General features: G+C 45.8%; 43 protein-coding genes. 20 read left to right on the forward strand and 23 right to left on the reverse strand.

Features of this window, described 5'->3' with window-relative positions:
* Positions 1 to 241: 241 nt before the first annotated feature.
* Positions 242 to 1,612, forward strand: a complete 1,371-nt coding sequence (locus BIZ37_RS08955; RefSeq protein ID WP_187461203.1) for a DASS family sodium-coupled anion symporter — start codon at positions 242 to 244, stop codon at positions 1,610 to 1,612.
* Positions 1,613 to 1,680: 68 nt separating this feature from the next.
* On the opposite strand, the gene BIZ37_RS08960 is transcribed toward BIZ37_RS08955, so the two are convergent.
* Positions 1,681 to 2,661 carry a Gfo/Idh/MocA family protein gene (locus BIZ37_RS08960; RefSeq protein WP_187461204.1) on the reverse strand — a complete coding sequence of 327 codons (981 nt, stop codon included), beginning with the start codon at positions 2,659 to 2,661 and terminating at the stop codon, positions 1,681 to 1,683.
* Positions 2,662 to 2,816: 155 nt separating this feature from the next.
* On the opposite strand from BIZ37_RS08960, the gene BIZ37_RS08965 reads away from it, so the two are divergent.
* Entirely contained in the window at positions 2,817 to 3,890 is a 1,074-nt protein-coding gene (locus BIZ37_RS08965) for a ketoacyl-ACP synthase III (RefSeq protein WP_187461205.1), read from the forward strand.
* A 60-nt stretch (positions 3,891 to 3,950) separates the two neighbouring features.
* Here the strand turns inward: BIZ37_RS08965 and BIZ37_RS08970 are convergent, their stop codons facing one another.
* The 8 genes from BIZ37_RS08970 to BIZ37_RS09005 form a co-directional block, all read right to left on the reverse strand.
* Positions 3,951 to 5,189: a GGDEF domain-containing protein gene (locus tag BIZ37_RS08970; RefSeq protein WP_187461236.1), complete on the reverse strand. Its 1,239-nt coding sequence runs from the start codon at positions 5,187 to 5,189 to the stop codon at positions 3,951 to 3,953.
* A gap of 313 nt (positions 5,190 to 5,502) precedes the next feature.
* Entirely contained in the window at positions 5,503 to 6,753 is a 1,251-nt protein-coding gene (locus tag BIZ37_RS08975) for a DEAD/DEAH box helicase (protein WP_187461206.1), read from the reverse strand.
* A 126-nt stretch (positions 6,754 to 6,879) separates the two neighbouring features.
* On the reverse strand, positions 6,880 to 7,788 hold the full coding sequence (nagK, locus tag BIZ37_RS08980) for an N-acetylglucosamine kinase (RefSeq protein WP_187461207.1): 909 nt from the start codon (positions 7,786 to 7,788) through the stop codon (positions 6,880 to 6,882).
* Between the two features lie 187 nt (positions 7,789 to 7,975).
* Positions 7,976 to 8,698 carry a tRNA-uridine aminocarboxypropyltransferase gene (locus BIZ37_RS08985; protein ID WP_187461208.1) on the reverse strand — a complete coding sequence of 241 codons (723 nt, stop codon included), beginning with the start codon at positions 8,696 to 8,698 and terminating at the stop codon, positions 7,976 to 7,978.
* Positions 8,699 to 8,771: 73 nt separating this feature from the next.
* Positions 8,772 to 10,811: a methyl-accepting chemotaxis protein gene (locus BIZ37_RS08990; RefSeq protein WP_255526713.1), complete on the reverse strand. Its 2,040-nt coding sequence runs from the start codon at positions 10,809 to 10,811 to the stop codon at positions 8,772 to 8,774.
* 283 nt (positions 10,812 to 11,094) lie between these two features.
* Positions 11,095 to 11,442 (reverse strand): DUF3802 family protein, encoded by a 348-nt coding sequence (locus BIZ37_RS08995; RefSeq protein WP_187461210.1) that lies wholly within the window; start codon positions 11,440 to 11,442, stop codon positions 11,095 to 11,097.
* Positions 11,443 to 11,588: 146 nt separating this feature from the next.
* The gene (locus BIZ37_RS09000; RefSeq protein ID WP_187461211.1) at positions 11,589 to 12,581 is read right to left on the reverse strand and encodes a diguanylate cyclase; all 993 of its coding nucleotides are present in this window, start codon (positions 12,579 to 12,581) and stop codon (positions 11,589 to 11,591) included.
* Entirely contained in the window at positions 12,578 to 13,615 is a 1,038-nt protein-coding gene (locus BIZ37_RS09005) for a response regulator (RefSeq protein WP_255526714.1), read from the reverse strand. Before BIZ37_RS09005 ends, BIZ37_RS09000 begins: the two co-directional genes overlap by 4 nt.
* Positions 13,616 to 13,843: 228 nt before the next feature.
* Between BIZ37_RS09005 and BIZ37_RS09010 the strand changes: the two genes are divergently transcribed.
* From BIZ37_RS09010 to BIZ37_RS09020, 3 genes are all read left to right on the forward strand, one after another.
* Positions 13,844 to 14,203 (forward strand): glutathione S-transferase N-terminal domain-containing protein, encoded by a 360-nt coding sequence (locus tag BIZ37_RS09010; protein ID WP_187461212.1) that lies wholly within the window; start codon positions 13,844 to 13,846, stop codon positions 14,201 to 14,203.
* A 143-nt stretch (positions 14,204 to 14,346) separates the two neighbouring features.
* Positions 14,347 to 15,021, forward strand: a complete 675-nt coding sequence (locus BIZ37_RS09015; protein WP_187461213.1) for a DUF3334 family protein — start codon at positions 14,347 to 14,349, stop codon at positions 15,019 to 15,021.
* Positions 15,022 to 15,153: 132 nt separating this feature from the next.
* Positions 15,154 to 16,305 carry a ParB/Srx family N-terminal domain-containing protein gene (locus BIZ37_RS09020; RefSeq protein WP_187461214.1) on the forward strand — a complete coding sequence of 384 codons (1,152 nt, stop codon included), beginning with the start codon at positions 15,154 to 15,156 and terminating at the stop codon, positions 16,303 to 16,305.
* Between the two features lie 36 nt (positions 16,306 to 16,341).
* Here BIZ37_RS09020 and BIZ37_RS09025 read toward each other — a convergent pair whose 3' ends face one another.
* Positions 16,342 to 16,794, reverse strand: coding sequence for a YaiI/YqxD family protein (locus tag BIZ37_RS09025; RefSeq protein WP_187461215.1), 453 nt, complete (start codon positions 16,792 to 16,794; stop codon positions 16,342 to 16,344).
* Positions 16,795 to 16,900: 106 nt separating this feature from the next.
* Positions 16,901 to 18,496: an ABC-F family ATPase gene (locus BIZ37_RS09030; protein ID WP_107298473.1), complete on the reverse strand. Its 1,596-nt coding sequence runs from the start codon at positions 18,494 to 18,496 to the stop codon at positions 16,901 to 16,903.
* Positions 18,497 to 19,249: 753 nt separating this feature from the next.
* Here BIZ37_RS09030 and dcuC point away from each other — a divergent pair.
* From dcuC to BIZ37_RS09050, 4 genes are all read left to right on the forward strand, one after another.
* Positions 19,250 to 20,611, forward strand: a complete 1,362-nt coding sequence (gene dcuC / locus BIZ37_RS09035) for a C4-dicarboxylate transporter DcuC (protein ID WP_187461238.1) — start codon at positions 19,250 to 19,252, stop codon at positions 20,609 to 20,611.
* A 137-nt stretch (positions 20,612 to 20,748) separates the two neighbouring features.
* Positions 20,749 to 21,744 (forward strand): phospholipase A, encoded by a 996-nt coding sequence (locus tag BIZ37_RS09040; protein ID WP_187461216.1) that lies wholly within the window; start codon positions 20,749 to 20,751, stop codon positions 21,742 to 21,744.
* 92 nt (positions 21,745 to 21,836) lie between these two features.
* On the forward strand, positions 21,837 to 21,989 hold the full coding sequence (locus BIZ37_RS09045) for a hypothetical protein (RefSeq protein WP_187461217.1): 153 nt from the start codon (positions 21,837 to 21,839) through the stop codon (positions 21,987 to 21,989).
* A gap of 190 nt (positions 21,990 to 22,179) precedes the next feature.
* The gene (locus tag BIZ37_RS09050; protein ID WP_107298318.1) at positions 22,180 to 22,605 is read left to right on the forward strand and encodes a universal stress protein; all 426 of its coding nucleotides are present in this window, start codon (positions 22,180 to 22,182) and stop codon (positions 22,603 to 22,605) included.
* Between the two features lie 87 nt (positions 22,606 to 22,692).
* Here BIZ37_RS09050 and tdh read toward each other — a convergent pair whose 3' ends face one another.
* Complete coding sequence (tdh, locus tag BIZ37_RS09055) at positions 22,693 to 23,724, reverse strand: L-threonine 3-dehydrogenase (protein ID WP_107298319.1); 1,032 nt, start codon at positions 23,722 to 23,724, stop codon at positions 22,693 to 22,695.
* A gap of 81 nt (positions 23,725 to 23,805) precedes the next feature.
* The gene (locus BIZ37_RS09060; protein WP_107298320.1) at positions 23,806 to 24,999 is read right to left on the reverse strand and encodes a glycine C-acetyltransferase; all 1,194 of its coding nucleotides are present in this window, start codon (positions 24,997 to 24,999) and stop codon (positions 23,806 to 23,808) included.
* Between the two features lie 214 nt (positions 25,000 to 25,213).
* Between BIZ37_RS09060 and BIZ37_RS09065 the strand changes: the two genes are divergently transcribed.
* The 3 genes from BIZ37_RS09065 (at position 25,214) to malZ (ending at position 28,792) form a co-directional block, all read left to right on the forward strand.
* The gene (locus BIZ37_RS09065; protein ID WP_187461218.1) at positions 25,214 to 26,137 is read left to right on the forward strand and encodes a LysR family transcriptional regulator; all 924 of its coding nucleotides are present in this window, start codon (positions 25,214 to 25,216) and stop codon (positions 26,135 to 26,137) included.
* 196 nt (positions 26,138 to 26,333) lie between these two features.
* Positions 26,334 to 26,783, forward strand: coding sequence for a DUF4174 domain-containing protein (locus tag BIZ37_RS09070; protein ID WP_187461219.1), 450 nt, complete (start codon positions 26,334 to 26,336; stop codon positions 26,781 to 26,783).
* 152 nt (positions 26,784 to 26,935) lie between these two features.
* Entirely contained in the window at positions 26,936 to 28,792 is a 1,857-nt protein-coding gene (gene malZ, locus BIZ37_RS09075) for a maltodextrin glucosidase (RefSeq protein WP_187461220.1), read from the forward strand.
* Between the two features lie 89 nt (positions 28,793 to 28,881).
* On the opposite strand, the gene BIZ37_RS09080 is transcribed toward malZ, so the two are convergent.
* Positions 28,882 to 30,501: a response regulator gene (locus BIZ37_RS09080; RefSeq protein WP_187461221.1), complete on the reverse strand. Its 1,620-nt coding sequence runs from the start codon at positions 30,499 to 30,501 to the stop codon at positions 28,882 to 28,884.
* A gap of 397 nt (positions 30,502 to 30,898) precedes the next feature.
* Between BIZ37_RS09080 and BIZ37_RS09085 the strand changes: the two genes are divergently transcribed.
* From BIZ37_RS09085 to folM, 8 genes are all read left to right on the forward strand, one after another.
* The gene (locus tag BIZ37_RS09085) at positions 30,899 to 32,338 is read left to right on the forward strand and encodes a glyceraldehyde-3-phosphate dehydrogenase (protein WP_187461222.1); all 1,440 of its coding nucleotides are present in this window, start codon (positions 30,899 to 30,901) and stop codon (positions 32,336 to 32,338) included.
* A 202-nt stretch (positions 32,339 to 32,540) separates the two neighbouring features.
* Positions 32,541 to 33,938 carry a sensor histidine kinase gene (locus BIZ37_RS09090; RefSeq protein WP_187461223.1) on the forward strand — a complete coding sequence of 466 codons (1,398 nt, stop codon included), beginning with the start codon at positions 32,541 to 32,543 and terminating at the stop codon, positions 33,936 to 33,938.
* Position 33,939: 1 nt separating this feature from the next.
* Positions 33,940 to 34,575 carry a response regulator gene (locus BIZ37_RS09095; RefSeq protein ID WP_187461224.1) on the forward strand — a complete coding sequence of 212 codons (636 nt, stop codon included), beginning with the start codon at positions 33,940 to 33,942 and terminating at the stop codon, positions 34,573 to 34,575.
* 513 nt (positions 34,576 to 35,088) lie between these two features.
* Entirely contained in the window at positions 35,089 to 36,216 is a 1,128-nt protein-coding gene (locus tag BIZ37_RS09100) for an efflux RND transporter periplasmic adaptor subunit (protein WP_187461225.1), read from the forward strand.
* A complete protein-coding gene (locus tag BIZ37_RS09105; RefSeq protein ID WP_187461226.1) occupies positions 36,213 to 39,290 on the forward strand; it encodes an efflux RND transporter permease subunit in 3,078 nt (1,025 codons plus the stop codon). Before BIZ37_RS09100 ends, BIZ37_RS09105 begins: the two co-directional genes overlap by 4 nt.
* A gap of 157 nt (positions 39,291 to 39,447) precedes the next feature.
* A complete protein-coding gene (folX, locus tag BIZ37_RS09110) occupies positions 39,448 to 39,825 on the forward strand; it encodes a dihydroneopterin triphosphate 2'-epimerase (RefSeq protein ID WP_187461227.1) in 378 nt (125 codons plus the stop codon).
* Position 39,826: 1 nt separating this feature from the next.
* Complete coding sequence (gene folE, locus BIZ37_RS09115) at positions 39,827 to 40,465, forward strand: GTP cyclohydrolase I FolE (protein ID WP_187461228.1); 639 nt, start codon at positions 39,827 to 39,829, stop codon at positions 40,463 to 40,465.
* Positions 40,462 to 41,175 carry a dihydromonapterin reductase gene (gene folM / locus BIZ37_RS09120; RefSeq protein ID WP_187461229.1) on the forward strand — a complete coding sequence of 238 codons (714 nt, stop codon included), beginning with the start codon at positions 40,462 to 40,464 and terminating at the stop codon, positions 41,173 to 41,175. Before folE ends, folM begins: the two co-directional genes overlap by 4 nt.
* Positions 41,176 to 41,840: 665 nt before the next feature.
* Here folM and BIZ37_RS09125 read toward each other — a convergent pair.
* From BIZ37_RS09125 to BIZ37_RS09165, 9 genes are all read right to left on the reverse strand, one after another.
* Positions 41,841 to 42,284, reverse strand: coding sequence for a F0F1 ATP synthase subunit epsilon (locus BIZ37_RS09125; protein ID WP_107298334.1), 444 nt, complete (start codon positions 42,282 to 42,284; stop codon positions 41,841 to 41,843).
* A gap of 11 nt (positions 42,285 to 42,295) precedes the next feature.
* Positions 42,296 to 43,681, reverse strand: coding sequence for a F0F1 ATP synthase subunit beta (gene atpD, locus BIZ37_RS09130; protein WP_187461230.1), 1,386 nt, complete (start codon positions 43,679 to 43,681; stop codon positions 42,296 to 42,298).
* Between the two features lie 21 nt (positions 43,682 to 43,702).
* Positions 43,703 to 44,578: a F0F1 ATP synthase subunit gamma gene (gene atpG / locus BIZ37_RS09135; RefSeq protein WP_187461231.1), complete on the reverse strand. Its 876-nt coding sequence runs from the start codon at positions 44,576 to 44,578 to the stop codon at positions 43,703 to 43,705.
* 53 nt (positions 44,579 to 44,631) lie between these two features.
* Positions 44,632 to 46,173, reverse strand: coding sequence for a F0F1 ATP synthase subunit alpha (gene atpA / locus BIZ37_RS09140; RefSeq protein WP_187461232.1), 1,542 nt, complete (start codon positions 46,171 to 46,173; stop codon positions 44,632 to 44,634).
* Between the two features lie 13 nt (positions 46,174 to 46,186).
* Positions 46,187 to 46,735, reverse strand: a complete 549-nt coding sequence (locus tag BIZ37_RS09145) for a F0F1 ATP synthase subunit delta (protein ID WP_187461233.1) — start codon at positions 46,733 to 46,735, stop codon at positions 46,187 to 46,189.
* Between the two features lie 14 nt (positions 46,736 to 46,749).
* Positions 46,750 to 47,220, reverse strand: coding sequence for a F0F1 ATP synthase subunit B (atpF, locus tag BIZ37_RS09150; protein ID WP_187461234.1), 471 nt, complete (start codon positions 47,218 to 47,220; stop codon positions 46,750 to 46,752).
* 52 nt (positions 47,221 to 47,272) lie between these two features.
* Positions 47,273 to 47,509, reverse strand: coding sequence for a F0F1 ATP synthase subunit C (atpE, locus tag BIZ37_RS09155; protein WP_004730405.1), 237 nt, complete (start codon positions 47,507 to 47,509; stop codon positions 47,273 to 47,275).
* 48 nt (positions 47,510 to 47,557) lie between these two features.
* Positions 47,558 to 48,328: a F0F1 ATP synthase subunit A gene (gene atpB / locus BIZ37_RS09160; protein ID WP_187461235.1), complete on the reverse strand. Its 771-nt coding sequence runs from the start codon at positions 48,326 to 48,328 to the stop codon at positions 47,558 to 47,560.
* A gap of 1 nt (position 48,329) precedes the next feature.
* On the reverse strand, positions 48,330 to 48,732 hold a 403-nt coding region (locus BIZ37_RS09165; protein WP_370577323.1), incomplete at its 5' end, for an ATP synthase subunit I.

Below are 48,732 nucleotides of genomic sequence, written 5' to 3' on the forward strand. Positions count from 1 at the left end.
TAAAAAGCAAATGAAGCGATATTTGTATGATATTTATCAATAAAAATCAGAAATAAAAATGGGTATTTTTCTACACATTCCCACTTAATAACATCACAATTCACTTAATCAAACCGTCAAACGACCAACAATTAGACGCACAGCCATTAACAAAACCAAAACAGTTGGTAACATTCATCTCGAGTCACCTTCGTGCAAAAGATTGCATGTGATAACTATAATCAGATGAAAGGAAACAACTATGACAGCCTTGACTATGACACTACGCAAGTGGCTGTTTGACCGGAACAGTATTATTCTGCTGGCAGACATCGCCCTCTTTACCCTACTATTAAATACCCTACCTTTTGAAAAAGAAGTGGTTGTTGGTCTTAGTATTCTTGCTTTCGTTGCGGTACTTTGGCTGACAGAAGCATTGCATGTCAGTATTACTGCGATTCTGGTTCCCATCCTTGCCGTTGGCTTTGATATTTTCCCAACGCCTGCAGCGCTGAGCAATTTTGCTAACCCTATCATTTTCCTCTTCCTAGGTGGCTTTGCACTTGCTGCGGCGCTGCACAAACAAGAGTTAGATAAAGCCATTGCTGATAAGGTTCTGCTCATTGCCCAGGGCCGCATGTCGGTTGCTGTATTCATGCTATTTGGTGTGTCAGCTGCCCTATCAATGTGGATCAGTAACACGGCGACAACAGCAATGATGCTTCCGCTGGTGCTTGGTGTATTGAATAAAGTTAACGCTAAGAGTGAGCGCAGTACTTATGTTTTCGTACTACTAGGGATTGCCTACTGTGCAAGTATCGGTGGTATCGCAACGGTTGTAGGTAGCCCACCTAATGCTATCGCAGCAGCAGAAGTTGGCCTGAGCTTCACCGAGTGGATGGCGTTCGGCCTACCTGTCTCGATTGTATTGCTACCGATTACCGTTGCTCTGCTTTACTTCATCCTGAAACCAAACCTAAAACATACCTTCGAATTAGATCACAAACCGGTTGAGTGGAATAACAGCAAACTTGCCACTCTGATTATCTTCGGTATCACCGTTATGCTGTGGATCTTCAGCAAGCCAATCAATGGCATGCTGGGTGGGTTCAAGAACTTCGACACCCTGGTTGCCCTATCAGCTATCGTTATGCTGGGTGCATCTCGCGTAGTTCAATGGAAAGATATCGAAAAATCAACGGATTGGGGTGTGTTACTTCTGTTCGGTGGTGGTATCTGCCTGAGTAACGTACTTAAAGCGACAGGCACCAGTGTATTCCTAGCGCACAGCTTGAGTGGCTTCCTTGAGCAAGCAGGTCTGTTCTTCACCATCTTGGTTATCGCAGGTTTCGTAGTATTCCTGACTGAATTTGCTAGTAACACAGCGAGTGCGGCACTATTAGTTCCTGTCTTTGCGACTGTTGCTGAAGCACTTGGCGTATCCCCAGTTATTCTGTCAGCGCTAATTGCTGTTGCTGCTTCTTGTGCATTCATGCTTCCGGTTGCAACACCTCCTAATGCCATCGTATTTGGCTCAGGTCACATCAAGCAATCTGACATGATGAGAGTCGGAATTTACTTGAACATTCTTTGTATTGCTGCCCTATCGGCACTTGCATATCTGTTCTGGTAATCTCTAGCAGTTCAAGTATTCAAAATCAAAAAGGGTGGTCATTGACCACCCTTTCTTTGTTGGCTGATTTACATTTCATCTGCCGGGAAACGTACACCTATAATGCCTCGAGCCTGCGTAGTAATAGCGCTGACTATCTGGGTACGCAATAGGCCCTCATGGTTAACCACACCGGCCTGATACAAACGGGCAAACTCTTCTGCTTCATAGCGCATCGCATTTTCATCTTGTTCAACACTTAAATCGACCGCTGGTTCATCACGGCGACAAAGCTTAACCCCATGGCATTCTGATATAAAATCAATCAGCAAGGTCCCCTGCTCTCCCTGAATTTCACTCGGGATAACCCCATCACTGACTTTTGAGTGAGCAATAGTGACATCAAAATCTTGATAATGAAGCACTAACGTGCCGTGGGCATCTACACCGGAATCGAGCAAACTTCCCTGCGCCGTCATACTGCTTGGCTCGCCAAACAATGCAATGGCACTGCTCAGTGGATAAACGCCAATGTCCATTAGAGAACCGTTGGAAAACGCAGGGTTAAACGTATTAGGATTCTCACCATTAAGGAATTTCTGATAGCGTGAAGAGTACTGGCAATATGAAAAATAGGCTTTGCGGATACGGCCAAGTTTAGGTAGCGCTTTTTTAATCACTTCAAAGTTAGGCACATAGGTAGCTTTCATCGCCTCAAACAGCAGCACCTGCTTTTCAACAGCAAGTTCGATCAACTCCTGAACTTCGGTAATATTTGACGCCAGTGGTTTCTCACCAATGACATGCTTACCGGCATTGATAAACACTTTAGCTTGAGGAGCATGCAGTGAATTGGGGCTCGCGATATATACCGCATCGATCACATCACTGTTTGCAAGATCGTCCAACGAGTCATAACATTCTACTTGACCATACTTACTGGCAAACTCCGCCGCTTTTTCCAGTTTTCTTGAGTAAACCGCTGTCAATTGATATTGCCCAGTCGATAGTGCCGCACTGATAAAGCGATCCGTTATCCAGTTAGTACCGATTACACCCAAACGAATCATTGGTTATTTCCTTATGGTTATTAGCTATGCTCAGTGTAACAAATAGTGACTTCTGACATAACCTCAAGTTCTGTACAGAGAATAACCGTAATCCTTGTGTTAACAGTCAGTTATAGTTTATTTTGGTTTAGCCAAATAAAAATACGAGTGAAGTTATGTACTACGCGGAAATTACTGGATGGGGAAAATGCCTCCCTCCTACAGTGCTCAGCAATACCGAGCTTAGCCAATTTGTTGATACTTCTGATGAATGGATTCGAACGCGTACCGGAATAGAATCTAGACGCATTAGTCATGTAAACACTTCTGAACTTGCCCGAGTCGCAGGCGCGAGAGCCCTCGCGGCCGCTGGTGTCGATGCCTCCGAGCTTGATTTAATCATTATTGCCACCTGCTCTCCTGATACCCTAGTCCCGAATATTGCATCTAAAGTACAGCTTGACCTCGGGGCAACTAAGGCTGCTGCCTTTGACATGAATGCTGCCTGTACCGGTTTTCTTTATGGTTTGGAAACCGCTACCAAGATGATTCAGGCTGGGAACTACCAGCACGTATTGGTGGTCGGTGCCGAACGCCTTTCATGGTATCTAGACTGGAGCCAGCGAGATACTGCCGTGCTTTTCGGTGATGGCGCAGGGGCCGCAGTATTAAGTCGCTCGACACAAATGTCAGGCCTACTTGATGCCCAACTCGGCTGCGATCCTGAAGGCAGAGACGTGCTGGCTATTCCAGAATTCGGCACAGCCATGGACCGCTTCAATCCTGATGCCGGCCATTTTGCCTTTAACTTTGTGGGTAGGGAAATCTTCCGCCGCGCTGTACGCGGTATGGGGACTGCGGCCAATACCGTGTTGCACCGTGCCAACCTAACGCAAGATGATATCGATGTGGTTATTCCACATCAGGCAAACCAACGGATCATTGAAGCCCTGTGTGATCACGCAAAGATCCCTCAAGAAAAAGCGTTTATCAATATTCACCAATACGGCAATACATCTGCAGCTACCGTCCCTATTGCGTTATGTGAAGCCGTTGAACAAGGCCGCATTAAACCTGGTGACACTATTTTATCTGCCGCTTTTGGTGCGGGGTTAACTTGGGGGGCATCGGTTATCAAGTGGGGCCAACGTGTCACACCAATAAATGAAACCGATATCGCACTACCTGAATGCCACCAGACAGCAACTGAACTACTTGAAAATGCAATTAAGCATTGCACCAAAAAATAAAGTAATTCCTACCCCTTAATAAAAAACCAGCAATCATCATTGCTGGTTTTTCTCAATAACCTAAGATCCAAACACTTCTACAACTCGATTCCGCCCTTGTTGCTTGGCTTTGCAAAGCGCATTGTCCGCCCGCTTTATAAAGGCCTCAATATCCTCTCCGGGCAGGTATTCAGTTACCCCGATACTACAGGTAATGGGAAGCCCATTCGTCCACTGATAATTTTCAACAATTTCACGGACCATTTCTGCAAACTCACGAGCCCCGCGCAGGTTCGTAGCAGGGCAAAAAATAATGAACTCCTCCCCTCCCCAGCGAACAACTACATCAGTTTTTCTGGCGCGTAATTTTAACACGCGCCCAAACTCTTTGAGCACTTCATCGCCACCGTGATGACCCAAGGTATCGTTGATACGCTTGAAGTAATCAATATCGATATAGACCAAAGACAGCGCATGGCAGTTTCGTTGCGAAAAGTCGACAATATCCTTCAACCACCGGTCAACGGCATGACGGTTTTGAGTCCCAGTCAGGTTGTCGGTGAACGCCATCTCTTCAAAAGCCAAAGACTGTTGGTAGAGTTGCTGGTTCACCTGTTTCAAATAGTCCGCTTTGGCTCCCATCTCATTGACTTGTTCAGCCAAACGGCGACGCTCTGCGACCAAAAAATAGATAGCTGTCACTACCCACATCAAAATATTTATCTTAAGTAACGCCGTCTCCGATAGCCAGTAACCATAAAACACCAAGCGGTTTAGCTTAATCGTGTAATTTGTAGGTTTTATATGGCTACCCGTCGCAATTTCAATTCTAACTATGTTGTCAAACTGAGGGCTGGAGTTTTCAATAGGGACTTCGTATTCGGCAATCCACCACGAGAGAACCTGAAAGGATTTCAGAGGAATAACCTTAATGCCGTTGTCTAGCCCTGGAGCATATTCAATGGCATTGAATTTATATGAGACAGGATCCGCTTCAGTCGAGTAGGCTGGATCAAAGTTGCGAAGGTACACCCGAAGTCGTTCACCATCAACTGGGCTGAAATAATCGACATCAATGCCCATAGAATGAAAAGATGAGAGGTCCAATGCCGCGAGATTTTTGTTGAGCTCTAGAGATATCTCGCAAAAAGGCCATTTTCCCTTTTCGCCAATATCACAATTCAGTACGACCGACTTTCCATTAAAGTCGAGAAATGATTGCGTATTTCCTCCTTGTGTACTGTCATCGACACTGGAATAAAGGGCATTTCTAACATTAACTTCAAGTATTTTGTCAAACCCACCCAAAAAATGGAGCATAGTCGTTAACGATGAAAACGTAAGCAGGAAGTATGCTGCAAGTCGAGTACGCCGCCTTAAGTTATCCACTGAGTACCTATGACAATAAAGAAGTATTAAAGGGATGAGTTACCACAAGAAATAAGACGAAAAACAGTACCAGAAACTGCTTTCATCACCAACATCATTACTTCACCACGCAAAACAACCAGCTAAAAACAAGGCTCCAGTCACGATACTCCACTAAAAAAACAACTTGTGAGTTTATTTTGACACAAAAAAGCACCACATTGAGTGGTGCTTTTTGTACTTAATTCACGGGCATCATTAACCGTTATTTTCTCTGACGGTGGCGGCCTCTATTTTTATGGATTTGAGATTTCGCCTTGGCACGGCGCTTGTCACTTGATCGTCCACGTCGACGGTTCTCTGGTGGCTCAATCGTGGGATCGGGCTCATAGCCTTCCAGCCATTGCTGCGGCAAACGCGTATCTAACAACTCTTCGATTGCACGCAACGCCCATTCTTCATCGAGGCTCATCAATGAAATGGCATGCCCCGTTTGCCCTGCTCGGCCAGTTCGACCAATGCGGTGAACGTAATCTTCTGCCTTGAAAGGCATCTCGTAGTTAACCACATATTCCAGTTGCTCTATATCTAGGCCACGCGCAGCCACATCGGTAGCAACCAGCACCCTAGCCTTGCCGGATTTAAAATCATCAAGAGCTCGCTGGCGCGCACCTTGGCTCTTATCCCCGTTAATGGAAACAGCCTTGATGCCATCCTTGCCCAACTCTTTAGCAAGTTCATCAGAGCCCTGCTTAGTTTTGGTGAACACCAATACTTGTTGCCAGTTACGTGAACCAATTAAGTACGCCAGTAGTTCACTTTTACGGTGCTTATCAACCGGATAAACCATCTGCTCAACCGTAACTGCCGTGCTATTGCTCGGTGTGACTTCAATTAGCTTTGGATCATCAAGAATATCATAGGCCAACTTTTTCACCTGCTTACCAAACGTCGCCGAGAAAAAGGACGTCTGGCGCTGGGTATGCATGCGTTTAAGGATACGTTTGATGTCATCGATAAAGCCCATATCCAGCATCCGATCTGCTTCATCAAGTACCAGGTAGTTAACCTTGCGAAGGTCAACCGTACGGACGTGGGCATGGTCAAGCAGTCGACCAGGTGTCGCAACAAGGACATCAACACCGGACTCCAGCGCCTTTACCTGTACCTTCATACTCGTGCCACCATAAGCAACGGCAACTTTCAGCTCGGTATCTTTAGCATATTGGCTCATGCTATCGAAAACCTGTTGTGCGAGTTCACGGGTTGGGGTCAAGACCAAGGCTTTGACCTGTTTGGCCTCCGTCGCGTCAGAGTTGTCTTCCAACAGGCGATGTAATAACGGAAGCCCGAAAGCAGCAGTCTTTCCCGTGCCGGTTTGTGCGCCAGCAAGTACATCATGGCCAGCCAAAATTTCGGGTATTGCCTGTGACTGCACCGGAGTTGGTTCTTCGAAACCGAGTGAAGAGACATTTTCAACAAGTTGGCTATTTAGCCCCAAGGATTGGAAAGACATGCGCAATACCGACAATTTTCAAAAGAGGCGGGATTTTAGCAAAAAAGTAGAGTAAGTGTGAGATAAAATAAAGCACCGTTTATACGGTGCCTTATAGTTAGCGAATAGTGTTAGCAGAGTAATAAATTACTTAATATTCAGGAATGCAGCACCGCGAACACCACCTGAGTCGCCATGTTTTGCCTTAATGATTTTCGGGCACTTGGCAACAGAAAGTAGGTACTTAGGAATACGTTTTGGCATTTCTTCGTAAATCAACTCGAAGTTTGACAGGCCACCACCCAACGCAACGACATGCGGATCATTGGCTGAAAACAGGTTTGCAAAACAGATAGCCAGAAGCTCCATGAAGCGCTCAACGTGCTCTACCGCCTTGGCTTCACCCTCGGCCTGTGCCTTGATAATTTCGATAGCTTTCTTCTCTTCGCCGTAATAATGGGCGTAGATCAGCTCAAAACCTCGGCCAGACAAGTAACTATCTAAGCAACCCTTCTTACCACAACCACAGCCAAGTAGAGGTGCATTTTCACCAAGGTGGAACCAGGCATCGATTGGCAGGCGCGTATGACCTACCTCACCGGCAACGTGGTTACGGCCAGAGAATACTTTACCATCGTAAATGAAACCGCCGCCGAAGCCAGTACCTAAAATCAACCCCAATACTGATGGTTCATCTTGCAAATCTTCATCCCAAGCTTCTGACAGCGCAAAACAGTTAGCATCGTTCTCGATTTTTACTGCACGGCCAATCTTGGCTTCAAGATCTTTACGTAGAGGCTTGCCTTTAGCAGCAGGTACGTTAACTGTAAGTACAGTGCCATCATCAGCATCTTCCATACCTGGCAGACCTAGGCCGATAGTGCCTTCACACCCAAACTCAGCATCGTATTTGCTTACCAAACCAGCGATAGTATCAACCAGTAGGTCATAGTTATCAGTTGGTGTTGGTACACGTTCAGTCGCTACACGCTCAAGTTTTTCGTTAAACGCACCAAACTCAATTTTGGTTCCACCCACATCAAAGCCGTAGTACATCCTGCACTCCAAAAAAATAAGAAAAAAACAAAACTGAAAAAATTATCCACATATCTACACCTACAGACTGTGACGAGGTGCAGATTTAGCGGGGCTGAATGGTGCTATCTATCGCGTTTGCTGAAAGAAACATCAAAATGTTGCATAATTTTAACCGCAACATCATACACTTGCACCATGCGACGGTTTAGGTGTAACTCGCCATATATTCATGTAACTGAATGATCGCATTGTCTTCAGGCAACACGCGGTTCATCTTGCCCGTCATATAGTTTTCACGAAAAACATCAAACCACAAATCCAGCACATCTGCATTCTTTTGTTCACCGAACAGGTCAATGATTCGCGCCGCAACCTCAGCAGTACCTAACTGATTTTCTTTTGATGCTTCTCGTACTTTATAACGAGAAGGCTTCTCTGGGTTAATTGACAGTACAGGGAACCGATTTAAATAGGGGCTCTTACGGAACATCTTCTTAGCCTCTGCCCAACTGCCATCAAGCATGATGAATAATGGGCGCTTACCCGCCTCCATCGCTACCTGCTCAGCAACGCGCTCCGGCGCAGCATATTCTGCAGGGAAAACAACGTACGGTTGCCATTGTGGGTCTTCAAGCAATGCTAACATGTCTGGGTTTGGCTCTGTACGAGACCAAATATAAGCATAAGTATCTTCAAATAAGTCAGCGATTAAACGGCCGGTATTACTTGGCTTAAGGATCTCATCGTCATACATCACCAACAGGAAAGCTGCGTTAGAGGTAATTTCAGGTTTGCTGGAGCAGATACATAAGTGTTTTCGTAGCATGCAAAATAAGCAGCGCTCTACTTTACCACCACGGGCGAGGAATGGACGAGTAGAACGAGCAAGACGCTCATCATATAACTTATGGACAGCATGGATTCGCATAGCAGCTTTACCTAAAAACAAAAAACGCCAGCATTTTACTGGCGTTTGTGTTGATTACAATGAATATTCGTCGTTATGACTGCAATCGGTACTTAGACAACAAGTCCTGCTGCTGGTGAGCGACATCCGATACCATACCGGCTTGCTCCACCAGCGTCTTGAGTTCTCGGCTGTTTGTCTGCGCTTTCAAGGAAACTTGCTCAACACTGTGTCCGACTTCAATGGAGGCGTTTTCCTGCTGCTGAGTCGCCGCAGCAATCGCGATCACCTTGTCATTGATGCTCGCAATCATCGATTTGATCTGATGGATTGATGCTTGGACCTCACTACTTAAATCTATTGAAGAGGTCATCTCTTCCCGGCTGACAACCATAGCATCGTTCACCTCCTGGGCAGCCTTATGAAGCTCATTGATGGTGTTTCGGATCGACGCGGTCTGCATATTGGTTTCACTGGCTAGCTTACGGACTTCATCAGCAACTACAGCAAACCCCCTACCCTGATCCCCCGCACGTGCTGCCTCAATCGCTGCGTTCAGCGCTAGCAAATTAGTATTATCAGCAATCGCACTGATCAACTCGACCACTTCAGTGATTTTATCAACATGGCTATCAAGCTCTTTCATGCGAGTCTCGTTCACTGCAAAACGCGCATCCAACTGCCGTAAACGGGACGTACTTTCATCAATAATATCGACACCTTGCTGTGCCATATCATTGGCCTGCTTGGCCTCTTGCTCAGACTCGTAGGTGCTGGCAACAATTTCTTTGATAGATACTTCCAGTTGGGTAATCGCTGTCGCGATGGCGGTAAGTTCATCGCTCTGATCTTTGATTGCAATTCGCGATTGTGAAGCCGCCTTCTGACTGGTTTCCGCAGCCGAGCTTAATTGGTGGCTATTTGTAACAAGCTGGCCCAATGTCTGGCTATTATTGAGGTTTGACTGATTGAGCAGCCCCCCTAAAACGGCAAACTCTTTAGGGGCATCCTGAGTGGCCTTCACGGTCAAATCACCGTTACTCGTTGCCTCAACAACACGGTCAATTTTTTGCAGGGAGCGCTTTACCGATTGGCTAATCCAACCACTGGCAATGATGGCGACAACTAGGCCCGTAATACTGAAGGTAATAAACAATGCCATTGCATTCTCACTCGCCTCCATAACTCCAGCCTCACCTTGTTCGACCAACCTGTTGGCCCCATCAGTTAGGGTGTTAATTTGTGAAGCCATAGAGGCGATTTGCTGTTGCGCATCCTGCACTTTTACAGCCTGTTCTTCCTGTAGCCCCAATGTTTGAAGCTGCAGGGCAATGATACCGTTATCATTGAACAACTCTTTTACCATCGTAAGAGGAACAATCACACTCGTATAATCAGAGATGCTTGGATCAAGGCGATTCATTTCACGCCATGCGTAATTCATTCCCGACAAATTAGTACTTTGCAGGTTACGGACAATACCTTCCGCTTTTGATAAATCCCGCTCAAGCATCAATGCCATCAGATGGCTTGCCATTTCTAGCGAGTGATTCACGAAATTAGTAACATGGTTGAGGCCATCCAAGTCATTGGTAAAGACTTCAGTGCCGACCCGGCTCATCTCTGCACGAACAGAAGACACAGCGTAATTCATCATCGCCTTGTCGGATTCAATTTTATTTTGACTAACTAAAATATCTTGTTGCGATTGATACAGTGCAGCCGCTGTCGTACCCACCTGCTCAGCCTGAGTACTCAAGATACGTATATCGTTCGTTAGCCAGCCTAACCGGTTGTTATCTGCTAGGCGTTGCATTTCATCAAAAGCGGCAGCCATGGTTTTCTGCTCAACGCCAAAAGCCTGAGAAGCCATATCAAGCTCTTCAATCGATGAACTGTTAATTATTTCACTAAGATGCTGTGCAGACAGTAACGAGGACCGAACAATAACACTACTATTCATCGTTACAGGAAGAGCCTGATGGCTGAGTATCTCAAACTCCTGAGCAACATTTTTCAGGCCGTTATTGCCAAAATAGGAAAGCAAGCCACCGGTCGCAACCAGTAACATAAAGACGATTTGGATTGAGGCAACGATGGAGAGACGTGTTTTGCCCCGCAGCTGGTTTTTCATGCTGATCATATCCCTGATTAAGTTCAGCCAGTATCTTGACGGTATATGTCACCCATAAAACAGAAACATATTATTTTTATGTCACTATTTCATCGTATTATGGGCACGACATCTTGATGGCAAACTTACTCAATAAATATGACAATTAGATTTCAATTATCAATTTAGTCAGTAATATCAATGGGTACAGCTTGTTCCATAGCACTACAGATTAAATGATGCACAAATAGAATAATAATATGGAAAATAAAAAGGAAAAAAGCAGCATAAAGCTGCTTTTTATTTATCGTGCATTTTGGCTTATTGCGCTATCAAATAGGTTTTTCACTAAGCCGACATAATCCTCAAGGAAGCGGACTTGCTCATTGGTCGGGCAACGATTCCACGCGCCTGCGAGTACCTCATTCAAATCTTCCATTACCGCATCAGCTTCCTGCATTAACTTGAAACGGAAATCGGCTTCGAGATCGGGGTTTTGCGAAAAAACAGTCATTAAATTGGTCGCGATCATATCGGTCACCACGTCTTCCACTGTCTCGTTACAACCTTCCGTTTCTGCATTTTCAAACAGCGACAGGTGCTCCGTAAAGTACTCAATGAGTGCATGATAACCTTCAGATTCAACAACCATAATCTAATCTACTCTTCCAATGAACCACATTCAGACTGAACCATTGATCTTGATAATCAGATAGTTAGCCTAAGCATAATGAGCAGTCATTTTATGACAAATCAGACCAATAAAATAGGCGAAATTAAAATTTTCGGCTTAGCTACCTATGATACATCAGGCATAGTAGCGGATTGTTCCGTCGTGGCTTGGTACACAGTACACTGGTTTCGCCCACGTCTCTTTGAGTCATATAACGCGCTATCAGCACACTCCAACCATTGCTCATAAGACTTCATCCAAGGCGCCCATTCACAAACGCCCAAGCTGATAGTGACATGTATATTACGAATATCCATTTTAACCAGTGACTCTTCGACACGTTTGCGTAATCGCTCAGTAAAGTACAAAGCTAGCTCTGAGCTGGTACCGGGAAGAATGACACCAAACTCTTCACCACCGTATCGCCCAGCAATGTCTGACTGACGCTTGGCTCTTTTTAGTAAACTGGATATGGATTTGATAACCGCGTCACCGGCAATATGGCCATAAGTATCATTGACCTTTTTGAAGTAGTCGATGTCGAACATAACCAAACTTGATAGTTGCTGGAAGTGGCGACAGTGTTCAAATTCAGCCGACAAACAAGACTCCCAGTGGCCACGGTTATATAACTGGGTAAGTTTATCCGTAATACTCAGGTGGGTAAGCTGAGCGTTACTTTCCCGCAAGTGGGTTTTACTCTTGGCGATATCTGACACATCGGTAACAGTTAAACAGATGTGCCGATATTCCCCATCCAACGCCTTAAGCGGTGTCAGCGTCATGTTTTGGAACATGGTTGCCATGCCCCCCGTCACAGGGCTGAAATTGGTGAAATTGAAGATATAGGGCCTATCTTCCCAACAGGTAAATGAACGCGTTCCCAACTTAAATGCAGATTGAATCTTACTTTTCAACCACGTTTCGGGTAGATCAGGGATTGCCTCAAATATGTTCATGCCCATAATCTGATCTGCGCTTATACCACTATAGGCCTGCATAAAGGTATTCCAGGTCATGACCCGATATTCCCGATCAAGCATTACAACACCGGCATCAATATTGTCGATGACCTGCGCAGTCAGGTGAAAATCAGCTAAGCTCTCTGGATAGTTCACTGTAATGTCTCCATAAATCGTCTAATCACTTGCGTGGAGTTGTGATCCATCATCAGTAACACATCACAGGCCATATCCATTTTTTCAGACTGGTAGCTGTACTCGATCGTAAATAGTTGGTCATTGGGAATCTCTGTAATCCCCCTGACCATATACTCTTCAAGACAAATGGGTTGTCGAATAGAAAAAGGAATATTCATCTGTTCGGTCAGAGAAACTAAAAATGAAGAAACCATTAAATTAGCAATATCAATAATGACTTCGCCCTGCTTAGCATCCAAGGTACTAAATCCCAAACGCTTACCAAACATGCTGATATCTTCACCGTACAGGCATACAAGGGCCTCACCGTGGATACCTCCCCCAACATACCTTTGAGCAACTGCAGTAGAGTCAGCACGCTGGATCTGGTTACTGATCATCATTTCAAGTTCACCGCAGTCTAACATTGCGACATTAGGCAACGGCATCGTAATAAATTCACCGCAATGATCAGAAATAATCGCTGCCCCCCTCCCTAGTGCAATATTGGCGACTTCTTTAAACTGATATAAATAATCATTATCTCGTGCAACAGAATTCCTTTCACGCCTATTTCTCCCTGCTTGAAAATCGCATTTTGGGATTAAAGTTACTCCTAACTTTTTTAACGTGGCCTCTATTTGTGGCCGAGTGAAAGGTTTAGCCAGAAAATATTTAGCACCAGCATCAACACAACGTTCAATCGCCTGCTGCTGTACGTCTGCAGACAGCACAATAGTCTCGGTGGGGTAACTGTTTACAGGCAACTTTTGCAACACACCAAAGCCATCTAGCACAGGCATGGTCAAATCAAGAAACATCAAGTCAATATTATTCTGAACAAGATGATCCAGCGCTTGCTGCCCATTTTCCGCGAAGAAAAGCGTTATGCCTTCATATTCGCCAAAAAACTTTTGCATCGCCCTATGAACTAACCGTGAGTCGTCACAAATTAAAACTGTCTTGTTATTTGACACCAAGATATGACCTAGATTGCTTACCACCATGATCATGATAACGGCTTTATTTGAATTTTATATTTTTAGCTGTATCAAATTATCGACAGAGTGACATGGATCGCCTTTTGTCACCAATTCAACGCCATTGTATGACATTCTATTAATTCAACCACTTAAGGTTATCAACGTGCTTCACTTATTAGCCTTAACATAAGCAGGGTTTTTTGATATTTGATAAACAGGTATGATGAAAAGACTATAAATCTAAAGGAATTAATTACAATGAAAGTTATCCGCCTTGTTCTTGGCAAGCTTATTTTATTGCTCAATGCCGTTTTTTCTCCCAAGCCTCAGCAACGCAGCACTGAAGAACAACAACGCATCAACAAAGAGTTGGAGTCGATGTCGCTCTACCAATTTGAGTCCTGCCCTTTCTGTGTGAAGGTTCGCCGAGCAGCGAAGAAAATGAACCTACCACTAGAGACTGTTGATGCCAAAAAGCCTGATAATGAGCAAGCCCTTATTAATGGCGGCGGTAAACGTAAAGTGCCTTGCTTACGTATCGAAGATGAAGCTGGCGATGTTACCTGGATGTATGAATCTAACGATATCATCCAATACCTAGAACAACGTTTCGCCTAACCCTACACATCCCTAAAAGGTATCACACCATGGCTTATGGGTTGAAAAAGTGAGCCAGCTCAAGCCCCTAAGCCATAGGTTGTGCAATTCCCTGCTTTTAATGTCACACTTTTCTTTCTTTTACACAGCAGCACTCTAGCCTAATGAAAAAAACCAAAGTCATCACTACCGACGATATCTTACTTAAGCTTTGCCAGTCATTTTCAGGCGTACTATCAGCAGCAACCGACAGCCAAGTTAGTTACTCTGCAATGGTGCAAAAAATCAACAAGACCAGCCTAAAGCCAGATATCGGCTGCTTCGTTCTTTTTGATGGTGGTTTTACCGGGCTGGTTGTCGCCAATTTTTCTCACCAGGCAGCCCTCGAACTCTACCAAGAATACATGCTCAAGATGGGCATGTCGGCAGATGATCTGGCTATTCACCATACATCAGACGAGGTTGCCGATGTCCTGGGTGAATTGATGAATCAGGTAGTGGGAGATTTCACCGGCAAAATTCGCCGTGAACTTCAGGTATCAATCACTCAGAACCAGCCTAAAATGCTAGCGCTGAACAAACAGGTTTTACTGTCCGTTGACACTAACCTAGACCGTCCTCAGGCAAGGCGTGTCAGTTTTACAACTGATAATAACAACATCTTCTACCTTGAACTGGCCATGGACAAAACTGAGTTTATCCAATTGGAAGAGTTTGACCAAGCTGAAGACTGCGATCCCGACAGCATTATCGAAGCCGCACAAAGTCAGCCTCGGCCAAAAACTGAAACCAAGGCAGCAGAGGTTGATCTGGACCTCCTCGACGAACTCGGCATCTAATCCTTCTCTGTACACTTTCACTTCGCCCCAACTGGCTATTTGACCTCTTGGGGCAACACCACTCACTGATGAAACATATGCTTCCGCTCAGCTTTGCTAGACTGAGTTAAAAAAAGGTTTGAGGCTGTGTTTATGTATCGTCAGCGTTGTTGCTCACTTATTCTAGGTGCGATTCTGTGTACCCCTTCTCTCTTGCACGCAGAGAAGATCAACTATAGCGAGCTGGAAAACGGTGACTCGATTACCATCCCTTTAGATCAACTCCTGCCAACCCAGGCTGTCCTCGATTACGATCAAATCTTTGCCAACCTGCAGCGATATAAAGCTGATCTCAAGAATATGTATAACGACCTGTGTAGGGTTAACGGTGCCAAAGGTGTTAAAAAGTGGGATGACAATTCCATACCGACTGATCCTGAAACCTATCAATGCACTGGTAAAGCAGGCCAAGATACTGATGTACTAAGTACTGTTGTTATTGGCCCAGAAGAAGGAGTGCTCTACCTGACTGAGGGCCTTACACTACTATCGACATTCTGGGATATGCCCAATGGTGGGACCAGCGTTCCAATCACCGTTAAAGTCAATCACAACCTATTGGGTTCCGGTGACGATTTCTGGGCCGAAATGAACAATGACAATGAGGTTTGGTTGGTCAATGAGAAAGGGAAAAAGATAAAACCCGATGATCTGCCTGAATACATCGGCATGAAGCAGCTAAAGCATGATAAATACCTCTCACTGGTAAATTTCCTTAATGGCATCAGTTACAAACCACCCAAACCTGATGGCAAAGACAACAAAACCGCTTCAGTCCCTTTTCTTGCTCTTAATTGGGCGCTGGAGCTGCGCCAGCATATGAAAATCACCGATTACGATCTTAACGATCCGGAAGAATATGCAACCGCCTTAACTGAAGCCGCCACCATCATGGTTGATCTTCCCGATGATGAAGTGATCGGAAAATCCAAGCGCAGTGCAAGTGAAATGGGCCAATTAGATCAAGTCGACAGCAAAGCGCTTGAAGAGTTAGTTACCAACGAAAATTCGGCCTTTGGATTGGCCCTTGCCTACCGCTTAGAAAAGAAAGAGAAATCAACACCTAAAGCGGTGCTTGAGGAACAAGAAGCCCAGAAAGAGAAAGAAGAGCTAGAAAAACAAGAGCAGGAGAAAAAAGCTAACGAAGAAAAAGCTGAAGTCGATAAAGACGCTGAAGATGGAAAAGAGAAACAAACCGAAAGCGACAAAGAGAAATCAGACAAGGACGGTGAAACTAATGAGTAGCCTCTCCGCCCAATCATACTGCGCGTTTAGTAACCGTTACTTACGGTGATTCTTCGCCAAAAACGCATCAAGCTTGTTGGCAAAGTTCTGCCTATCGGCCTGACTCAATGGCGCAGGGCCGCCTGTTTGTACACCAGAGCTTCTCATTGTTTCCATAAAATCACGCATTTGAAGGCGCTGCTTAATGGTATCTTTGGTGTACATCTCACCGCGAGGGTTCAGGGCGTGGGCTCCCTTGGTGATCACTTCATCGGCAAGCGGGATATCGGCCGTTATGACCAGATCGCCTGGCTCTGCTTGCTGAACAATGTAGTTGTCAGCCACATCAAATCCAGATTCGACCTGAATTGACTTAATATGCGGTGAAGGTGGTACGCGGATAAACTGGTTTGCCACCAAGGTAACAGCCACCCCTACCCGGTTTGCGGCACGGAACAAAATTTCCTTAACGACATTAGGACAAGCATCAGCGTCGACCCAAATCTTCATTTTTCTTCCTTCTATGTATTGAACGCAGTTAGCTTCATTACCGTAATATAACAAAAAGCCGCCTCTACCCGGCGGCTTTTAGCACAATATGTATCCAGTAACGTGTTTAGCCGTTCAGGCCTTTCTTCGCTAGGTACTCGTCATAGGTACCGTGGAAATCTTCAACACCGTCTTTGGTAATTTCAAGGATACGTGTCGCAATCGAAGATACGAACTGGCGGTCGTGGGAAACGAACATCAGGGTACCCTTGAAGTTTTCAAGCGCCAAGTTCAATGACTCGATCGATTCCATATCCATGTGGTTAGTTGGTTCATCCATCAGTAGGATGTTTGGCTTTTGCATAATCAGCTTACCAAACAGCATACGACCTTGCTCACCACCAGAAATTACTTTCACAGACTTCTTGATGTCATTTTGTGAGAACAACATACGGCCAAGAATACCACGAACAGTTTGCTCATCGTCGCCGTCTTTCTTCCATTGACCCATCCACTCAAGCAGTGTCATATCTTCTTCGAAGTCAGCACTGTGGTCCTGAGCGTAGAAACCAATGTTATTGTTTTCTGACCACTTCACCATGCCGTCCATCGGCTCCATTGCACCAGCAAGGGTATTTAGAAGAGTCGATTTACCAATACCGTTCTCACCGATGATCGCGATACGCTCACCAACTTCAACCAACATCTTCACACCGTTGATCAGAATGTTGTCACCGTAGCCCTGCTTCAGGCCTTCAACTTCCAATGCGTTACGGAAAAGCTCTTTTTCCTGGTCAAAACGGATAAACGGTGATTGGCGGCTCGATGCTTTCACTTCATCTAGCTGAATTTTATCAAGTTGTTTCTGACGAGATGTCGCTTGCTTCGCTTTAGATGCGTTAGCAGAGAAGCGGCTCACAAAGGTTTGTAGCTCAGCGATCTGTGCTTTCTTCTTGGCATTGTCTGCATGCAGGCGCTCACGAGCCTGTTCCGCAGCAATCATGTACTCATCATAGTTACCAGCGAATAGGCGAAGTTCACCGTAATCAAGGTCAGCCATGTGCGTACAAACACTGTTTAGGAAGTGGCGGTCGTGCGAGATGATGATCATGGTGCAGTTACGCGCCAAAAGAACTTCTTCCAACCAGCTGATTGTATGGATATCCAAGTTGTTGGTTGGTTCGTCAAGTAGCATGATGTCTGGGTCAGCAAACAGCACCTGAGCAAGAAGAACTCGTACTTTAAGGCCTGGCGCAACGGCACTCATTAGGCCAAAATGCTGCTCTTCAGGAATACCAAGACCAAGTAGAAGTTCACCTGCACGCGCTTCAGCTGAGTAACCGTCCATTTCGGCGAACTCAGTCTCAAGGTCGCCTACACGCATACCGTCTTCGTCAGACATTTCAGGCAATGCGTAAATGCGGTCACGTTCTTCTTTGACTTTCCAAAGCTCTTTGTGGCCCATGATGACAGTATCAACCACAGAGTATTCTTCATAAGCGAACTGATCCTGACCTAACTTTGCCATACGTTCGTTAGGGTCAAGTGAAACAGTACCTCCTGACTGCTCTAGTTCGCCGCCAAGGATTTTCATGAAGGTAGACTTACCACAGCCGTTCGCTCCGATTAGGCCATAGCGGTTACCACCACCAAATTTAACTGAGATATTCTCAAACAGTGGCTTGTCGCCGAACTGCATTGTGATATTAGCTGTTGAAATCAATGTACTGTTCCAATAATGATGTCTATCAAGCAATAAAAAAGCCGCCATTAAAGACGACTTCCTCACCATGTACGCGGAGTATAACAGCTTTTGTGAACTTCATCACGGGTTGATTTCAATGCTTAATAGCACCACACCGTTACCCCGTCACTAGAAATCAAAAACCTACCTCACAAAACCCAACCTCAGAATAGAAACCAGTTGAATATAAACCAAGTTCTCAGGACAATACGATTAAGAACTGAATGTTACCCTTCTCGCTTAATCAATTAAGCATCATTAACAATTAGGTGAAATATAAAACAAATACGCTTATTTTATTATTAATTTGTTTTTATATTACTTTAATTACATCAAAACCATTTACTGATATTTCATCATTCATCTCGCGACATGTTTTGTTACAGTGCTCAATATGACCTAGGTCTCAACAAGCATGACGTATTCCTTCTTTCAATAACTCTTTTCAGTAAGATTATGTCAGGCATTCGTTAAATCAATTTCTAAGTTTGAAATCAGTTTGTCTATTTCCATTATGCTAGCGTCAATCACATCTTCGTTTTTGCAGTTAAGTTAGATGTCAGATGCAGCAAGGAAATCATGGATCTATGGGTTGCAGGAGCAACATTTGATACAGGGATGTTAATAGATTCAAGGTTGTTGGTGATTTTTATTTAATAACGCTCATATACATATTTTGATTATCAACCATCAACATTCTGTACCTATTTATATTTTGCGAGAATAAACATGATTATCCCATTGCTATCGCTACCCATCATATTTGGTGCGGGTTATTTGATTGTTAAGAAATACAACACGCAAGCCGCGCTTTTTGCAGCCGGTCTATTAATGATCCTTATCGGTGTCGCTGCCGGTAATAGCGATTTCCTGCCTTCTGGTACTAATTCATCTGGTGCCATTGTTTTTGACTTCTTCCTTGTTATTAAAGCACTTTCATCATCCACGGTTGCTAACCTTGGTTTGATCATTATGAGTGTGGCGGGTTTCTCTAGTTACATGAACCACATTGGTGCCGCCAATGCCATGGTACAGGTTTCAACCAAGCCGCTTTCATTGATCAAGAGCCCTTATGTTGTTCTTGCTCTTACCTACGTACTTGGCCAGATCATCAACATCTTTATCCCATCTGCTGTTGGCCTGGCAATGCTACTCCTTGTTGCCATGTACCCAGTATTGGTTCGTATCGGCTGTACGCCTGCTTCTACGGCGGCTGTACTAGCCACAACCGCTTGTTTGGACCTTGGCCCAGCCTCAGGAAACTCGCTGAAAGCTGCAGAAGTTATCGGTATTGATGCTGCAACTTACTTTGTTAACCACCAGATCGTTGTTGCCCCAGTGATCATGGCTGTCATCGCGGTTCTTCACTTCTTCTGCCAGCGCTGGTTCGACAAGAAAGATGCAGAAAATGGCGTCACTCACGAGCTAAAAGAAGTTGAGCAAGAAACGGTTGAGGCGCCTAAGTGGTTTGCAATTCTTCCTATCCTACCACTACTGATGCTACTAACATTTAGTAACTTCGCTATCTCCTGGATTAAAGTCGATGTTGTAACAGCGATGTTCACCAGCTTGTTCATCGCTATGGTATGTGATTTCATCGTTAACCGTGACGGCAAGAAAGTAGCAGCTTCATTGAAGATCTTCCTAGATGGTATGGGCAAAGCATTCGCTAGCGTTGTATCGCTAATCATTGCTGCACAAACCTTTGTTGTCGGTTTGAGCACCATTGGTTTTATCGGCATGTTGCTAGGTGCAACATCGACAGCCGGTCTTGGTTACCTTCCGATGATCATTGTTATGGTCACCATCATTGGTGCAACAGCGCTACTATCAGGTTCGGGTAACGCGCCATTCTTCAGCTTCTCGGATCTGGCACCACAGATTGCAGGGACACTAGGCGTATCTACTGCCGCCTTTGCTCTACCAATGCAGCTGTCTTCAGGTATCTTCCGTTCATTCTCACCTGTTGCCGGCGTTGTTATTGCCTGTGCAGGCGTTGCTGGTATCTCTCCTATTGAACTGGTGAAGCGTACTGCTATTCCTATGATGGGTGGTTTGGTTACCCTTGTTGCAATGAGTGCTATGCTGGGCTAATACTGGCTCAGAACTACACATTCAATGAATTAAACGGGCTATCTAGCCCGTTTTTTTACGAATTATCAGCTACCTCGCTTTGTGTTGCCTTCCTTTTCGAACTAAGTTTGATACAGATATTTGCTAAAGGATGAGCGATGCTAAAGTTATCCCCCTTATACACCATACTGCCAATGGCTACCTTACTGCCGGTATCAAGCTATGCTGCACAAGACTGCCACAGTATTACTGACGATACCGAGCGGTTAGCTTGTTATGATTCGCTATCTCGCTCAATGGAAAACCCCTCACTTGCTACAGATGGACAAGCTGCAGATAAGCAGCCAGACGATTTCAACCTAGATGAAATGTCCATTAGCGGAATTAGCCATTACTTTAACCAACGAGAACTGTTTCGTTTAACGCCCCATGAGCCCAGCTATATATTGCCGGCATCTTATAACGACAAACCTAATGAAGAAGTCTGGCAACAACTTAGGCCAGGTTCAGAAATGGATAACCTTGAGGTCAAATTTCAGATAAGCGGCAAAATAAAGCTCTGGGATAACCTGTACAAAGATAACTGGGATGTGTGGTTTGGCTATACCCAAACTGCATGGTGGCAACTCTATAATTCAGGTGAATCCGCACCATTCCGGGAAACTAACTACAGCCCTGAAGTTTTTGTCAGTTACTATTCCAATTATGACGTGTTCGGCTTTCAACTAATTGCCACTGATTTTGGTTTGATACATCAATCCAATGGGCGCTCTGAACCGCTATCGCGCAGTTGGAACCGGATATATGCCAATTTTGAACTCACTAAAGGCAACTTCCTGTTATCAATCCAGCCTTGGTACCGACTGCCAGAAGATGCTGATGACGATGACAATCCGGACATTGATAAATACCTAGGTTACGGCAACTACCGCTTGAGCTATAAAAGTGATGGGCATTTAATGAGCATCCTGCTGCGAAATAACTTCCGCACCAGCGATAACAAAGGGGCTGTTGAGCTAAGTTGGGCCTTCCCTGTCTACGAGACCGTTAAGCTCTATTTGCAATACTACAACGGCTATGGTGAAAGCCTTATCGACTATGACCATTACACCAACCGAATTAGCCTTGGGCTGTTGATTTATGACTGGATATAACAGTTAAGCCAGCCTGAACCCCCATTAATTTTTATTGAGTTTAAGTGAACCACCTCCAGCAGTAGACTTTAATTACTGAAACGGAGGTGGTTATGCACGAATTAGATGAATACTGTGAACAAATTGAATTTAACCTTAATCAAGCTGAAGCCGAAGCATTAGGTTTGAAGGAAAGATCCAGTCATTCTCATCATTATATTCCTCCCCTCCTAACCTTTGCCTTTCTACTGCTTTTCTTTTTTTGAGGTTTCGATGGAAATGAATATGTTCAAGCGCCTAAATGATCTCTGGTCGTCTGAATTTACCGGACTACTAACTCTGTTTTTAGGCGTGTTGGCCTTAATGGTTTGAAAAGCCAACAAAATAAGCACCTAGCATTATCCTGTTGATTTACGTTTTCGCTAGGGCTGCGTTCTATATGATAAGGAGTGAATTATGAGTTACAAAAACATCATGTTAGCACTAGACTTCGATGATAATACCGAGGCCGTACTAAAAAAAGCCGAAGAAGTCGCTACTGCATTCCCAGACGCCAAACTCAACATTATTCATGTCAACATGGATTTTGAAGATTACGATTTTGGTATTTTGGATATTAATCTCGACGACTACGAAAAAAAAGAATTACATGCATCTGTTGATGAGATGAAAAAACAGATCCAAAATATGCAAGTCGCAGTTGATAAATATCTAGTATGTTGTGGTGTGGTTGAAAACGAAATTCGTTACAGTATCAAAGAGCACAATGTTGACCTGCTACTCATGGGCCACCACAAAACCAACGCATTCACCCAAATCTTCTCTGAAGCCGCAGCACTAGTACGCAATATGCCATGTGACCTTCTATTGCTAAAAATATAATGGGTATTATCAGGCCATTTAGTCACTATTCGTTATGACCAAATAAAAAACGGGCTCGAAAGCCCGTTTTTCTCTATCCGGTAAGGATTATTCCCAATCTAGGATAACCTTGCCTGACATTCCAGAACGCATAATGTCGAAGCCTTCCTGGAAATCATCAATCTTGTAGTGGTGAGTGATGATTGGCGTTAGATCCAGACCTGACTGAATCAAGCTTGCCATCTTGTACCAGGTTTCGAACATTTCACGACCGTAGATACCCTTGATGATCAAGCCTTTGAAGATCACCTGGTTCCAGTCGATACCCATGTCTGATGGTGGAATACCTAGCAGGGCAATCTTACCACCGTGGTTCATGCTAGTTAGCATGCTGTTAAATGCAGAAGGCACACCAGACATCTCTAGGCCAACATCGAAGCCTTCGGTCATGCCTAGCTCAGCCATAACGTCTTCTAGCTTCTCTTCCGCAACGTTTACTGCACGGGTAACGCCCATCTGACGGGCAAGATCCAAGCGGTATTCGTTCACATCAGTGATCACAACGTGTCGTGCACCAACGTGCTTAGCAACTGCAGCTGCCATGATACCGATTGGGCCAGCACCTGTGATCAGTACGTCTTCACCAACAAGGTCGAAAGACAATGCAGTGTGTACTGCGTTACCGAACGGGTCAAAGATAGACGCTAGGTCGTCAGAGATACCTTCAGGGATCTTGAATGCGTTGAACGCAGGGATCACTAGGTATTCAGCGAAAGCACCTTCACGGTTTACACCAACACCTGTAGTGTTGCGGCAAAGGTGAGTACGGCCACCACGGCAGTTACGACAGTGACCACATGTGATGTGACCTTCGCCCGATACGCGGTCGCCAATTTCAAAGCCACGGACTTCCTGGCCAATGCCTACAACTTCACCCACATACTCGTGACCAACAACCATAGGGACAGGAATTGTCTTCTGTGACCACTCATCCCAGTTGTAGATGTGTACGTCTGTACCACAGATAGCCGTTTTCTTGATGCGGATAAGTAGATCGTTATGGCCAAGCTCAGGCTTGTCCACTTCGGTCATCCAAATGCCTTGTTCAGGCTTTAGTTTCGAAAGTGCTTTGATTTTCATTATTTGTTCCTACTGCAGGGTAGAATTGCAAGGGCTGATACATTGCCAGCCCTTTGCCCTTGAACTACTGGGAATATGGACTTAAATGATGCCCATGTCTTTGCCCACTTCAATGAAGGCATCGATAGCTTTGTCTAGTTGCTCTGGAGAGTGAGCCGCTGACATCTGAGTACGGATACGTGCTTGGCCTTTTGGTACAACAGGGAAAGAGAAACCAATAACGTAGATACCTTTCGCAAGTGCACGCTCGGCAAATTCAGCCGCAACTTTTGCATCACCCAGCATGATTGGGATGATAGCGTGGTCAGCACCGCCCATAGTGAAGCCAGCCGCTTCCATACGTGTACGGAAGTGCTCAGAGTTTGACCATAGGCGATCACGTAGGTCACCGCTTTCTTTCAGCAGGTCGATTACGCGGATTGAAGCGTTAACGATAGCCGGCGCAACAGAGTTAGAGAATAGGTACGGACGAGAACGCTGACGTAGCCAGTCGATGACTTCTTTCTTACCAGAAGTGTAACCGCCTGAAGCGCCCCCCATTGCCTTACCTAGGGTACCGGTGATGATGTCGATACGGTCAACAACATCGTGGAACTCGTGCGTACCAGCACCGGTTTTACCCATAAAGCCTACAGCGTGAGAGTCATCAACCATCACTAGTGCACCGTACTTGTCAGCTAGGTCACAGATTGCAGGTAGGTTGGCAACAACACCGTCCATAGAGAATACGCCGTCAGTTACGATAAGCGTATTGCGGGCACCCGCTTCTTTAGCGGCAATCAGCTGCTGCTCAAGCTCTTCCATGTTGTTGTTCGCGTAACGGAAGCGCATTGCTTTACATAGACGAACACCGTCGATGATTGAGGCATGGTTCAATGCGTCAGAGATGATCGCATCTTCTTTGCCCAAAATAGTTTCGAACAGGCCAGCGTTAGCATCGAAGCAAGATGTGTAAAGAATAGTATCTTCTTTACCTAGGAATTCAGATAGTTTCTGCTCAAGCTCTTTGTGGATGTCTTGAGTACCACAGATAAAGCGAACAGATGCCATACCGAAGCCGTGCTTATCCATACCTTCCTGACCTGCTTTGATTAGCTCAGGGTGGTTAGCAAGACCAAGGTAGTTGTTGGCACAGAAGTTAAGTACTTCTTCACCCGTGCTGATTTCAACAGCAGCTTTTTGCTGAGATGTAATTACACGCTCAGATTTGTACAGACCTTCAGCTTTTACTTCTTCTATTTGCTGTTTGATTTGATCATAGAATGCGGCAGACATGATGTTCCTCACAATAATATCGTTTGCCAGTCGCCACCGATTGACAACCAGCACAAATACGCGTGCAAAACGCCTATTTGAGCAATATTTCCATTTATAGATTAGGTGATTTACCTGCAATTAATGCAATTTCACAGGATCTTTGAACTACAGCCATTCTAATCAAAGAGCATTCAGACTATTATCCCCTCTCGTGGAAAAGGTCTCGTGAATTATGGACACAAATAAACTAATCGCCTTAATGCCTGAATTGGCAGTCTTTAAAATAGTTGTTGATGAAGGCAGCTTTACTGCTGCAGCAAGAAAGCTTGGTGTCACCCCTTCGGCTTTGAGCAAACAGCTTTCCCGATTGGAACAGACCTTATCAACCAAGCTGCTCGAGCGTACTACCCGCAAATTGGTCATCACCCAGTCGGGCAAGGGGATCTACGATCAATGCTGTTCGCTGCTGGAAGCGACCAAGCAAGTGGTCGAGTTCACCAGTTCAGAGCACGAAACGCCTTCAGGCTCAGTCACTGTCGCAGCGCCGAAAGCCTTTTTGAGTATCGTCCTGCAACCTATGGTCCTGCCTTTCTTGACCCAATACCCTGATATCGAGCTAAAACTCAAAGCAAGGGATGGCGATATAGACCTTATCTCAGAAGGCATCGACGTCGTGTTCCGCCTTACAGAAAAGCCCACCGAAGGCTTGGTGCTCAAGCAGCTGGGCAAAGTCAGTTTAAGTCTGTGTGCTAGCCCAGACTACCTCGAGCAGCGAGGCACACCTACTCACCCAACGGAACTGTTGGACCATGACTGCCTCTACCTAGGCGAAACGACCACCGACCATATCTGGGATTTCGTCAAAGACGGAGAAATGCACACTATCCACGTCACGGGACGCTACGCTGTAAACCATTCCCAGATGCGGCTACAGGGAGTGATGGATGGCTTAGGGATAGGCATTTTCCCCGACTTTGTTATCAAACAGGCCCTCAAAGAAAATAAGGTCAAGCCGGTACTGGAAGATTGGACTATTAAAGGTAATTACCAGGGTGATATTGCCTTGCAATTCGCCCAGACCAAATTCATGCCTGCCCGCCTCCGTGTATTTATCGACTATGTTGCCGAGCATATGGCGAAGTATACCGTTTCATAACCCCTGAAGTGGGAGTGCTCCCTCCCGCTTCCCCTGCCCTTCGGCACTTGGTATATACTAATAAGCACAACAATGAGACAAGATTTGCACCTTTGATCCAATCCGACAAGTATGTCGTTAGTTATTGGCAGCAGCGTTGAAGATTACCCAGCGCCATCACCGGCTTTCCACCGTACCACTAGGAAGGAAGACGACAATGAGTAAGCTGTTTCAAAATCTGTTAGCGACGATCGTATTGGTATTTAGTGCCAACGCACTCTCCTATCCTATGGGGTCCATGCACTGGAACCATCGAAGTATTCTCTACTTCGCACCGGAAAAAGACCAACACGTCAATACCTTCATCAAAGAATCCTTGATGCATGATTGTATGTTGCAAGAGCGGGATATTGTCGTTGTTGTAATGACCAAAGATGGTTTCAACAAGCCTTCGGATGTTTTCAGCCCAGAAGATATCGTCCGGTTAGAAAAGCTCTATAAGGTTTCCCGCAACAAACATACCGCTATCCTGATCGGCAAAGATGGTCTGGAAAAATACCGCTGGAACGAGCAAACCAATTGGCAGCACATCACCCAGCTCGTCGACAGTATGCCAATGCGCAAGAAAGAAATCGCATACACCTCAAATAGCCGCTGCTCTATCTAGCAGCGGTCAGTCACTTACTGCAAAAATACGACTTAACAGACATTTCACTCTACGCCCCCGCCTACGCCTGAATTTTTTGAATCGGGAGGATTCATTTTTGCAATAAAAGCATTATGGTAATGACAACATCGACTTCTGAGGGCGGAATAACAATGACGACTAAGCCTTTTTTTTACCACGGACAGGACAAACAGTGGGTTACTGCGTCAGAGAGCACCCTAACTCTGACCATTGCCAGTGAAGCTGACACCCTAATTTCCACTATTTTCATTCGCTGCGAGCCAGACAACGAAGAAATGCTGATAGATATGGAAAAAGGGAGAACCGATGGCCGACTCCAATATTGGCACGGGCAAATCCCGCTTAACCAAGACAAAGCATTGACCCATTACTGCTTTAAAGTCATGCAGAACAGCCGCCAATGGTGGTTAGACAGTAAAGGGATCAGCCCCCGAATGCCGGGGCGGGAATCCCATTTCAAGTACAACGCCCAGCACCAACCTCCTCAATGGGTCAAAAACCAGGTCTTCTACCAAATTTTCCCAGACCGTTTTAACAACGGTGACCCATCAATCAGTGTGGAAGATAATGAGTATTGCCTAAATGGTGGTGAGAAACCCACTATCGCCAAAGAATGGGGTATGCCGGTCTCAGATTCTCATGACAGCAACGGGCCGAATGAGTTTTATGGCGGTGACCTAAAGGGCATCGAAGATAAGTTGGACTACCTACAATCTCTAGGGGTCACAGCGCTTTACCTAAACCCTATCTTCCAAGCGCCAAGCAATCATAAATACGATACCACCGACTACACCCGTATCGACCCACACCTGGGCACCAACGAACAGTTCGGCAAGATGGTAGCCAACTTGCACCAACGCGATATGAAAATTGTGTTGGATGCCGTCTATAACCACACTTCTGTCAATCACCCTTGGTTTAACCGCTACCAACAACCGCAAGAAACTGTAGGCGCATTTGGCAATCCAGACTCCCCTTTCCGCGGCTATTACCAATTCGATGGTGATAGTGACAACTACATTAGTTGGAAAGGTATTGATACGCTGCCAAAGCTCAATTTCTCAAATCCTGAAGTGCAAGATTATATCTATGCTGGTGAGGATGCCGTCATCAAGCAATGGCTCCGTCCACCTTACAACATCGACGGCTGGCGCTTTGATGTCATCCATATGCTGGGCGAAGGTGTGGGTGCGGCGAACAATGCCCATTATGTCAAAGCCTTCCGTAACGCGGCGAAATCAGTAAACCCGGAGTGTTATGTACTGGGTGAGCACTTCTTCGAAGCCTCCAGCTGGCTCGAGGGCGATCAAGAAGATGGTGCAATGAATTATTATGGTTTTGCCCATCCAGTGCGTGCCTTCTTTGCCAACAAAGATATTGCCTACCACAACTGTAAAATCGACGCAGCCGTGTTCGCCGAATGGCTGGAAGAAGTACGTGGCAAAGTGCCATGGCATAACCAGTTAGCCCAACTCAACCAGTTGGACAGCCACGATACCATGCGCTTTTTAACCACCCTCGGCGGGGATAAAGAAACCATGAAGCTTGCCTTGCTGATGCTGTTTACCTTCGTAGGTACGCCGTGTATTTACTACGGTACCGAGGTTGCGCTAGAAGGCGGACATGATCCAGACAACCGTCGCTGTTTCCCGTGGGAGCGTACAGAATCGCCTAACTCAACCTTCGACTTTGTCAGTAAGCTTATCGAGACACGAAAGTCCCATTTGGCGTTACAAGAAGGTAGCATCCAATGGCTGCATGCAGAGCAACAACAATTGGCTTATGCTCGTAAGCTGGAAGGAAAGCAATTAATCACCCTGATTAACAATAGTGACTCTTCCAAAGCAATCACTCTACCGATTTGGCAATTAGGCTTGCCAGAGGATAAGGTGTTAACCGACCTGTTAACTGGCGACGAATGGGAGTGCAAAGACGGTGAGCTAAGCATCACCTTAGCAGGCAAAGAAGGCTTACTACTAAGCGCATAACACTGAGTGCATAACCTGCTGGGTAGCAGCATTGCTTCTAAGCTAAAGGATTAATCAAGCCCTTATCATTCGCTCTGTTGATAAGGGCTTTAACTTACCGGATCTGCACTCAACACACTAAGCAACGTACTGAACAAATTAATTTTGATAATAGGCTTTGCTAAATACGCATCCATTCCTGCATCAAAGCATTGTTGCTTTTCACTTTCCAGCACGTTGGCCGTTAGGGCAATAATAGGAAGCTGCGCACAGTTTTGCTTTTCACGGATTTTTCTTGTTGCTTCCAACCCTCCCATTACAGGCATTTGGCAATCCATTAAGATGAGATCCGGTAGGTGTTTATCTAGGTAGTTAACCGCCTCTTCACCATTATCGACAGTATCAATATTGCATAGCCCCATAGATTTGAGAAATGCAATAACAAGCTGCTGATTAACGTACTGATCTTCAGCCACAAGTATCCGGCAGTGAGAAAACCTCGATAAATCACAGACTTCATCACTATTAACAGCAACCGGCTGGGACTCAGTCGCATTCAACGCTTTTTTCAACCTCAAGCGGAACGAGAACTCGCTCCCAACGCCTTTTTGGCTAACCACCTTTAATTTGGATCCAAGTAAATCACAGAGACGGCTCGACACTGCAAGCCCTAACCCCGTACCGCCATATTGACGAGAGATAGAACCGTCAACTTGGCTGTATGCCTCAAATATTCCCTCGCATTGGGAGTCGGAGATGCCGATACCACTGTCAATCACCCTGATACAAACTTCAACCTGATTTGCTTGTTCTCGCAACCAATCGACACTGACCTTAACAAACCCATGATCTGTAAACTTAACCGCATTACTCAGTAAATTAGTCAATATTTGCCGTAAATGCTGCTCATCGGCATGAACATCGCAGCGCTCTTCTTCCGGTAAGTTCACCTCGATTTTCAATCCTTTCAGGCTAGCCTCTTGCGCTACAGAATTAACGCAAGATTGAACCAAACGAGATAGATTGCAATCACTTTCACAGAGCTCAACCCGGTCGCTTTCTAACCTTGAAAAATTAAGCACTTCATTTATTAAGGTGAGTAAGGTGAAAGCAGAGTCCTTGATATATTCGACCTGCTGGTTTGACTCCCGACCCAGGTTCTTTTGCTGCAGACATTGAATGAAGCCTAGAATGCCATTCATCGGTGTGCGAAGCTCATGGCTCATATTTGCCATAAACTCAGACTTTACCTGATATGCCTTTCTAAGTTGGATTGACTGTCGTTCCAACGCTTCATTGAGCTGCAAGAGCTTGTTGTTACGATAAAATAGCTTGGAGTCGACAGATTGGATTTGTCGCGCAAGATGGCCTATTTCAGAATCTTTATCAGTCAACTCTTGCAGGGTTACCTGACCTTTCCCAACTAAGGAAAGTTGTTCCGCCATTAGAGCAATTGGCCGTGTTAACCGTGAGTGAAAGAGGTATCCCGCTACCAAAACGAATATAGCCAGCGGGAGAAGTAGCTTTACCAGAATAAATACTGATGATGGTAGGCTTTCACTTCCAACCAATAACATCAACAATGCAGTCATCAATAGTAAACTCAATGATACAACACCCATCAAGATTATGAACTTGCGGGTCAACAATTGGCGATATAGCCCTAATACCGAAGAGGACAATAACGAGGAAATTTTCTCAGATGCTGTTACTACACGTTTATCCACCATCTTACTCCTGTAAATCTTATCGGCTAAAAGTGCTGACTAATTTAAGAAAGCAAGATACGCACCAACAAACGTTAAATGTAACTATATGTTTTTAATAAACAAAATAAGAAGCAAACTCCCAGTTACGAATAATCACCAATTTGAGAGTCAAATTGCTAACACTATTTGTTATCGCTCAAAAATAAGTCTGAACATTTTTTACGGGCCACAGAATCACAGCAACAAAAAGCTTGCGTTACATCACTGTTTCAACCTGCTCAAGATCACATTTCTAACCCGTTAATTTTACTAGGATAAAAACCACGCAAACGTTACACTTTCCGCCATAAAATCTATAACAAAAAAATTACAAACCGCTCAGCGGTCTCTTCCCTAACGTGAAAGGTCCTAACTAACGATGAGTCCAGAAAAATACCTTCTAGACTGGCAAACAAGCCAAACCAATGCTGAATCTATTTCCCCAATACTGGGACAGCTTTACCGACAAAAAGGCGTTGAAGTCTTAATGTTCGGCAAGCAAATCGTAAATACCTCAGTGATCGATATCGTTAAATCCCACCGTCTTTCCCGCCGCTACACCGGCTCTGAATTATCGCCAGCCCAAACCTTGCCTTTGATCCAAGAGCTGGCAACACTTGATCTCTCACCTTGCCGCGTCGATGTCGGTCAGCTAGCCCATAGCTACTGGTCTACTAATGAAGATGAGAGCAATATCAGCGACTTCCTACAGACTGCTTTACTGGAGTCACTAAAAAGCACACAATCTGTTGAAACCCGTGATGTAGTACTTTACGGCTTTGGTCGTATCGGTCGCCTACTTGCAAGACTGCTGGTAGAGAAAAGTGGCCAAGGCTACCCGCTTCGCCTGAGAGCCATTGTGGTTCGTGGCGGCAAAGATGGCGACTTGGAAAAACGTGCGAGCTTACTACGTCGTGACTCGGTACACGGCCCGTTCAACGGCAGTATTACCGTCGATGAAAATCGCAAAGCGATCATCGTCAACGGCAACTATATCCAGGTTATCTACGCCAATAGCCCAGCTGAAGTTGATTACACCACGTTCGGTATTCATAACGCACTTGTTGTTGATAACACCGGTATGTGGCGAGACCGAGAAGGACTAACCCAGCACTTAGGCTGCAACGGCGCAGAAAAAGTGCTACTGACTGCACCGGGTAAAGGCGACCTGAAAAATGTCGTATTCGGGGTCAATGAATCAGTCATTCAAGAAGATGACACCATTGTCTCGGCTGCAAGCTGTACCACCAATGCTATTACGCCAATCCTGAAAGCGATTAACGATAAGTACGGCATTGATTCCGGTCACATCGAAACTGTTCACTCGTTCACTAATGATCAGAACCTGATTGATAACTTCCATAAGGGCGAACGCCGCGGTCGATCCGCTTCGCTGAACATGGTTCTGACCTCTACCGGTGCAGCGAAAGCGGTTGCCAAAGCGCTACCTGAACTAGTTGGTAAGCTAACTGGTAATGCGATCCGTGTACCGACCCCGAACGTCTCAATGGCCGTCGCAAACCTCAACCTAAACAGCGTAGCTGAAAAAGACGAGCTTAATGCTTACCTGCGTGATATGGCGCTTAACTCGCCGCTATCTGGTCAAATCGACTATACAGAATCAACCGAGATTGTTTCATGCGACATCGTTGGCTCCCGCCATGCAGGTGTGGTCGATGGCGCAGCGACCATAGCCCAGGACAAACGCTGTGTGCTTTATATCTGGTACGACAACGAGTTTGGCTATAGCTGTCAGGTTGTTCACTGTATGGAACAAATGATGGGTGTGCGCTACAAGACTTACCCTGAAGTGAAATAGAGTTTGCTAATCACCTCAAGCTACTGACGAGAGTGGGTAGCTTGGGACTATTTCCCTTCCACCACTACAACAATAATATTCCTAGCACTTTTGCCGCCTGTTTCCTGGCGGCTTTCTTTTTGGTAAACACGGTTTAGGTTGCTTAAATTGCGTAAAGCGTAATACCCTCAAGAAGCGGCACTTCACTTCGGACTCGTTTGAAATGAGCTACTTCTCAACCTTTCTCGTCTACTTGTTTTATGGCCTTGCCTTCTTTTCTATCGGCTGCGCCATTTTGTTTCGTAACTTTCGCTACAGTAAGCTCACCATTTCCCATAGCTTGTGGGCGCTAGCCGCATTTAGCTTTGCCTATGCCTTCTACGAGTGGTCTGAGCTCTACATCAACCTATTTGGCGACCGGATACAAGAACCCAAATCCATCTACGTAGAATGGCTGCGGCTAAGTAAACTGAGCTTGGCTTTCCTTTTCCTGCTCCTGTTTGCCTGGATGGTCACGGTAGTCCAAAGCAAAAGGATTCGCCAAATAATGAGGGCTGTATTGCTCGTCGCTACTGCCGTATATTTGGCCGTTTTTCTCAATGGCCTGTCTGGCCCTTCGTTGAGCAAAGAGGCTATCACGAGCTTGGAGGTCTACGCCCGATTCATCCTTGCCTTTCCGGCAACACTCATCGCCGGTGCCTGTATGATCAATTACGGTCGCCAACTAGCCGATGACAAAAAAGCATACGGTCGATACTTTCGTTACACTGGCTACACTTTTTTATTCATGAGCCTGAGTGCAGGTGCCTTCCCTGTTGAAATGGACAGCAGTTTCTTTTACTTGCGTGTCGGTGTTGCCTACCTGTTGCTATTGTTCCTCTACCTCGCGCTCAATGTCTTCGATAAAGAAAAAGCACGTATGGTAGAGTCCCAGCTCCATCAAGCGTACTTATCAGATAAGTACAAGGCCATCGGCCAATTAGCTTCCGGCGTTGCCCACGAAATCAATAACCCCCTTGCCTCATCGACACTTTCTCTCGATATGCTAGAAAACCGCTTAACTGAGCCAAAGCAATTGGATTTGGTAAAAAGAACCCGGTTAGGAATAGATAGAGCCGCAACAATTTGTACTGCCCTGCTCAACTATTCACGCTCTGCAGAAGAAGTGACCCAAAAAACATTTGTTAATCGAGCCATCGGCTCCGCCCTACAATTACTGGCTCACAAAGCCAGGGATTTTAATATTTCTATTTGCGGTAGTGACACTATTTATTTATTCTGCAACCCAATAAAACTTGAAGAGCTGATTATCAATTTAGTCAGCAATGCAATAGACGCTTCGGGTGAAAACAAAGACATTATGATAAAGTTCGAAGAAAAGGTTATTGATGGGTATGAATATATTCTCTTATCAGTTACCGATAACGGATGTGGAATGGATATACAGACACAAAATAAAGCAATTGAACCTTTTTTCACCACCAAACCTATCGGTCAGGGAACAGGATTAGGATTGGCCATTTGCGCGCAAATTGCAGCAGACCAAAAAGGAACGCTTGCGATTAACAGTACAAAAGGGGTTGGTACTACCGTCACCGCAACACTGGCCAAGGAGATCTAACATGAGCCATAAAATCCTCGTTGTCGAAGACGATCAACTACTGAGAGAGAACATCACCGATATCCTAGAAGATGCCGGCTATGATGTTTACCCAGCAGAAAGTGCCGAGCCTGCAATGGCACTGTGCCAAGAGCATATTTTTGATCTTGCTATCCTCGACTACTTACTACCGGGCTTGACCGGCACTGAAGCAATATCCAACTTGCGTCAGTTCAACCCAAACCTTTCAATCGTACTTATCACGGCATTCGCAACGGTAGATATCGCGGTTGATGCCATGCAAAAAGGGGCGAATGACTTCATCGCCAAACCCTTTAGCAGCACTAAATTGCTGATGACCGTAAAACGTTGTATTGCTGAGAAGGCTTTTTTTCCTGAAGACAGCGAGCTGAACCTCGACAAAGTTTATTCGGCACTCTCTAACCCGATCCGTCGCGAAATAATCAAGCAACTCACTGATAATAAAGAGTTGAAGTTCATGGAGATCTTTCATTTATTGGATATTGAAGATCACACCAAACTTAACTTTCATATCCAGCAACTCAAGAAAACAGGGCTAATTACTCAAGATGACAATCGAATTTATCGTTTGTCAAAAGCAGGCGCGCAAATTTTCCGTCATCAAGTTAATCGATAAACGACCCACAACACCTACCGCTTATTAATTTAATCACAAATAATAAAAAAACAAATCAAGATAACCTCAGCTATCAGATATTATTCATCTGATAGTAGGGGTTATCACACCTTGATGAAAGTCATTATTTCCATTGAAAAATCTATTTTTCAATTTGTTTTATTATAATTTCAATTCCATGAACCTGACTACAAAATAAATCAAAAATATTGTTAAGCGGAATTACCTTACATATATTCCGCTTTCAACTGATGATAATTGGTATACTCAGGAACTGCCTACATGGTTTTTCTATCATATTTCGCTATTTCTTTTTTCGCTGTCGTCGTCTTTTTCGCCCTATCCCTAGCAAGTGAAAGTCGCTGGAGATATATGTTTTTCATGCTCTCTTTCACCTTTTCACTTCTCATCCTTTTCCTGATGATGACTTACGACTCAATGAATGCGCTTACTGCCAGCCCAGCTGACGCCAATTATCGGCAGGCAGTCTCGATCCATTGTTAAATACTACAAATGAAACAGAAGCTTATGACATACCGCTCGCATATTATTGCCCTACCCGTAGTGGTAGGTATATTGGCATTGACTGGCTGCCAGGACAATGCAACCCAGGAAGAGCCTGCACCTCTTAGACCTGTTAGAATCATCGCGGCAACCAACAGCCCTGTTGACTTCCAACACCGCTTTGCTGGCACTACGGTATCAGCCTCTACGACGAACCTTAGTTTTCAGGTATCCGGCACCATTGAGTCATTTCCGGCAAAAGCCGGAACCCGACTTCGTTCCGGCGATGTCATCGCAACGCTGGTTGATGACGACTTGCAGCTCGCCCTGAATAAAAATGAAGCCTTGCTTGAGCAAGCTGTCACCAATGCCAAAGCCAGTACATCCCGCTATCAGCGCATGAAAGAACTCCACACCAAGCAGCTGATTTCTGAGATGGACTATGACGTAGCAAAGGCTGACTATCAGGTAGGCCTCGCCAAAATCGATCAGGCACAGCAAGCTGTCGATTTAAGCCAGCAGCAAGTTCAATACGCTACCTTGCGAACCAGTGAAGAGCATTGCTCAGTCACCCAAACCTATGTCACCGAGAATGAAAATGTCTCCGCTGGACAGATGATTGCCGTGATGAGTTGCGGCAATGTGATGGAAGTCAAAGCCAATATCTCAGAAGCAACAGTCTCGAGCCTGAGGATCGGACAACCTGTCGAAGCCATTATTTCAGCGGCCCAGCCACAGCCCGTCGATGCCCACATTAGTGAAATCGGTTTGAATACGGGCAGTAACGGTACCTACTTTGTTACGGCGCAAATTGATACCCGTAACACAAAGCTGAGACCTGGCATGGCAGCAGAGTTGCTCATCAGTCGTGATTTCCTTGTCAATAATGACAGCCTGTGGGTGCCGATGAACACTGTCAATGAGTCTAATGGGCAACGCTATGTCATGACCTTTGAGTCGGAAGACGGCAATCGTGGCATCGTTCGAAAAGTAGCTGTAGAAACCGGTAAGTTTGTCGCAGGCTCCATAGAGATCACTCATGGCCTGGTTGAAGGCCAGAAAGTCATTACGGCGGGACTCAATCAAATCTATGACGGCCAGGAAGTCTTGATGCTCGTCGAGGATAGCCGCTCATGAATATCACCCAGTTGGCCTTGCAAAAAAAACAGCTGATGGGGCTTGTTATCCTCGCGGCTGTTATGCTCGGCATCACCTCTTTCCTTTCCATACCGCAAGCACAAGATCCGGGCTTTCCTATCCGGACTGCTCAAGTGATAACCTCATTTCCCGGCGCATCACCCGAACATGTTGAAGAGTTGGTTACTGACAAACTGGAAAAAGCCATCCAGGAGATGCCGGAGCTCGATAGCGTCAACAGCCTATCGAAATATGGTGTGTCGATCATCACCGTAGACATCAAAGACAGCTACAAGAACCTTCGCCCTGTTTGGGACTCACTCCGCCGCAAGGTTGACGGCGTGCAAAGCGAGCTGCCAGCTGCCGCAGGGCGTTCATCGGTCAATGATGAATACGGTGACGTCTACGGTATTGTTATCTCGGTAGTTGCCAACGACTACCAGTACAGAGAACTCAAAGACATTGCCGATCAAGTAAGAGATGAATTCTTGCGCCTGCCGCTGGTTGGCAAGGTTGATATCTACGGTGCTCAAGAAGAACGTATCTTCGTCGAATACGAAAATAGCCACCTTCAGGAACTCGGGATTTCTCCCAATTATTTGGCGCAGTTTTTAGTCAGCAAAAATACCCTGTTAAGCGGTGGAGAATGGCACACCGAGCATGAGGTCATGAGTATTGAGCCGAGCGGCAACCTTGAGTCTATTGAAGCACTAATGCGCACCTTTGTCCCATTGCCTAATACCCACGAAGTGCTCCCGCTCGGTAATATCGCCAACATCTATCGTGGTTACGAGACGCCGGCTCGCTCTATGGTAACGACCAACGGTGACAACAGCCTTGCACTCGCCATCGCCATGATTGATGGCGGGAACATCGTCAAACTAGGCGAGCAAGTCGATGAACTGCTTGACCAACTCGAGCAAACCTATCCATGGGGGGTAAATTTCGAAATCATCGCCTACCAGCCCGAACTGGTAGAAAATACCGTCGATAGTTTTGTCAGCAACCTATTCCAGGCCATCGCTGTGGTGTCTGGTGTCATGCTTGTCACACTGGGGCTTCGGACCGGCCTGATTGTCGCGAGTTTGATCCCAGTCACCATCGCCGCCACTATCGGTATCATGTATTGGTTACAAATCGGTCTTGATCAGGTCTCGCTCGCGGCCTTGATGATTGCACTTGGTATGCTGGTTGATAACTCCATCGTCATGGCAGAAAGCATCATGACCAGGATGGAGCGGGGGCAAAAGGCATTTGATGCAGCAATCGATGCCGCCGGTGAACTCAAGCTATCTTTGCTGACCTCATCCCTCACGACCTCAGCCGCCTTCCTGCCGATCTTCCTTGCCGAGTCAACGACCGGGGAATACACCGCCCCGCTGTTCAAAGTGGTCTCTATTACCTTGTTGGCATCTTGGTTCTTCTCGCTAACCATGATCCCTATGTTGTGCCTGCTTTTCTTGAAGATAAAAAAACCGGTGAAGCAAGCAGTATCATCTCAAGAACCACAAGCATCCCGCCTTGAAAAGCTTTACAGCCAAGTCTTGTCTTCCCTACTGAGATACCGATACCGGACACTCTCAGTGGTCGTAGTGGCGTTTGGTATTGCAATTTACAGCTTCAGGTTTATTCCTGTTATCTTCTTCCCGCCGTCAGAGGATCCAACATTCAAACTGGAAATAGAGCTACCCGTTGGCTCTCCGCTCAGCAAAACCGTCGCAGTCACAGAGAGCATTGATGACTACCTTGAAACACTCAAAGCTGACCCAGAGTTAGCTAGTGAAGGACTGACAAACTGGGCGGCTTTTATCGGCAATGGCGGTCCTCGATATGTACTCTCCCATACCTCCAAGCCAGCAAGTCCAAACTATGCCGTCTATTTGTTGAATACCACCAGCGGCGAAGTCGTCGACGAACTAATGGCGGATATTGACCGGCATATTTTCAGCCAATATCCCGATATTGTTCATAGCACCCGGAAGATTGAAAATGGCGCGGCTATCAAGAACCCTATCGAGGTCAGGATAATGGGCAGTGATACCGAGCAGCTTTTCAGCCTGGCCGATGCGGTCAAACAGAAACTCAGCATGATTAACGGTGTTCGTTCTATCAACGACGATTGGGGCAACAAGACCAAGAACCTATTCGTTAATATCGACGAAGCCCAAGCCCAACGCTTGGGGATCAATAATTCTGATATTGCGCAGGTTATCCAGGCCAGCACCACAGGTATCCAGATTTCTGAGTACCGGGAAAACGAAGAGATTATCCCTATCATGCTCAAGGCCAGCTCTCAGCAATACAACGGAAAAGATCTGCCTACTAGCATGAACGTGCTGACCCACACGCTCGATTCTATTCCGCTGGGCCATGTCGCCAAAGCCAACTTGGAGTGGCAGCCAGCATTAATCCCGCGCCGCGACCGAATGAAGGCCATTACCGTTTCGGCAAGTTTGGCGCCAAGCCTTACCGCCGCCGAAGTCAACAAGCAGCTAAGACCTTGGCTCAATGAGCAACAAGATAGTTGGCCGACAGGCTATCGCTGGGAGCTAGGGGGAGTGGCGGAATCATCCGGCAATGCCAACAAGTCAATTTTTGACAAACTGCCAATTGCTGCCGTCATTATATTGATGTTGTTGATGGCACAGTTTAACTGTATCCGCAAAACCACCATCATTTTGATGACGATTCCACTGGGGTTGATTGGTGTCGCTGTAGGCCTGCATCTGGCTCAATCCTATATAGGTTTTATGACCTTGCTGGGTATTATTTCGCTGGCCGGTATCGTGATCAATAACGCTATCGTCCTGATAGACCGGATTGATATTGAAAGGCAAGATGGCTTTGGCCATTACGATGCCATAATCGAAGCAGCAAAACAGCGGATGCGCCCTATTCTACTAACAACGGCAACAACAGTTGTTGGTATGATCCCACTATGGTTGGGGGGCGGTATCATGTGGGAACCAATGGCGATTGCCATTATCTTCGGCTTACTGGGCGCTACCCTATTAACCCTAGGTATTGTCCCTGTGCTCTATGCGGTATTTTTTAGGGTTAAAGAAGAAAAATAAAGGTATTGTTGGGTACTCAACAGTGACTTGCCTTATACCAGCTTCAATAAGGATCTGGCCATGCCAGATCCTACTTTTATTTCACGCTACCTTGAGTTCATGATCGTTTCCGGGCTAACTCGCGTTTTAATGGGACCTACCCTAGCGAGATATGACTATGAGCCACAATGCAATTATCAGGATAACTAACCTGAGACTGAGAACATACATCGGGTTCAACGAAGAAGAAAAGCAAAAGCAGCAAGACATTGTTATCAATGCTGAGATCCATTATCCCGCAAATAATTTATGCCTGAGCGACGATGTCGAAAACGCGCTCAACTACAAAACCATCTGCAAGAACATCATTCATCACGTCGAGAATGGCAAATTTCTGTTGCTTGAGAAACTGACCAGCGACGTGCTGGGATTATGTGTCGACCATCCTTGGGTCAATTATGCAGTCGTCACCATCGATAAACCCCACGCATTACGATTTGCAGATTCAGTCTCCCTGACATTGAGTTTTTCCACTGATGAAAGTGTAAGCGAGTAGCATGATGAATATCGAAGCAAAGTTAGTCCAACAGGCATTAATCCATAAAGGGCTTGAGTCTCCCTTGCTACCCAACGAAATGACACCGGAGCAGAAATATGAGCGAATTAAAGGACTGCTGACAGAAGTTGTCGGCGTCTTGGGTCTGGACTTGAGCGATGACAGTCTCGCCAGAACCCCACACAGGATTGCAAAAATGTACGTGAACGAGATTTTCTCAGGTCTTGACTACGACAATTTCCCTAACATATGTGTCATCGAGAATAAAATGCAGGTTGATGAGATGGTAAAAGTATCTGACATCAGCCTCACCTCTACCTGTGAGCACCACTTTGTCACCATCGACGGTATAGCAAAAGTCGCTTATCTACCTGAGTCAAAAGTCATTGGTCTATCCAAGATTAATCGAATTGTACGCTTCTTTGCCCAGCGCCCCCAGGTTCAAGAGCGCCTGACCCAGCAAATTTTAATTGCAATCCAAACCCTAACCGAAACTCAGAACGTGGCAGTGACTATTGATGCTACCCACTATTGTGTCAAATCTCGAGGTGTGATGGACGTTAATTCGAGCACGACTACCACAGCGCTTGGCGGCCAATTTAAAACCAACCCACAAACACGTGCGGAGTTCCTCAAATGAGCCAGGTTGTTATCATTACAGGGGTTGGGAAGCGGCTAGGCTTTAATCTCGCCAAGTCACTTCTTCAAGACGGATATCAAGTCGTAGGAACCTATCGCACTGAATATACCACGCTTGACGAACTCAGGAGTTTGGGGGCTCAACTACATCACGTTGATTTTTACGATCAAAGTCAGGTAGACGATTTTATCCAATGCCTAGAAAGCGCTTATCCAACGATTAGGGCCATAATTCACAATGCCTCTGATTGGATGCCTGACCCGAACTGGCAAGATAGCAATCAGGCGCTCGAGGTGATGCATAGAATGATGACGATACACGCTGCAATTCCCTACCGAATCAATCTGGCCATGCAGCATCAGTTAAGGGAATGTGGCCACGCTGACATCATCCATATTGGCGATTATGTCACCGAAAAAGGTAGCAAAAAGCATATCGCCTACGCTGCAAGCAAAGCGGCAATGAATAACCTGACCCTATCATTTGCCAGCCTTTTGGCACCAGAGGTCAAAGTCAATTCTATCTCACCGGCGTTACTTAAATTCAATCCTGGCGACGGGGAAGATTACAAAGAAAAAGCCAAAGACAAAGCGTTACTACCTAGAGAGGCAGGCTTCGAAGAAGTCATTGAAGGAGTGAAAATGCTGTTCAATAGCCGGTTTATGACCGGTAGAAATTTACATTTTGACGGTGGTCGTCATTTAAAATAAAAAAAAGCTTCTCTTGCAGCAATCCAACAAGAGAAGCAAAACCAATGATGATAAATTTAATTGCCTTAAAGCTTAATCAAAGCCTGTGTATTATTGCAGTTATAAATAATTTAACTAGATAATATTCACTATCAAATAGTGATAGTTATATCACTGTTGTTCACATAAACTTCGATAATTTATTTTATTGCCTTATAAATCAAAAGCTTAGGCTGTTTATTTTAAATCATCATTTGAGCAGTACGCGCATGCTCGTATTATGGTCAAATTATAATTTGTGCTTTTAATCATTTTTAATGAGCACATGAATACCCTGACCAAAAGAGCCAGAATTAATACGATAAGAGTAATTTTTCGCCGCGAATTGTATGGATTTTGATCAGCCATTACAAGCAAATTTGCTCTTATAAATTCAACCGGTCAAATATTGCGCACAAGGCTGCGACTGGCTCATTTTTTAACCTGTATAATTAACATTCAATATGATTCAATAGTCTCATAACTATTGGGTTTCGAAACAATAAACTACATCTAGATAAAAAAGCCCCGAACATTCAATGCCCGGGGCAAAACAACTATAAAGAATGGAATTTAATAAGCTTTTCTGAAACCTTGTTGAAAACTGGGCTGCCGGTCGGTAAGCCGTGCCCAGCATCAATGTCGGTTTAGCGGCGCATTTGTTTTTGACTCAATTCAACAGCACGAAGCTGTGCCATCGCTTTTGCCAAATCCATCTGCGCCTGTGCGAAGTTCACATCGTCTGCATGCTTAACAATGTTCTCTTCGGCTGCACGGCGTGCTTCGTCCGCACGGGCTTTGTCGATGTCCTTCCCGTGCATCGCCGTATCGGCTAGCACGGTTACTACTGAAGGTTGTACTTCAACAATCCCGCCAGAGATGTAAAGGATTTCTTCAGGATCCTTTAGATCGGTAACGAAACTCGCCACACCTGGTTTGATCCGGCTCAGCAAAGGAGAGTGGCCCGGGCGAATACCCAATTCACCATCGAACCCTGCAATCGCCAGCGCATGGGCCGGACCAGAAAACAGCGGGCCTTCGGCACTCACAATGTTGAGCTGGAACGTATTCTGAGTAACGCCAATTGCCATAACTTACCCCTTTAGATCTGCTTCGCTTTTTCAATTACTTCATCGATATTGCCGCAGTACAGGAATGCCTGCTCCGGAATATCGTCATACTCACCGCTTAACAGCCCCTTAAAGCCCTGGATCGTTTCTTTCAGAGAAACAAACACCCCAGGCTGGCCGGTAAAGACCTCTGCTACGTGGTATGGCTGAGTCAAGAAACGTTCAATCTTACGGGCGCGAGCAACGGTTTGTTTGTCTTCTTCTGACAGCTCATCCATCCCCAAAATAGCGATGATATCCTTGAGCTCTTTGTAGCGTTGCAACACGGTTTGGACACCACGTGCGACCTGATAATGCTCCTGACCCACAATCAGCGGATCAAGTTGGCGTGACGTTGAGTCCAATGGATCAATCGCTGGGTAAAGCCCGAGTGCTGCAATGTTCCGTGATAGAACCACGGTCGCATCCAAGTGGGCGAAGGTGGTTGCTGGTGATGGGTCCGTCAAGTCATCTGCCGGGACATAAACAGCCTGGATCGAAGTGATCGAGCCTTTCTTGGTCGAGGTAATTCGCTCTTGCAGTACCCCCATTTCCTCAGCCAGTGTCGGCTGGTAACCCACCGCGGATGGCATACGGCCCAGCAAAGCTGATACTTCGGTACCGGCTAGGGTATAGCGGTAAATATTATCGATGAAAAGCAGGACGTCACGACCTTCATCGCGGAAACGCTCAGCGATCGTCAAGCCAGTAAGTGCAACACGCAGGCGGTTACCCGGTGGCTCGTTCATCTGGCCGTACACCATTGCAACCTTGTCGAGTACCCCCGCTTCTTTCATTTCGTAGTAGAAGTCGTTGCCTTCACGGGTACGTTCCCCTACCCCGGTAAACACTGAAAGGCCTGAGTGCGCTTTAGCGATGTTGTTGATAAGCTCCATCATGTTGACGGTCTTACCTACACCAGCACCACCGAATAGGCCGATTTTGCCGCCTTTGGCAAACGGGCAAATCAGGTCAATAACCTTTACCCCAGTTTCCAGCAGTTCGGTACTGTTGGCCTGCTCTTCATAGGAAGGAGCCTCACGGTGGATGGCATACGTCACGTCTTCACCAATTTCACCGCACTCATCAATCGGTGTACCCAATACATCCATGATCCGTCCCAATGTCGCTTCACCAACAGGAACAGAAATTGGGGCACCCGTGTTCTTTACGGTAAGACCACGACGCAAGCCGTCTGATGAACCCATCGCAATACAGCGAACAATGCCGCTACCGACTTGCTGCTGGACTTCTAATACCAACGATGCATGATCGCCATCGATAATATTCAGCGCGTCATACACACGCGGCACGCTGTTCTGGTCAAATTCCACATCAACGACCGCGCCGATGACTTTGACAATTTTACCCGTACTCATTTGTTATCCTCGGAATTTCAATTACACGGCCTGGGCACCCGCCACAATTTCACTCAGCTCTTGAGTAATTGCGGCCTGTCGGGCTTTGTTGTAAACCAGTTGGAGATCGTTAATCAGGGTGCCGGCGTTGTCTGTTGCCGCCTTCATTGCCACCATCCGGGCGGCTTGCTCACATGCACTGCTCTCTACCGTTCCCTGATAGACCTGCGATTCGATATATCGCAGCATTAACTCATCCAATAGCGCCTTGGGATCTTGTTCGTAGATATAGTCCCAACGACCTTTTAGCTTTTCGCTTTCACTGTCATCAGACTGCGCCAATTCTGGCCGTGGTAGCAGTTGAACGACTTGCGGCTTTTGAACCATGGTGTTCACAAACTCGTTGTACACCAGATAGAGGCGGTCAATTTGCCCTTCATCATACTGCTGTAGCATGGCTGTAACCGGACCAAGCACTGCTTCCAGTTTGGGTTTGTCACCCAGGCCAGAGGCCTGAGCGACAACATTACCGAATCGATGGAAGAAAGAGATGGCTTTGGAGCCAATCAGCGTTGTATCTACGCCGACCCCTTTGTCACGCCATTGCTGCATTTCTCCCAGCACTTTCTTAAACAGGTTGTTATTCAAACCACCACACAGTCCCCTATCCGAGGAGATGATGATGTACGCAACCCGTTTTGCATCCCGTTCTTCGAGATATGGGTGCTGGTATTCCAGCGAGCCCGAAACAACATGGCTAATGACCTTACGCATGTTGTCTGCATAGGGACGCGTTGCTGCCATGTTGTCTTGCACCTTGCGCATTTTGCTCGCGGCAACCATTTCCATCGCACTGGTGATCTTCTGGGTGTTCTGGACACTACAGATCTTGGTGCGAATTTCTTTTGCGTTTGCCATTTTTCGCTCCTGTCTACCTCATTGCTATGCCGCTGTGCGGCCTTCCCTGCCGATTAAAACGACTGGGTATCCATAAAGGTCTTCAACAGTTGGTGCAGGCTGGCTTCAATCGCATCGTGGTAGTCGCCCGATACATTGATTGAGGCCAGCAAATCAGGTTGTGTACTCTTGGCAAAAGCCATCAGCTCAGCTTCAAAATCACCTATTTGCGCGAGTGTGATGCCATTGAGGTAACCTTTCTCGGCGGCAAATATCGCAATGGCTTGCTCGGCAACTGACATTGGCGAGTACTGTTTCTGCTTCATCAACTCGGTTACTTTCTCACCGTGATCTAGCTGTTTGCGAGTTGCATCATCCAAATCAGAAGAGAACTGGGCAAAGGCTGCCAACTCACGGTATTGTGCTAATGCCGTACGGATCCCGCCTGATAGCTTTTTGATGATCTTGGTCTGGGCAGCACCACCTACACGCGATACCGAGATCCCCGGATCAACCGCCGGACGCAGACCTGCATTGAACAAGTGGGTCTGCAAGAAGATCTGACCATCAGTAATCGAAATCACGTTGGTTGGTACAAATGCAGACACATCACCCGCTTGTGTTTCGATAATCGGCAATGCGGTTAGCGAACCGCTCTTGCCCTTCACTTCACCGTCGGTAAAGCGGGACACATACTCTTCATTAACTCGAGCTGCACGCTCTAGCAAACGAGAGTGAAGATAGAAGACATCACCAGGGAAAGCCTCCCGACCCGGTGGGCGCTTAAGTAGCAGGGAGATCTGACGGTAGGCGACGGCCTGTTTGGACAAATCATCGTAGACAATTAGGGCATCCTCACCACGGTCTCGGAAGTATTCTCCCATGGTACAACCGGCATAAGGAGCCAAGTATTGTAGGGCCGCCGCTTCTGAAGCCGAGGCAACAACGACGATGGTATTTTGCAGAGCACCATTCTCTTCGAGCTTGCGAACTACGTTTGCAATGGTCGATGCCTTTTGGCCAATTGCGACATAGACAGAGTAGATACCAGAATCTTTCTGGTTGATGATGGCATCAATAGCCATCGCTGTCTTACCGGTTTGACGATCCCCGATGATCAATTCACGCTGACCCCGACCGATTGGCACCATAGAGTCAACCGCCTTATAGCCAGTCTGAATAGGTTGATCAACAGACTTACGGTCGATAACCCCAGGGGCAATAATCTCAACAGGTGCAAAACCGTCATTTTCAATTGCACCTTTACCGTCTAGCGGCTGGCCTAGGGTATTCACAACCCGGCCCAATAGGCCTTTACCTACAGGTACTTCAAGAATGCGGCCTGTGCCTTTTACTTTCATGCCTTCTGCTAGGTCAGCATATGGGCCCATGACTACCGCACCCACCGAGTGTCGCTCTAAGTTCAACGCCAATGCATAGCGATTACCCGGTAGTTCAATCATCTCCCCTTGCATCACATCGGCTAGACCATTAATGGTAATAATGCCGTCACTAACAGAGATAATAGTGCCTTCATTACGAGCCTGGCTGGCTACGTTAAAGGTCGCGATCCGTTGTCGGATAAGATCGCTGATTTCATTTGAGTTCAATTGCATTTCTAGTACCTAATTACGCCTCTAGGCGGCTAGCTAGTCTGTGAATGGCGCTTTTCAGCGAACCATCAATCACCAACTCTCCGGCGGTGATTTTCATTCCCCCAACCAGTGACGGATCAATCTGGCATGTCAGGGCGACAGTGCGGTTTAATTTCCGCTCTAGCGCTTGGCTCAAGCTAGCTTTTTGCTGTTCATCGAGTGGTTCAGCCGTAGTGACACAAGCCTCAACAGTGCGTTCAAAATCAGATTTAAACGTCTGGTAGAGTTCGGCCACCTGAGGAAGTACCTCCAGCCTGCCATTTTCAGCCATCAGCTTGACCAGGTTTTGCCCATGTTCATCAATCAAGCCATCACAGATAGCCAGAAATGATAGGGTAAATGCTTCGTGAGCATCTGGGCCCTGCATATCGAGTGCTTCGATCTGGCTGGCAACAGCAGGGGCTTCAACAACTTCTTTCATCACTACCAACATTTTTTCCCACGCTGCTAGCTGGGACGCATCACGGGCATAGTCAAAGGCCGCTTTTGCGTATGGGTAAGCGATGCTTTGTGGATCGGACATTCTTGGCTCCCTTGCTACAGCTCGGTAATGATCTTATCGACCAAAGCCCGGTTTGCGTCCGTATCTAATTGACGGCTGATTAGCTTCTCTGCGCTTTCAATCACCAAGGTTGTCATCTCATGGCGTAATTCTTCGCGGATACGATGACGCTCACCTTCCAATTCCGTTTGACCTTCGGCAATAATGCGCGCTTTCTCTTGCTCAGCCTCTAATTTGGCTTCGTCGATGATCTGTGTACGACGCTTGTTACCCTGCTCAACCAAACCACTCGCTTGTTGCTTAGCTTCTTCCAGTAACTTTGCGCCATTGGCTTTGGCCAATTGCAGTTCTTTTGCCGCGAACTCGGTTTGAGATAAACCTTCGGCGATAACTCGCTGGCGCTCATCAAGCAAAGCCGTCAAAGGAGGCCAGACGTATTTCATACAAAGCCAGACAAAAATCACGAATGACAGTGCCTGTCCCAGCATGGTGGCATTTAAGTTCATTCCATCCTCTCTTTTGGTAACCCAATGTTAATTAATCGAGTGATTGAATGACTTATGCCACCGCGAAGATGATGTAGAGGCCGATACCCACACCAATCATTGGTACCGCATCAACCAGACCCATCATGATGAAAAACTGAGTACGTAGCATTGGGGTCAAATCAGGTTGACGAGCGACACCTTCAAGGTATTTACCAGCCAAGTTACCAATACCGCTTGCAGCACCAGCTGCACCTAGACCAATTAGCAGTGCACCCGCAACGTAAAGAACCGCACTAACAATATCCATGAAAAACTCCGAATTAGATTATGAAAAACGTAACTTAAGAAAATAAATTTAATGATGCTCTTCTACAGCCATTCCCAGGTAAACAATGGTCAGTACCATGAAAATGAAAGCCTGCAAGAACACAATCAAGATGTGGAACAGTGCCCACGGCACACTCAGCGCCCATTGCATCCACCACGGCATCAATGCGATAAGAATAAAAATCATCTCACCTGCATACATATTTCCGAACAGTCGCAAGCCAAGTGAAATGGGTTTGGAAATGAGTGTGACTAATTCCAAAATAAAGTTCACCGGATACAACAGCGGGTGTGTAAAAGGCTGCGTCGTTAACTCTTTAATGAATCCGACTAAACCTTTATTTTTTAGCGTATAACCAATAATAAGGATGAATACACCAAGAGCCATAGACATAGGAACATTGACATCAGCAGAGGGTAAATCCCTGAAATGCTCCAACCCCATAACACGTGCAAACATTGGCACGTAGTCAACAGGTAATAAGTCAATGGCATTCATTAAGAAAACCCATACGAATATGGTTAATGACAGAGGGCCTATCAATTTATCTTCTGTTTTAAATATTTCCTTTACTAGGTTATTAACAAATTCAAATGTGACTTCAATTAAACATTGCAATCGTCCAGGAACACCACTTGTCCCTTTTGTTGCAACATACCTAAAGACACCAATAAATGTTAAACCTAACACCCAGACCATGAACATGGAGTCAAGATTAATACTCCAGAACCCTTCGCCTGCAGTAAGGAATGTCAGATGGTGCTCAATATATTCATGAGCAGTAGTAACGATTTCCACCTTACGTCATCCTAAATTGAGGTTTATTAAGCATAGGGGTTAAACAACTTCCCAGATAAGTCAGCGAGTAAGTCATCAGCATCACTACCTCATTGATTTCAAAAAGCTTTGAAACCAACAACATAAGCAGGGCTGTGTACGTCCATTTGATGACTTCATTAAACCAAGCCAGTTGGTTGATGTTACTTCTTTTATTACGCTTAACTTTAAATGCAACAGCGAGTAAACCTAATAAAGATGGAACAACAGCAATGACTACACCGATTAATGCTGACTTAACACTCAGATAATCACTCGATACAACTTCATACAAAACAACAATTGCACCAATTATAGATTGTGCTAAGAGCAAAGATTTCACAGCGGAAATAATATCAGAGCACGGAGAGTGACCTTCCATAGAT

The organism is Photobacterium sp. BZF1, assembly GCF_014349205.1.
Classification (GTDB): Bacteria; Pseudomonadota; Gammaproteobacteria; order Enterobacterales; family Vibrionaceae; genus Photobacterium.

What these genes read in the sequence shown, in the direction of transcription:
- malZ (WP_187461220.1), top strand. Translation starts at nt 26,936, where the DNA reads ATGACGACTAAGCCTTTTTTTTACCACGGACAGGACAAACAGTGGGTT.
- folE (WP_187461228.1), top strand. Translation starts at nt 39,827, where the DNA reads ATGATGAATATCGAAGCAAAGTTAGTCCAACAGGCATTAATCCATAAA.
- BIZ37_RS08985 (WP_187461208.1), bottom strand. Translation starts at nt 8,698, where the DNA reads ATGCGAATCCATGCTGTCCATAAGTTATATGATGAGCGTCTTGCTCGT.
- BIZ37_RS09005 (WP_255526714.1), bottom strand. Translation starts at nt 13,615, where the DNA reads ATGATCATGGTGGTAAGCAATCTAGGTCATATCTTGGTGTCAAATAAC.
- BIZ37_RS09125 (WP_107298334.1), bottom strand. Translation starts at nt 42,284, where the DNA reads ATGGCAATTGGCGTTACTCAGAATACGTTCCAGCTCAACATTGTGAGT.
- BIZ37_RS09100 (WP_187461225.1), top strand. Translation starts at nt 35,089, where the DNA reads ATGAAACAGAAGCTTATGACATACCGCTCGCATATTATTGCCCTACCC.
- BIZ37_RS09045 (WP_187461217.1), top strand. Translation starts at nt 21,837, where the DNA reads ATGCACGAATTAGATGAATACTGTGAACAAATTGAATTTAACCTTAAT.
- BIZ37_RS09105 (WP_187461226.1), top strand. Translation starts at nt 36,213, where the DNA reads ATGAATATCACCCAGTTGGCCTTGCAAAAAAAACAGCTGATGGGGCTT.
- atpD (WP_187461230.1), bottom strand. Translation starts at nt 43,681, where the DNA reads ATGAGTACGGGTAAAATTGTCAAAGTCATCGGCGCGGTCGTTGATGTG.
- atpA (WP_187461232.1), bottom strand. Translation starts at nt 46,173, where the DNA reads ATGCAATTGAACTCAAATGAAATCAGCGATCTTATCCGACAACGGATC.
- folM (WP_187461229.1), top strand. Translation starts at nt 40,462, where the DNA reads ATGAGCCAGGTTGTTATCATTACAGGGGTTGGGAAGCGGCTAGGCTTT.
- BIZ37_RS08995 (WP_187461210.1), bottom strand. Translation starts at nt 11,442, where the DNA reads ATGGTTGTTGAATCTGAAGGTTATCATGCACTCATTGAGTACTTTACG.
- BIZ37_RS08955 (WP_187461203.1), top strand. Translation starts at nt 242, where the DNA reads ATGACAGCCTTGACTATGACACTACGCAAGTGGCTGTTTGACCGGAAC.
- BIZ37_RS08975 (WP_187461206.1), bottom strand. Translation starts at nt 6,753, where the DNA reads ATGTCTTTCCAATCCTTGGGGCTAAATAGCCAACTTGTTGAAAATGTC.
- BIZ37_RS09095 (WP_187461224.1), top strand. Translation starts at nt 33,940, where the DNA reads ATGAGCCATAAAATCCTCGTTGTCGAAGACGATCAACTACTGAGAGAG.
- nagK (WP_187461207.1), bottom strand. Translation starts at nt 7,788, where the DNA reads ATGTACTACGGCTTTGATGTGGGTGGAACCAAAATTGAGTTTGGTGCG.
- atpE (WP_004730405.1), bottom strand. Translation starts at nt 47,509, where the DNA reads ATGGATATTGTTAGTGCGGTTCTTTACGTTGCGGGTGCACTGCTAATT.
- BIZ37_RS09090 (WP_187461223.1), top strand. Translation starts at nt 32,541, where the DNA reads ATGAGCTACTTCTCAACCTTTCTCGTCTACTTGTTTTATGGCCTTGCC.
- atpG (WP_187461231.1), bottom strand. Translation starts at nt 44,578, where the DNA reads ATGGCAAACGCAAAAGAAATTCGCACCAAGATCTGTAGTGTCCAGAAC.
- BIZ37_RS09015 (WP_187461213.1), top strand. Translation starts at nt 14,347, where the DNA reads ATGAAAAAAACCAAAGTCATCACTACCGACGATATCTTACTTAAGCTT.
- BIZ37_RS09010 (WP_187461212.1), top strand. Translation starts at nt 13,844, where the DNA reads ATGAAAGTTATCCGCCTTGTTCTTGGCAAGCTTATTTTATTGCTCAAT.
- BIZ37_RS09025 (WP_187461215.1), bottom strand. Translation starts at nt 16,794, where the DNA reads ATGAAGATTTGGGTCGACGCTGATGCTTGTCCTAATGTCGTTAAGGAA.
- BIZ37_RS08960 (WP_187461204.1), bottom strand. Translation starts at nt 2,661, where the DNA reads ATGATTCGTTTGGGTGTAATCGGTACTAACTGGATAACGGATCGCTTT.
- BIZ37_RS09020 (WP_187461214.1), top strand. Translation starts at nt 15,154, where the DNA reads ATGTATCGTCAGCGTTGTTGCTCACTTATTCTAGGTGCGATTCTGTGT.
- BIZ37_RS09085 (WP_187461222.1), top strand. Translation starts at nt 30,899, where the DNA reads ATGAGTCCAGAAAAATACCTTCTAGACTGGCAAACAAGCCAAACCAAT.
- BIZ37_RS09145 (WP_187461233.1), bottom strand. Translation starts at nt 46,735, where the DNA reads ATGTCCGATCCACAAAGCATCGCTTACCCATACGCAAAAGCGGCCTTT.
- BIZ37_RS09040 (WP_187461216.1), top strand. Translation starts at nt 20,749, where the DNA reads ATGCTAAAGTTATCCCCCTTATACACCATACTGCCAATGGCTACCTTA.
- BIZ37_RS09050 (WP_107298318.1), top strand. Translation starts at nt 22,180, where the DNA reads ATGAGTTACAAAAACATCATGTTAGCACTAGACTTCGATGATAATACC.
- tdh (WP_107298319.1), bottom strand. Translation starts at nt 23,724, where the DNA reads ATGAAAATCAAAGCACTTTCGAAACTAAAGCCTGAACAAGGCATTTGG.
- folX (WP_187461227.1), top strand. Translation starts at nt 39,448, where the DNA reads ATGAGCCACAATGCAATTATCAGGATAACTAACCTGAGACTGAGAACA.
- BIZ37_RS09060 (WP_107298320.1), bottom strand. Translation starts at nt 24,999, where the DNA reads ATGTCTGCCGCATTCTATGATCAAATCAAACAGCAAATAGAAGAAGTA.
- BIZ37_RS09080 (WP_187461221.1), bottom strand. Translation starts at nt 30,501, where the DNA reads ATGGTGGATAAACGTGTAGTAACAGCATCTGAGAAAATTTCCTCGTTA.
- BIZ37_RS09065 (WP_187461218.1), top strand. Translation starts at nt 25,214, where the DNA reads ATGGACACAAATAAACTAATCGCCTTAATGCCTGAATTGGCAGTCTTT.
- BIZ37_RS08970 (WP_187461236.1), bottom strand. Translation starts at nt 5,189, where the DNA reads ATGCTCCATTTTTTGGGTGGGTTTGACAAAATACTTGAAGTTAATGTT.
- BIZ37_RS09070 (WP_187461219.1), top strand. Translation starts at nt 26,334, where the DNA reads ATGAGTAAGCTGTTTCAAAATCTGTTAGCGACGATCGTATTGGTATTT.
- BIZ37_RS08965 (WP_187461205.1), top strand. Translation starts at nt 2,817, where the DNA reads ATGTACTACGCGGAAATTACTGGATGGGGAAAATGCCTCCCTCCTACA.
- atpF (WP_187461234.1), bottom strand. Translation starts at nt 47,220, where the DNA reads ATGAACTTAAATGCCACCATGCTGGGACAGGCACTGTCATTCGTGATT.
- BIZ37_RS08990 (WP_255526713.1), bottom strand. Translation starts at nt 10,811, where the DNA reads ATGAAAAACCAGCTGCGGGGCAAAACACGTCTCTCCATCGTTGCCTCA.